The organism is Nocardia colli, from assembly GCF_008704205.1.
Classification (GTDB): domain Bacteria; phylum Actinomycetota; class Actinomycetes; order Mycobacteriales; family Mycobacteriaceae; genus Nocardia; species Nocardia colli.
The window spans coordinates 1-57,671 of the sequence record NZ_VXLC01000026.1; the positions used below are offsets into that span (position 1 = coordinate 1).

Sequence of the window (57,671 nt, forward strand, 5' to 3'; positions counted from 1 at the left end):
ACCCACCTGGTCGAGCCCGAGGACCTGCGCGAACACCTCGGCCACGACGTCCTCGGTTTCGGTGGCGGGCGCGCGGTACTCCGTGGTCGCCCACTCGGGGACCGGCAGCGCTCGCCGGTCCACCTTCCCGCTCGCGGTCAGCGGCAATTCGTCCAGGACGGTGATGGTGTCGGGCACCATGTACGACGGCAGTCGCCGCGCCACGGCAGCGCGGATGGCGTCCGGATCCGGGCGATGGCCTGGCGCCTGGGTGAGGTAAGCGGCCAGCCGCGCGGTGTCGCCATTCGTGACCTGAGTGACGACGGCGCGCTGTACTTCATCGAGTTCGGTGAGTACGGCTTCGATTTCGCCGAGTTCCAGGCGCTGGCCGCGGATCTTGATCTGGGCATCGGCGCGGCCGACGACGACCAACGCCCCGCTGTCGGGCAGCCGGCGCACCAGATCGCCGGTGCGATACATGCGGGCTCCGGCAGGTCCGAACGGATCGGCCACGAATGCCGCGGACGTCGTGCCGACCCGGTTGAGATATCCGCGGGCCACGCCGGGTCCGGCCACGTACAGCTCGCCGACCACGCCCGGTAGCACCACATTCAGCCAGGCATCCAAGACCATCGAACGGATACCGGGAATCGGGTTGCCGATCGACACCGGAACGCCGGCAAGCAATTTCGTGCCGGTAACCCAGATCGTGACCTCGCTGGGGCCGTACAGGTTGTATACGTTCCGGATCCCGGCGGCGTCGCTACCCGACCATTGCTGCACCAGCGCAGGCGGACACGCTTCGCCGACCGCCATGAGCACGCGCAGCTCATCGAGTTGTCGGGTATCGAGTGAGGCCGCGACCGCCGGAGTCAACGCCGCATGGGTCACCCTCTCGGCGCGCATCAGCTCGGTCAACGGCTGCCCTGCGAAAACATCATCGGGAGCGACGATCAGCGCGCCGCCGACCGGCACCGCGAGCAGCAGTTCGAAGATCGCCGCGTCGAAAGTGCGTGCGGCGACAGCCAATACGCGTGACTCGGCATCCGTGCCAAGGTCATGGTGCTGGGCCGTGGTGACCGCGGAAAGCCCGGCGTGGGTGACCGCCACCCCCTTCGGCGTGCCGGTCGACCCTGAGGTGTAGACGATGTAGGCGGTGTTGTCCGGCCGTGTCGAGCCGCGCCGATCAGCGTCTTCGATCGAGGCAGCGTTCCATGGGAACGGGTCGAATGTGTCCAGATCGAACACGACGAGCCCGGGTACTTCCCACTCCCCTACATCGACGGTGAGCAGCACGGAGGCCGCACAGTCGGCGAGGATGCCTCGATTACGCTCCTGAGGCTGTGCGGGATCGATGGAGACGAACGCGGCCCCGGTCTTCGCGACGGCCCACACCGCTCGCATCCACGCCCCGGATCGGGGAATGGCGATCGCCACAACGGTTTCCGAGCCGGCGCCTTGCGCGATCAGCGCCCGCGCACAACGATTCGACCACTCGTCGAGATCCCGATACGTCCAGGCTTGTCCCGCGTCCACGACTGCGGGCCGGGCCGCGAATTCCGCTGCGGCGCGGGTGAGTATCTCGGAGAGCGCGCTCGGTTGCGGACCGGTGCCGCCATCGCTGCACTGACGCAACAGCATTCGCTCGTCCGGCGTGAGCAGATCCAGACCGCGCAAGGCGATCCGCGGATCCGCCACCACGGCCTGCACGGTGCGCTGGAGGCGACGCGCGAACGCGACGATCGTCGATTGATCGAACAGGTCGAGCGCGAAGCTGAGGGTGATCGGCACACCGGTGGCAGTGCTGTCCGGGATGTCGGCGACGGTGATGGTGAGATCGAAGCGTTCGACCCCGATATCGAGGCTCTTCAGCGGCTCGACCGCGAGGCCCGGCAGTTGGGCCAGCGCCGGGTCGAGGTCGAGGTTCTGGAAGGCCAACAGCACCTGGAACAGCGGGTGATATGCCTGGCTGCGTGGTGGGTCGAGGGCCTCTACGACTCGCTCGAACGGAATGTCGGCGTGCGCGAACGCGGCCAGGTCCACTTGGCGGCAGTGGTCGAGCAGGTCGGCGAACGAACCCGACTCGTCGACCTGGGTCCGCAGGACGAGCGTGTTGACGAACATGCCGATCACACCGTCCAGCGCGGACGCGCCGCGGCCCGCGATGGGCGTACCCACCGCGACATCGGCGCTGCCGGACAATCGCGACAGCAACACCGCCAACGCGGCGTGCACCACCATGAACACGGTTACCCGATAGGTGCGCGCCACGGTGCTCAGCCCGGCCACCGTCGCGGCATCCAGGGTGAACGAGTAGGTACCGCCACGCTGCGACGCCACCACCGGTCGCGGCCGATCGGCAGGCAACTCCAACCGATCCGGCAGACCGGCCAAATGCGCTGTCCAATAGGCGAGTTGACGCGCGGCCATGCTCTGCGGATCGGACTCCGCGCCGAGCACTTCGCGCTGCCACAACGTGTAGTCGGCGTACTGCACCGGCAACGGCGTCCATTCCGGCGTCCGCCCCGATCGACGGGCGGTGTAGGCCAGCGACAGATCACGCACCAGCGGCGCGATCGACCATCCGTCGGCGACAATGTGATGGAGCACCGCGACCAGCAGATGGTCGTCGGATCCACTGCGCAGCAACGTGACTCGCCACGGTGGCCGCGCGGACACATCGAAGCTCTGTCGCACGATACTCGTCACCCGATGCGTGAGCTCGGACGATTCGACAGCCTCCAGTGCGACGGCCGAGTTGCCGTCGATGGGCAGAATCCGCTGGCACGGTATCCCCTTCTCGTCCGGGAATATCGTGCGCAAGCTCTCGTGCCGGGCCGCGATATCACCGATCGCGGCGGACAACGCCGCCGAATCCAGTCGGCCGCGCAGCCGTAGCACCATGGCGATGTTGTACGCGGGCGAGTCCGGCTCGAATCGGTTGATGAACCACATTCGAGATTGCGCGAACGACAACGGGATTCGGGCAGGGCGGTCCCACGGAGCCAACCGGACACTCGGCTGTTCGCCGATCTCGGTGGACCGCGCGGCCAGTACCCCAGCCAGCCGGGCGGCGGTCGGTGCGTCGAACACGTCGCGTACTTCGACCGTGATTCCCGTGGCCGTCGCCACGCGGGAGGCCACCCGCGTCGCCGAGAGTGAATGTCCGCCCAGCTCGAAGAAGTTGTCGTCGGCACCCACTCGGTCGGTGCCGAGCACTTCCGCGAAGACCGAGACGACGGTCTCTTCCAGTGGTGTCGACGGAGGCCGATAGGTCGAGGTGATCAGCTGCGGGGCGGGCAAGGCGCGACGGTCCACCTTGCCGTTGGGCATCAGGGGCAGCTCGTCGAGGATGACGATGGCCGCCGGAATCATGAACTCGGGCAGCCGATCTGCCGCGAACTCACGGATCTCGGCCATCAGATCGGCGATGCCGGGGTCGTTCACGTAGGCGCCCAGTGAATCCAGCGGACCCGCGCTCAGATAGACGTCATCGAACACCGTGGTCTCGTCGGCGCCGCGGACGAACACCGCGTCCATCCGGCCTGCCACCGGTGACCAGGTGACCGCGACCGTGAAACCCAATTCGGCTCCGAGCGCTCGGATCTCGTGCGGGAGCACCGCCGCGGTCGTGCTGCCCAGGGCGAGATCGGCCACGCGCTTCTGCTCGACGGCCGCGTCGACGGTTCGGGTGGCCGTGACATCGAAAAGCGTTCCGCCCTGCGGTATCCCGATGATTCGCACGCTGTCGGGTCGCTCGGCGCTCAGCTGAGCGCGCAGTCCGCGCAGATCACCGAATTCGGACCAGGGTCGCTGCGGCAGTCCGGCGAGCGAGCGAACCTGTGCCGGCGCTTTGCGCAGGACCACGTCGTAGCGGTATCGCGTCAATTCGTTGTCGACCGGCGCGTACTTCAACTCGATATCCACCGCGGCCACATCGGCGAACTTGTCCCGCAATGCGACGAAGAACTCGGGGGCGACCAGCAATTCCTGCTCGGCGATCAGCGCGCGGCGCGCGCGTTCCCGCACCGCCGCTACCGTGTCCTCTTCCCCGCCGCCGGCCAACTGTGTGCCGGTGGCGAACTCCCGCAACAACGTCAGGTTGCGGATATCGCCGACGAAGAACGCGCCGCCGGGCAGCAGCAATCCCATGACCTGGTCGATCACTTCGATCAAGTAGGCGGCATTCGGAAAGTACTGGGCGACCGAGTTCACCACGACCACATCGAATCGGCCCACCGGCAGTCCCGACACATCGTCGGCGGACTGCACGCGCAACTGGACCCGGTCCGCCCACTCCACCGCCGATTCGACCAGTCGCGATCGAAGATTCTCGATGGTCGCCGCCGAGAAATCGGTGCACCAGTATTCGGCGCACTGCGGCGCCAGTCGCGACATCAGCAAGCCCGATCCGACACCGATTTCCAGCACCCGGGCCGGGCGCAGGTCGAGAATCCGGTCCACGACCGCGTCGCGCCACTCCCGCATCTGCTCGATCGGAATCGGCTCGCCGGTGTAGCTGCTGTTCCAGCCGCCGAAGTCGGCATCCAAAGCCAGGGGCTCGGTGAATTCACGGCCGTCGCCGCGGTAGCTTTCCTTGCCTGCGTACAGGTTGTCGTAGACCTGCCGCCAATGGTCGACCAGGTCAGCTGCCCGGTCGCTGTCGTCGACGACGGTCTTTTCGCGATCGCGGACAACGTAGGCGACCAACTGCTTGTCGACCACAGCGTCGGTATCGGCGACAGCGCGGGCGACGACCACCGCGCGGGACACCGCCGGATGCGCCACCAGTGCCGCCTCGACCTCGCCGGGCTCGATCCGATAGCCGCGCACCTTGACCTGGTCGTCGGCCCGGCCCGCGAATTCGAGCACGCCGTCGCGGGTCCACCGCACTACGTCGCCGGTCCGGTACATCCGATCGGCGACCCCGAACGGGCAGGCCACGAATCGTTGCGCGGTCAGCTCGAGCCGCCCGGCGTAACCGCGCGCCAATTGCATTCCGGTGACATACAGTTCGCCCGCTACACCCACCGGTACCGGGCGCAACCGCGAATCCAGAATGAACACCCGCACATTCGCCACCGGCGCACCGATCGGTATCCGCTGATCGGTGTCCCACGGTTGCGAACCGAGGATCTCCTGGGTCGAGACGCACACCGTGTTCTCGGTCGGCCCGTAGGCATTGGCGATATCGACGCCCGGCCAGCGATCCCGGAATCGGGCTACCGCGGCCGAACTCAAGGCGTCGCCGCCGGTGACCACCTGACGTATCGGCGCGGCATCGAGTTCGGGTTCTGCGGTCGCGAGCAATTCGAAGAGCGCGGTGGCGACGAACATTGTTGTGACACGATGACGGGATACCGTGCGCATCAGCACGGAAAGGTCGAGTCGATCGGGGGGCGCGATGACGATCGTCGACCCGGCCAGCAAGGCTGGCCACAACTCATAGGCTGAGGCATCGAACGCCATCGATGAATGCAACAACACCCGCTCACCCGGACCACCGGGCCAGCCGTGCACCGCCATATTCACCACACCGCGGTGTTCGACCACAACACCCTTCGGACGCCCGGTCGAACCCGATGTGTAGATCACATACGCCGCATCGGCAGGCGACAACACCGGCAAACCGAATGACTCACCAGTGCTGAAATCCGCAACGTCCACGCATATCGATGCGCGGTCACCCAATGGCAGCCCGGCTCCGATAGACACCGTCGTCAATACCAGCAACGGATCCGCATCGCCCAGAATGAACTCGATCCGCTCGCTCGGATACTCGGGGTCGATCGGCAAGTACGCGCCACCGGCGACAACCACCGCCAGTACGGCAGTTACCAGATCGATCGACCGCGGCAAGGCCACGGCCACGACCGAACCGCGACCAACCCCACGCCCCACCAACGCCTGCGCCAGAACGTCAACGCGCACAGCCAGTTCCGCGTAGGTGATGTCACCATCCGCGTGCGCGACTGCTACCGCTTCCGGCGCGTCCGCTACCTGTCGCGCGAACAGGCGCGCAAGCGAAGTCTCTTCCGGCAGTGGCGCTGCGGTGTCGTTCCAGATCCGGAGCACCCGGTCGCGTTCCTCGGGCGCGAGGACGTCCATCCGGCCGAGGGGCAATCCCGGGTCCGTGGTGACGATGTCCAGCAGCCGCAGATAACGCTCGGCGAAGCCGACCACGGTCGCACGATCGAACAGATCTGTGGCGTATTCGATTCGGCCCGACAGCTCGGGAGCCGCGGTGTCGTCGGCCGGATTCATCCGCTCGACCACGTCGACGTGCAGGTCGAACTTGGCGGTGCCGGTGATCGCCGGAACGATCTCGACCGCCAGCTCGGGCAGGTGCAGATCCGGCAACAGGTTGTTCTGCAACGCGAACGACACCTGGAACAGCGAGTGGTACGCCGGCGAACGGATCGGTTGCAGCAATTCGACCAGTCGCTCGAAGGGGGCGTCCTGATTCTCGTAGGCGGTCAAGGCCTTTCGGCGGACCTGGTCGAGAACCTCGTCGAAACGGGGGTTGCCGGACAAGTCCACCCGCAACACCCAGGTGTTGACGAAAAAGCCGATCAGATCATGGGTCGCCTCCTGGGTGCGTCCGGCGACCGGGCCACCGATCGAGATGTCCTCGCCTGCGCCGAGCCGCGACAGCAACACGGCGAGCGTCGATTGCAGCAGCATCGACACGGTTACCTGGCGATCGTGGGCAACTCGATACAGTGCCGCGCACAGCGCGGGCTCGAAGGCGAACTCGATCACGTCGCCGCGATTGCTCGCCGTCGGCGGCCGGGGGCGATCGGTCGGCAGTGTTATCGGCTGCGGTGCGTCCGCGAGTTCGGTTTCCCAATAACGGAATTGAGTTGCCAGGATGCTGTCGGGATCGGACTCGGCGCCCAAGGTCGCACGCTGCCACAGCGTGAAGTCCGCGTATTGCACCGGCAATGGGGCCCACGGCGGTGTCTGTCCTTGTCGACGCGCGACGTATGCGGCCGAGAGGTCCCGTACGAACGGCGCGATGGACCAACCGTCCGCGGCGATGTGGTGCAGCACCAACACCAGGCTGTGGTCGTTGAAACCGTTGGACAGCAGGGTTACTCGCAACGGCGTCTCGGTCGAGACGTCGAATCCGCGCCGCACGAGACCGGCCAGCTCACCGGGGTCCGCCGTCTCGATCGTTGTCCCCGCCACGTCGACCGGCAGGATCCGCTGGTAGGGCACCCCGTCCGCATCGGGGAACACGGTGCGCAGGCTCTCGTGCCGCGCCACCACATCGGTCAGGGCGGCCGCCAGCGCCTGCTGATCCAACGGTCCGCGCAGGCGCAGCACCATCGGAATGTTGTAGGCCGGTGAGTCCAGTTCGAATCGGTTGATGAACCACAGTCGAGACTGGGCGAACGACAACGGCATTCGCTCCGGGCGCTCTCGAACCGTCAGCTCCGGCCGGGCCGGGCCGCGGTCGGCTTTGCGTTCGGCGAGCACCTGCGCCAACCGGGCGGGGGTGGGGGCCTCGAACACATCCCGTACGCCGACCTCGATGCCCAGTACGGCGGTCATCCGCGAGGCCACCCGCATCGCCGACAGCGAATGTCCGCCCAGCGCAAAGAAGTCGGCATCCACTCCGACGCGTTCCACGCCGAGCACCTCGGCGAAGACGGTGACGACGATCTCCTCGGCCGGCGTCAGCGCGGCGCGATAGTCGGCGACGGCGAACGTCGGCGCGGGCAATGCGCGTCGATCCACCTTTCCGTTGGGCGTCAACGGCAGGCGGTCGAGGACGACGATGGCCGACGGAACCATGTACTCCGGCAACCGATCCGCGACGAAGCGCCGGATCTCGTCGGCGACAGCCGTCTCCTCCTGCGTCGCGTCGCCGCGATCGAGGACGACGTAGCCGATCAGCCGCTTGTCCACGGCGCCGGCTGAATCCGCTGTCGCGGAATCGATCTCACGGGCGATCACCACCGACTGGGAAACCAGCGGGTGCGCGGTCAACACGGTCTCGACCTCGCCGGGCTCGATTCGGTACCCGCGGACCTTGACCTGTTCATCGGCGCGGGTGACGAATTCCAGCACGCCGGCGCGGGTCCACCGCACCACGTCGCCGGTCCGGTACATGCGCTCACCGGCACCGAACGGACAGGCCGAGAACCGTTCTCCGGTGAGGCCCGGTCGATTCCGATACCCGCGTGCCAGTTGCACTCCGGCCACATACAACTCGCCCGCCACACCAACCGGCACCGGCCGCAATCGCGAATCCAGTACGTATACGCGCATATTCCCGATGGGTGCGCCGATCGGCACGCTGCCCCCACTCGTCCACTCCGGCGAATCGGGGATTTCATAGGCGGATACGCACACCGTGTTCTCGGTCGGCCCATAGGCGTTGACCACGCTGATGCCCGGCCACCGGTCGTGGAAGCGGGCGACCGCGACAGTCCTCAGGGCGTCGCCGGCGGTGACCACTCGATGTACCGAATCGAGTTCGAGTTCTGGGCCTGAGCTCGCCAGTATCTCGAACAGCGGGGTCGTCACGTACAACGCGGCCACCCGATGCCGAGCTATGGACCGGCTCAGTTCCGCGATATCCGATCGGCCGGGGGGTGCGATGGCGATCGTGGACCCGGCCAGCAGTGCAGGCCACAACTCGTATGCCGACGCGTCGAACGCCATCGATGAATGCAACAGCACCCGCTCGCCCGGACCACCGGGCCAGCCGTGCGCTGCCATATTCACCACACCGCGGTGTTCGACCACAACGCCCTTCGGGCGTCCCGTCGAACCCGACGTATAGATCACATACGCCGCATCCGCCGGTGACAACTCCGGCAGATCACCGAGCGAATCACCCTCCAGATCAACAACATCCAGGCACAGCGATGTGCGCTCACCCAACGGCAGCCGCGCACCGGCGGATACCGTCGTCAACACCAGCAATGGATCGGCATCGCCGAGAATGAACTCGATACGGCTGCTCGGATAGTCCGGATCGATCGGCAGGTACGCGCCGCCGGCGACCACCACCGCCAACAACGCAGTCACCAAGTCCGTTGACCGCGGCAGCGCCACGGCCACCACTGAACCCCGACCGACCCCACGACCCACCAACTCGCACGCCAGAACATCAACCCGCACAGCGAGTTCCGCGTAGGTCAGCTGCTCATCGCCGAACTGCAGCGCGACGGCGCTCGGTGCCGAGGCGACGCGCGCGCGGAACGCCGCCACGATCGTGGTCTCCGGCAGCGTGGTCTCGAGCCGCGAGTTCCACTGCGTCAGCAGCTGTTCACGTTCCACGTCGGCCAGGAGACCGATATCCGTGATCGCTTCCGCCGGGTCTGCACTCACCGCGCGCAAGACACGGAGGTAGCGGTCGGCGATGCCGGACACCGTGGTTCGGTCGAACAGATCGGTGGCGTATTCGATCCGGCCGACCAGCACTCCGGGACTTTCCGTGCTGCCGGGAATCTCGATCAGGTCGAAATGCAGGTCAGTCTTGGCGGTTCCGGTGGAGAAAGCGACGAATTCGGCAGCCAGGCCGGGCAGGTCGAGCGCGGGCAGACCATCGTTCTGCACCTCGAGCGACACCTGGAACAACGGGTTGTAGGCCGTCGACCTGGCCGGATTGATCAGCTCAACCAGCCGCTCGAACGGCGCGTCCTGATTCTCGTAGGCGGTCAAGGCCTTTCGGCGCACCTGGTCGAGGACCTCCTCGAAACGCGGGTTGCCGGACAGATCCACCCGCAGCACCCAGGTATTGACGAAGAACCCCACCAGCTCCCGCAGGGCCTCGTCGGTACGCCCGGCGACCGGACCGCCGATCGACACATCCGGGCCTGCACCCAGCCGCGACAGCAGCACCGCGAGCGCCGACTGCAAGACCATCGACGCGCTGACCCGGCGTTCGCGGGCGAGTCGGTACAGCGCTTCGCGCAGCGGTGCGTCGACGGTGAATTCGACGACGTCGCCGCGGTTGCTCACCAGCGGTGGGCGGGGCCGATCGGTGGGCAGCGCGATCGGCTGCGGCGCGTCGGCCAATTCCTGTTCCCAGTAGCGACATTGCGCCGCGAGCGCGCTCCCCGTATCGGACTCGGCATCCAGAAGTTCACGCTGCCACAGCGCGAAGTCGGGGTATTGAACCGGCAGCGGACGCCAGCCCGGCTCCCGTCCCGCCAGCCGGGCCGCATAGGCCGTCGACAGATCGCGCAGCAACGGCGCCATCGACATGCCATCCGCGGCAATGTGATGCACGACCAACACCATGACGTGCTCGGACTCGCCGCACCGAATCACGGTGGCCCGCAGCGGCATATCCACTCGCAAGTCGAATCCGCTGCGGACCCGTTCCGCCACGGCATCTTTCACTCGCGCGGGATCAACGGCGGTCAGCTCGAGCGCCGGAGCGCTCGGCACGACCTCCTGATATGGCACTCCGTCCAGCTCGGGATAGCGGGTCCGCAGCGCTTCATGGCGCTCGACGACCGCTCCGAGTGCGTCGGTCAACGCCTCGGTATCCAGCGATCCGCCCAGCCGGAAGACCAGCGGGATGTTGTAGGTCGGCGATTCGGGGTCGAATCGGTTGATGAACCACATACGTAACTGCGCGAACGACAACGGGATTCGCGCGGGACGCTCCCGAACGGCCAGCTTCGACCGCGCCGGACCGGTCTCGCGTTCGGTGAGTAACCGGGCGACTCCAGCGGCTGTGGGGGAATCGAAGATGTCGCGCACGCCGACCGTGCGGCCGGTCACCTCAGTCAGTCGCGTGGCCACCCGGGTCGCCGAGATCGAATGTCCGCCGCGCGCGAAGAAGTCGTCGTCTACGCCGACGCGGTCTACCCCGAGCACCTCGGCGAAGGCAACGGCGACAATCTCTTCGAAGGGTGCGGAGGCGGCTCGGTACGGTGCGACCGGTCGCTGCGGTGTCGGCAGCGCACGGCGATCGACCTTTCCGCTCGAGGTCATCGGCAATTCGTCGAGCACCGTGAAGGTTTCGGGAACCATGTACGACGGCAGTCGACGCGCCACCGCCTGTTTGACCGTGCTCGCGTCGATGGTGCGTCCGGGTGTGGCGGTGAGATAGGCGGCGACCCATGCTTCGCCGGTCTGTCCGCCCACGGTGGTGGCGATCGCCTGCTGTACCTCGTCCAGGCCGGTCAGGGCGGCTTCGATCTCCCCGAGTTCGAGGCGCTGGCCGCGGATCTTGATCTGGGCATCGGCGCGGCCGACGAAAAGCAGCGTCGCGCGGTCGGCGCCACGGGGCTCCCAGCGCACCACGTCGCCGGTGCGGTACATCCGCGCACCGGCCGGACCGTATGGGTCGGCCACGAACGACGCCGCGCTCAAACCGACCCGGCCCAGGTAGCCGCGGGCCACCCCCGGGCCGGATACGTACAGCTCCCCCGCCACGCCGAGTGGTGTCGGCCGTAGCCACGAATCCAGCACCGCCAGGCGGACTCCCGGTATCGGAGCGCCCAGCGACACCGCGTCACCCGGACGCAGCGCCGCGCTGGTGACCCAGATCGTGGTCTCGCTCGGCCCGTACAGGTTGTACAGCTGACGAACACCGCTGGCGTCGCTACCCGACCATTGCTGCACCAGCGCAGGCGGACACGCTTCGCCCGCCACCATGAGCACGCGCAGAGCATCGAGTTGCCGCGCATCGAGGGTGGCCGCGACAGCTGGAGTCAAACACGCATGCGTCACACTCTCGGCACGCATCAACTCCGTCAACGAGTCACCGGCGAAAGCATCACGGGGAGCGACGATCAGCGCCGCGCCGACCGGTACCGCTGCCAGTAATTCGAAGACCGCCGCATCGAACGTCCTTGCGGCAACTCCCAACACACGAGAGTCTTGGTCGAGTCGGTACTGCCGGGCGAGGGTGTCCGACACTCCAGAAAGACCGGCGTGGGTGACGGCGACACCTTTCGGTGTGCCCGTCGAACCTGAGGTGTACACAATGTAAGCGGTATTGCCGATCCGAACCGCACCGCGTCGATCCGCGTCGGTGATCGGGGCGGCGCTGTGCTCACGCAGTTCGAGCCGGTCGATATCGACTACCCGAACGCCGCCCAAATCGGTCGCTTCTGAGACGGTTTCACTGCTTGTCAGCAGAATCGAGGCGGGACAATCGGCGAGGATGAACCGATTCCGTTCGACCGGATGGGTGGGATCGATGGTCACGAACGCGGCACCGGTCTTGGCGATCGCCCATACGGCACGGACCCACGCCGCAGAGCGCGGAATCGCTACCGCCACTGTGGTTTCCGGTCCGGCACCGCAATCGATCAAACCCCGCGCACATCGATTCGACCATTCGCCCAGTTCGCGGTAGGTCCACGTGCGCGTGGCGCCGTGGATCGCAAGCCGATCCGCGTGCGCAGTCACGGCCCGAGACAGCATGTCCGGCAACGTGACCTGCGTGGGCCCCGAACCACCGGCGGCAGACTCCAGCAGCATCCGGCGCTCGTCGGGCTCGAGCAATTCCACGGAGCGCGCTCGGGTGTCGGAGTCCGTGAGCACGCTGTGCAGGAAGCTGTCGAGGAACTGCGCGAACCGCCGGTGGTGGTACTCGACCTGTTCGGATGTGTAAACGCTTGGGTTGGCGAAGAAGTCGACGCGGGTGCTTTCGCCGCCGACCGCCGGATAGACGTTCACCGAGAGGTCGGGAACCAATCCCGGGGTCAATACCTGCAGCTGGCCGGTGATGTCACCGAGGACGATCCTCGTATCGAGGATCATCAGGTCGACCATCGGCCCGGCGGCCCGCGGGAGATGCTGGGCAGCAACCGATTCCGAGTCCTGGAGCATGTCCTCGTGCCGGTACCGCTGGCCGCGCAGGACCGCCATCAGCGTGCGCTGTGTCTCCTCCAGCAGTGACCCGACGGTGCGATCGGGGGTCACGGCGATCCGGAACGGCACGATGTTGGCGGTCATCCCGCCGGAGCGGCTCATGGACGCGGTGACCCGCGCGGACACCGGCAGGCTCAGCACCACGTCGTCGGAGCCGGTCATGCGCGCCAGGTACAGACCGAAGGCGGCGAGCAGGAAGACCGACGGGCCGACCGAGCGCGTCGCGACAGCGGTGCGGAGCGCGTTGTCGGTGTCGGCGGACAGAAGTGCGCTCACCGAGAGGGGGTGTTCTTCAGCGAGCGCGACCCGATCGGTCAGCGTGACCGGCTCGGGGAGTTCGGCGACGTACTTCGACCAGAACACCCGATCGTCGTCGAAGCGTTGCGAGGCGCGATACTGCTCGTCCGCGGCAACGATTTCACCCAGTGACCGAATCGACTGCGCGCCAGCGTCTTTACCAGCCAACGTCGCGGAATAGAGCTGCGCGCTGCGGGTGAGGATGTTCAGGGCGGCGATGCCGTCCAGCACGATGTGATGGGCGCGCAGGTACCAGAACCAGCGTCGCTCGGCGACCCGCACGATCGCGCCCTGCACCACCGGGCCGTGCCGCAGGTCGATGGGTGCGCGGTAGTCTGCGCGCATCCAATCCTGTGCTGCGGCAACCGGATCGGGCACCGACGTGCAATCCAGTTGCCGCACCGAGCTGTTGGCGGTTTCGTCCACCACCTGGCGCAGTTGTCCGTCCACCTCGAATACCCGCATGCGGCTGACCTCGAACTCGTCGAGCGCCTGCTCGAACGACCCGATCAGCCGCACGGTATCCAGCTCACCGGCGAGTTCCACGTACAGCGCGTTCGACACGGGTGTGGCGCCGGCCAACTGCTGCAACAACTGAATCGCCCGCTGTGCCGCGGTCAGCGGATAGGTAGCTGGATGACCGTCACGGGCATGCAGGGGTGAACGATGGTCGGGCATCCCGCCTCCTGAAGATCCGAAGCTCAAAGAGAACGTGCTTTGTTCGCGAGGGTGGCCAGCGATTCGAGACCGTCGAGCACGGCCGGCTCGGCCACGCCGAAGTCGATGAGGCAGGCGATCTCGTCGGCGCCCGCTCGGTGCAGGCTTTCGACCATCGGCAGCGCCGAATCCGGGGTGCCGAACAGGCCGTTGGTCCGGTAGTACCGTTCGAAAGCGAAGTCCAGCACCTTGTTTCGGGACCGGTCGTCCAGACCGTCGAGGGCCTCCGCGCCGCGGCGCCACAGATCGACGGAATCGGCGAGGTAGCGCTTGAACGGTCCCTGCACCGTCTGCCGCACCGCGGCGTCGTCGTCACCGACGAACGTGTGCAGCATGACCGTGACCTTGCCGCCGTCGGCGTCGTGGCCGTGCCGGGCGCGCGCCTTGCGATAGGCGGTGATCTTGTCCGCCAGTTCGTCGACGCTCTGGAACAGCAAGGCGGTCAACACATTCACGCCGAGCTCGCCGGCCATCTCGAAGCGCTCCACGCCTCCGCTGCACGTCACCCAGGCGGACAGGTCCGGCTGGATCGGGGTCGGGAAGATGCGCACCGATCGCGATTCGCCCGCACCGTTCGGCAGTTCGATCGACTCACCCCGCCACAGCTGTTGAACGCTGCGCATGCCGGAGCGCATGACCTCGACCCGGTTTCGGTAATTGTGTTGCGCCAGTACGAAATCGTCGGGGTTCCAGCCCGTGGCGAAGGCGACGTCGACCCGGCCGTCGGACAGGTTGTCGACCACCGACCAGTCCTCGGCGACCCGCACCGGGTTGTGCAGCGGCAGCACCACGCTGCCCGCCCGGATCCGCACCCGCTGCGTGATCGCCGCCAGCGCCGCCCCGAGGACGGCGGGGTTCGGGTACAACCCGCCGAACTTGTGGAAATGCCGCTCCGGCAACCAGATCGAGGCGAAGTCGTGCGTGTCGGCGAAGCGGGCGCTGTCGAACAGCAGGCGGTAGCGCTGGGCACCGGTTTGCTGCGCGTCGCTGGCGAAGAAGAACAGGCTGAACTCGAGGCCCGCGCCCATCGGGCAGGACCGTGCGATCGCGCCGCCGACCTCGGCACCGGGAGCGCGGTGCTTGGCTACCTCGTCGACCAGATCGGCGACGCACATGCCGCCGTAGACGTCCTCGGCGGATATCTCGAGGCCGAATCGATCCTCGAGCATCGTCAGCAGCTCGGCGGCCTTGACCGAGTCGAGACCGAGTGCGGTGAGCGGTGTTCGCGGGTCGACGGATTCGAGCCCCAGGCGTTGCCGCGCCCAGTCCAGGAAGAATGCCGCGGTGTCGGCGTCGCCCTGCGGCTCGCTCATATGGCCCTCGATTCCGACTCGTTGGCGTACAGGTGGCGCAGGTGCGATCGACGGATCTTGCCGCTCGTCGTTTTCAGCACCTTGCCCTTGTCCACGAAGATCACTCGATGCAGCGCTACGGCGTGGTCCCGGCTGACCGCGGACCTGATCGACGCCTCCAAGGCGGCGACACCGTCGTCCGCGATTTCGTCGTCGAGTTCTTGCACTACGATCAACCGCTCTTCGCCGTTGATCTCGGCCGACAACGCGGCGCAGCCGCCGCGGCGAAGACTCGGATGGGTGGACTCGATACTCCACTCGATATCTTGCGGGAACAGGTTTCGCCCGTTGATGATCATCACCTCTTTGAGCCGGCCGCAGACGAAGAGATGCTCGTCGACCATGAATCCGAGATCGCCGGTGCGCAGATACGGTGTTCCGTCCTCGCCGGCGATCTCTGCCGCGAATATTTCCTTGCTCTCCTCGGGTTTGTTCCAATAGCCCGAAGTGACGCTCGGCCCGGACAGCCAGATTTCGCCGACCCGGCCCGGATCCGTTCGTTGCAGGGTCTCGGGATCGATCAGCGCGGCGGTTCCCGCCCCGACCCGCCCCAGATCGACCAATTCCCGGGCATTCGGCTGTTCTACGACGAGACCCTTTTCCAGATCCCCGCTCGCGAACGAACGCGTGCGCAGTCCCGAGCCCACCGGTCCCCCGCTGACATACAGGGTCGCTTCGGCGAGGCCGTAACCGGGGAAGAAACTCTCCCGGCGGAATCCGCTCGCCTCGAACTTGTCGGCAAATTTTCGCAAGACGATCGGGTTGACCGGTTCGGCGCCGACGAACGCGACGTCCCATTGCGACAGATCCAGTTGCTCGGCATCCGCGCGCGACACTCGCTCGGCGCAGATTCCATAGGCCAGATTCGGGCCACCCGCAGTGATATTCGTGTTCGTCGATATCTCCCGCAACCAGATCAGCGGATCGCGCAGGAAGGTCAGCGGGGACATGAGCGTCACCGGATAACCGGCGAAAAGCGGCGACAGAATTCCCAGAATCATGCCCATGTCGTGCGACGGTGGCAGCCAATGGACGGCCGAGCTGTTCTCGGAGTGCCCGAAGGCGCGGCGTTGGCATTCGAGATTGTGCATGAGGTTGCGGTGGCGCACCACAACACCTTTCGGGCTGCCGGTGGAACCCGAGGTGTATTGCAGGTGGGCCACGTCGTGCGCGGCCGGCAGCGAGGTGTCGAGCAGCCGCCGGGAACCGCCGCCGTCGGTGGCCGCGCTGTCGATGACCTTCTCGTCGGGCCAACCGAGCAGGTCACGGGCGATCGCCGCGGCCGACTGCGGCGCGATGACGGCCACCGCGCCGCTGTCGCGCGCGATCGCCGCCACGGTGTCGGAATGTCGTTGCGAGGTCGGCACATACAGGGGCACGGCGACGCGCCGGCTCAGCAGGCAGGCGAAGAATGCGTGCACCATGTCGAGGCTCGGCGGGCAGAGCAGCAGGATTCGATCGCCCGGCGCGCTGATTTCCTGCAACCGGATCGCCAAGCCGGCCACCCGGCCCAGCAGGACCGCATAATCCTCGACTTCGCGGTTGCCGCGGCCGTCGAGAAACGTGTAGCCGACCCGCGTGGGTTGCTCGGCGGCGCGACTCACCAAGATGTCCGCCAGAGTCGACGGGCGCCCCGATAATTGTTCGTAACTCATCGACCTTCGACCTCCCAATTCAGCTATAGCCACACTGGACGAACGACTTTCAGGCCTGCACAAGACGCCGGGGAGCGAGTACCGACCGCTCCGCGCGCTGCACATCCTTGCACAGATCCGAGCGACCCAGCGGCGACCGAACTCCGGTCTGTCGAAAGCCCTTCGCGATCAGAACTTCGGCGGTCCGTCGCGTAGCCGCAGCACCAAGCGATTGCTTTTGGCACCGGGCGGTCCGAGTGTCGCCGCCTCCGACGTCGAAAGTCATTACTGCACTGTGGATTATCTGCTCCTCGCGCACTCGATCCCGGTCACTCGAAAATCTCGGAGAACGTCTCGTCAGCGGCACGATAGGACGGCAGGGCGTAGCGAACTGATACGTGTCACTGTTCTCCTTCCAGAGTGCGACGCGACGGCAGTGGTCGAGTGTTCCTCCTAGTTCGTCGCCGCGAGTGTCGCGGATGGGTCGAGGTTATGTCGAATCCGAAAAAGTGGGATGGGGGCGTCGAGGAATCATCGGCCGGTCGATATGCATACTTCGGAGGCATCGTGCCGTCGCATTGCGCGTGTCGGCGCTGCTGTTATGCGATTGTTGCCGTGCGGCGCAATTCTATTGCCACATCGAATCGCGATTCCGGCAAGCGTCGGCGTCGATGGTCCGCGACGGGATACACGAAAACCGGGGACGACCGAGCGGCCCACCTACGGGCCGCGGGGTCATCCCCAGTTTCTTTATGACACAACGGATATCGTTCTAGACGTACTGGCATCTCCGCAAATCAGCTCGGGGCCAGGCGATCTCGTCAGACGATACGGACGTTCATCGTGTAGGAGGCGTCGTCCGCCGGCGAGGTGAGCGTCACGTGGTACTTGCCCGTCTGCGGGAGACGGATCTGGCTCGAGGTGTTGTCGCGGCAGATCACCTGGCCGTCGGGGGCCGCGATGACGAAGCGAGCGGTGCCGGAGGCTGAGGTGTAGTGCGAGATGAGGTCGGTGCTCATCTGCTGGCCGGCGCGCGCGTCGATCACCCAGATATCGGTGTAGCCGCGATTGATGTAGCCGGTCACGGTGCCGTGGTCGGTTCCGGGCGCGAACTTGATCTCGGCGTAGACCCCGCTGGCGTTCGCGACGCCCGCGCCCGCCGAGACGGCGAAGAACGCCGCCGCGATCGTGACCATGGCGAAGGCCACTTTGCGGAGGGTGGTGAGGCAGACAGTCATGATGTTCCCGTTTCTCGCTGCATTGAAAGGTGTTACGCCACAAAGCTTGCGGCCCGACCCTCAGCAAGCTCTATCGGTTCACTAACGGCCTGGGTGGGCTGACACCCACTAGTCCGAACGAGGCACCCCGCTCGCTCGACGGGGCGGCCGTTCGCTGCGCATGCACGTTCTGTGCATCCGGGACGTTCCGGGATAGAGGTTCTAAGTGCGTGTGCGTCTACTCGTGGAGGAAATCCGTGACGGCTCGCCCATAGGACGGCTGTTCGTCGTCGATCTTCCGATACTCGAGGCCTACCTGCCGGATATCGAGATAGGACAACAACATTGAACGAGCAGAACCGAGTGACGGTTGTCGAGGGGTTCGTTCCGGTGATCGATCTGTCGACCAGAGACAGCGATTCGGGGCGGCGGAGTATTGCCGAGGCGATCGGTGCTGCCTGTATGGGTTCGGGGTTCTTCACCGTCGTCGGGCATCGGGTGCCGGCGGAGCTCATCGAGCGGATGTGTGTGACGAATCGGGAGTTCTTTGCGCTGCCCGATGCGGTGAAAGACGTTGTCGCGCATCGCCCTGGGGTGTCGGGGTTCCGGCGGATGGCGGGATCCACGGCGCACAGTCTGGACAAGCGGACGCCGCCGGATCTGTGCGAGGTCTTTTCGGCCCATGTGACCGGGGATCTGAGTGAACAGGAGCGCGCGGGCCTCGGAAATCATTGGGCCTCATGGAAGTTGGCCAACATTTGGCCGGATACTCCGGCGGACTTCGCGGAAACCTGGCGCGAATACATGGCGGCGCTGACGCGGTTGGCCGGTGATCTCATGCGACTGTTCGCGCTGGCGTTGGAGCTCGACGAGAACTTCTTCGACGGCGTCTTCGACCGCCATGTGTCTTCGGTCGCTGTCAACTATTACTTCCCGCAGCGCGAGGCGCCGCTCCCCGGCCAACTGCGTCGCGGCGAGCACACCGATTGGGGCAGCCTGACCATCCTTTACCAGGACACCGACATCGGCGGGCTCCAGGTGCGCCACGGAACCGGCGAATGGCGGGACATCCCCACCATTCCCGGCGGATTCATCGTCAATATCGGCGACCTGATGTCCCTGTGGACCGCCGGCCGATGGGTGTCGACCATGCACCGAGTCATCAACCCCGAACGCGGCAACAACTCCTCGCGCCTATCGATCCCGTTCTTCTACCTCCCCAACCACGACACCCCCATCGACCCGATCGGCTCCTTCACCGACGGCGACGCGCAACAGCACTACGGCGCGACCACCGCCGGCGAATGGATCTCCCGGAAGATGCAAAAAACCTTCGCCGCCGACCCGCAGGACTATCGGTAGGTGCTCAGGCGAGGAACTTGCCGAGGTCGTCGAGGACGCGCATGGCGCCGATGGGGCCGAGGCCGAGGAACCAGACTTCGTCGTCTACCGCGATGGCGTGGCCGGCTTTGACCGCGCTGGTGTTGCGCCAGATCGGGCCGGAGGTTACGGCTTTCTGGTCCGGGGAGACGTCGGCGCCGTAGCTGGAGTAGAAGATCCAGTCGGCGGCGGCCTGATCGATGTTTTCCTTCGAGACCTCGACCGCTAGTTCGTTGACGTTCTGATTCGCGGGTCTGGGCAGGCCGACGTCGGCGAGGATGACGCCGATGAAGGATTTGTTGGCGTAGAGGCGGATGTTGCCGCTCATGAAGCGGACGAGCGAAATCGTCGGTGCGGCAGGCAGTTTGGCCTTCACCTGATTCGCCTTGGTCTGGTAGTCGTTGAGCAGCTTGGTGGCCTGCTCTTCCGCGCCGAGGGCGGCGCCGACCAGCAGGAAGTTCTCTTTCCACGGGAAGCCGGGCCGGATGGAGAGCACGGTCGGCGCGATGGCGGACAGCTGCGGGTACAGGTCGTTGACGCGTAACTTGCTGCCCAGTATCAGGTCCGGCTTCAGCGCGGCGATCTTCTCGAGGTCGAGGGTGTTGGTCGGACCGACCGTGGCGATGTTCTGCACCCGGTCGGCCAGATACGACGGCACACCCTGCTGACCGGCGGTGGTGGCCATGCCGACGGGCGTAACCCCGAGTGCGAGAACGTCGTCCAGTTCGCCGGAGTCGAGAACGACCACCCGCGTGGGCTTCTTCTCGATGCGCGTCTGCCCCATCGCCTGGGTGACCGTGCGCGGGAACACCCCGGGCCCGACGTCGGCCTTGAGCTTGGCGGTCTCGGTGTCGGCGGTGCCGAACATCGCGCCGCCGGTGGCGACATTCTTGTCGCCGTGACCGGTGTCGCCCGCGCTCGCGGGGGTGGTGGCGGGGTCGGACCCGCATGCGGTGAGCAGTGCGACGGCCGCAACGGCGACCACCGCCTTCGTCCATCGGACCATTGTGTGATTCCTTTCCTAGGACCGGGTGGCGGGCTCGGCGGCCCGGCCGGTGCGATGTCGTCCGATCGGAACGACCATCGGGGTGCCGGACACGGGGTCCGGGATGATCTGAGAGGGCAGGCCGAAGACGTCCTCGACCAATTCCGCGGTGAGGATGTCCGCGGGTGCGCCCTCGCGGGCGATGTCGCCGCTCTTCATGGCGATGAGGTGATCGCCGTAGCGGGCGGCCAGGTTGAGGTCGTGCATCACGATCACCACCGTGGTGCCGTCGACCTTGTTGAGGTCGGCGAGCAGGTCGAGCACCTCTACCTGATGGGCGATGTCGAGGAAGGTGGTCGGCTCGTCGAGCAGCATGATCGGGGTGCGCTGGGCCAGCGCCATGGCGATCCACACCCGCTGGCGCTGGCCGCCGGAGAGTTCGTCGACCGAGCGCGACGCGAGTTCGACGGTGTCGGTGACTTGCAGTGCGCGCGCCACGGCGGCGTCGTCCTCGGGGGTCCATCGGCGGAACATGCCCTGATGCGGATAGCGACCGCGTCCGACCAGGTCCGCGACCGTGATGCCCTCGGGCGCGACCGGGGACTGCGGCAGCAGGCCGAGCACCCGCGCGACGTCCTTGCTGCGCAACGCGGAGATCTGCTCGTCGCCCAGATAGACCGAGCCCTGGGTGGGTGCGAGCAACCGGGCCAATCCGCGCAGCAGGGTCGATTTCCCGCACGCGTTGGTGCCGACGATCATCGTCACCTTGCCCTCGGGGATGCGCACGGTGAGGTCGTTCACGATCGTCACCGGTCCATAGCCGAGCCGCAGGTTCTCGGTGCGCAGAGTTGGTGTCACGCTTTTCCTTTCAGACACGCACGGCCCCTTTCAGACTCGCCCGGCACGGTTGGCGGCGGCGAGCAGCCACAGCAGATACGGCGCGCCGACCGCGCCGGTCACCACGCCGACCGGCAGTGTGGTGCCGAGCAGATGCTGTGCGACGAAGTCGGCGGTCAGCGTGACCAGCGCTCCGGTGAGCGCGGCGGGCACCAGGGCGGTGCGGCCGCCGCCGGTCAGCCGGGTGGCGATCGGGTTCGCGACGAACGCGACGAACGCGATGGGACCGGCCACCGCGGTCGCGAAAGCCACACTGGCGGTGGCGATCAGCAGCAACAGCAGCCGCGAGTACTCCACCCGCAGGCCGAGGCCGGCCGCGACGTCGTCACCGAGCTGCAGTCCGTTGAGCGCGGGGGCGAGCAGCGCGACGGCGGGCACCAGCACCGCGAGCGCGATCGCCAGCGGGATCACGTGGTGCCAGCTCCGGCCGTTGAGGTTGCCGATCATCCAGACCAGCGCCTGCTGGGCGAGGGCGACGTCGGCCCAGGTCATGAGGTAGGAGACGACGCTGGTCAGTACCGCGCCGACGCCGACGCCGACCAGCACGAGCCGAAAACCGTTCACCCCGCCGCGGTGCGCGAGGCCGTAGATCACCGCACCCGTGCCGACCGCGCCGGCGAACGCGGCCAGCGACAACGCCGTGCCGGACAGCCCGAAGACGACCAGTGCGGCGACCGCGGCCGCGCTCGCGCCCTGGGAAACCCCGATCACATCCGGACTGGCCAACGGGTTTCGGAGCAATCGCTGAAACACCGTGCCGCCGATGCCGAACGCGATGCCGACCAGCGTGGCCGCGACCGCGCGCGGCAACCGCAGCTGCCTGATCACGAACGCGCCCTGCCCGGTGCCGTCGCCGAACAGGATGCCCGGAATGTCTTGCAGCGGAACCGAATATGAGCCGACGGTGAGCGTCAGCGCGAAGACCAGCAGCAGCGTCAGGAACAACGCGAGCGTCACCATCCGGGCGCGCGTCGCGCCACTGCGCCGGGCGCGGGCGATGGCGGCCAGCGCGGCCGCGTCGACGGTATTCACGCCGCCACCAGCTTGCGGCGGCGCACGAGCACGACGAGCAGCGGCCCGCCGATGACGGCGGTCACGACGCCGACCTGCACCTCGGCGGGCCGGGCGATGACGCGGCCGACCACGTCCGCGACCAGCAACAGGATCGAGGCCAGCACCGCGGCGTACGGCAGCAGCCAGCGGTGATCGGGGCCGGTGATCAGCCGGGCCGCGTGCGGGATCATCAGGCCGACGAAGGCGATGGGTCCGGCGATGGCCGTGGCCGCGCCGCACAGGATGACCACCGCGAGCGCGGCGACACCGCGGGCGAGCGGCACGTTCTGGCCCAGCGCGCGGGCCACGTCCGGGCCGAGCGCCAGCGCGTTCAACATGCGCGCCGACAGCATCGCGAGCAGGACGCCGACCGCGAGGAACGGCAGCGCCTGCCCGACGGTCGGCAGGTCGCGCTCGGCGAGCGAGCCCACCTGCCAGAACCGATATTGATCGAAAGTGGTGGTGTCGGTGAGCAACAGTCCGCTGGTCACCGACTGCAACGCGGCGGTCACCGCGGCGCCGGCGAGCGCGAGCTTCATCGGGGTGGCGCCGTCGCGGCCGAGCGAGCTGACCAGGTACACAACGCCGCCCGCGACCGCGGCGCCGGCGAAGCCGAACCAGACGTAGCCGGTTACCGAGCTCAGGCCGAGCACGCTGATCCCGAGCACGACGAACAGCGCCGCACCCGCGTTGACCCCGAGTAGCCCGGGATCGGCGAGCGGGTTTCGCGTCGCTCCTTGGATGATCGATCCAGCCAGGCCCAGCGCGGTGCCGACCAGGATTCCGATCACGGTGCGCGGCAACCGCAGATCGCGCACCACGGCGTGGTCGACGTCGGCGGGGTTGTAGTGGAGCAACGCGTCGAGCACGGTGGTGAACGTCAACGCGCGTGAGCCGATGGCGATGCTCAGCAGCACGGTGAACGCGAGTAGCGCTAGTAGCAGCGCCAGCCCCAGTGCGAGCGGGAGCGTCCTGGTGCGGGCGCGATCCATGTGTGTCGGTTACCTTCGATTGCAGACTATACGGTTTGCCTACCCTAATTCATGAGTGGTGGGACGTTTAAGCCGCCGGTGGGCAGTGTGCTGTCAGCTCGCGCTCAGCGCGGCGATCGCGTCCACTTCTGCTGGAGCGACGCTTATGGAATCCACGCCGTCTGGTGCGACGCTGACCCACCGGGTCGGCGGCTTCGGATCAGGTCTACTCGTCGGCAGTCGATAAGACCTGCGGCCGACCCCGCGAAGCGGGAGCATTCGCATCACCGCGGACACCGAAGGCGACCACTACTTATCCGACTCGGTCCACCCGTGAATGCAAGGAGTGCTGCGCGTGCTGTAGTCGTCCTAGTTTGCGCCAGAAGCCTTTTCGCGCCAAGCTGTGGGGGTCGTCATTGTGGGATGGCGGCGAATGGGGGTACCGGTGCGGGCTATGAGGTTGATTCAGGCTGTGGCGATCGCTGTGGTGGCGCTGATGTTCTCTGCGCTGCCTGGCTTTTCGGGGACCGCGGCAGCGGACACCGTGCGGGCGAAGCAGGTCGCCGGCGACTACGCCATCGTGAATGCGACGCTCGACTATCGCGACTTCGATGGATGGCTGAACAGGATCAAGGCCGACGCCTCGCCAGAGCTGGCGCGCCGCTTCGACGCTCAGGCGCCGGAGCTGAAGAAGGTCTTCATCCCGGCCAAGTGGGTGTCGACGGCAACGTTGATCGATGCCGGGATCCGAGCCGGGCACGACGGCATCTATCAAGTCGAGGTGCTTCTCGACGTCAAGACCATCACCACTATGGAACCGGCAGGAATGCGTTCGGCGATCACTTATTTCATCACGGTGGATGAGCACGCTGGATGGAAGATCACCGACATAAGCGGTGCAGACGACCGTCAACAGATGTGACGCAGCGTATTTCGTGATGAGTGAGGCATTGGTGTTCGATGCGGCGGTCGAGGTGGGAATCGCGGCGTTCTGTGCCGGGGACGAGCCGCCGAGTGACGATGAGGTATGGGATCGGCTGATCGAGACCGGTGTCGCGCCCTGGCTGGCCGAACGGCTGCTGATCTTGCTGCCGATGGCCTATGGACGGCGGTGGGTGTCGGACATCGCATACTCGGACGTGCTGGCGGCTCCCGGCGGCCGGGTGAACCTCTCGGAGGAACCGGTGTTCGTGGCCGCGGTGCGCCGCGCGCAACAAGGCGACCGCCACGAGTTCGACCGGATCGCACCGCGCAGCAGCGAGTTCAAAGTGATCAACGACGCCCTGCGCGCCGGTGGGAAACTGCCGGACCTGATCCTGGGCGAGACCCAACTGGTCAACGACTGGGAGCCGATTGAACCGGGGGACGGCGGCGTGCCCTCGCCGCGAGTCCTGTTCGAGCACTGCCTGCGGGAGCACGGCGTTGCGTTCGATGGTGCGGTCAGGTTCGATGCGCGGCTCTTGGTTCACCCATCACCGGTGGGTGTGGTGATAGCGCAGGTCGAGTTCGCGGTGGCGCACCCTGCGGCAGCCGGGTCGGCGCTCGTCGAGAGCGCCACTGGGCTCGGGACCACCTGGGGCGTGGCGATCGGCCAGGCGGTCAACACGTTCATGCTCGGTGCGCTGCACCCGATCGTGGCCGGCCTGCTCCGCCCCGGCAGTGCCGACGATCATGTCCAGCGGGAGCGTTACGAGCACCCGGACGGCGTGTTCGATGTGGTACTCGGACCCCAGATCAATATGTTCACCGACCGCCCCGTACCGCCGGTCACGCCGCTGTTCGAAAAGCTGTTGAACGCCCTCCGCGGAGTGCCGCTGACCCGAAAGGTGCACGGGCTACGACTGTTCATCGCCTATCGAGACGGCGAGCTGGCCACCAACGAGATACTGCTGGACTACGAGCAATGGCCTGGCGGCAATGCGGTAGTCGCCGACAGCCAGGCACCACTGCGCGACGGCTACGTCGCGATCCGAATCTTCAGCCTGCTCGTACCTGTCGACGCACCGGCCTGACCGTGGCTCGAGACGCCTAGGGCAGATACCAGGTGTAGGCGACGATCGGGCTAGTTGGCGTCCAATATGTTGTTGCTCATTGAGATCTACGGGCAAGCGGCGTCAATTCGGGTTCACGATCTTCCAGATCGCCTGCTCGGTGTCCTTGGGCGAGGTGCCGTCCCACGGGTGGTCTTGGAAGCTTTCGTCGGTCAGCAGCGTCCGGTACTTCGGCTTCGGCGCACCCTGGTTGGTGATGTCCAGCACGGCCGTCCGCGATCCGATCTCGGTGTGTTTGAGCAGACGCGCGATATCGGTGGCGGCCGGGCGCAGATCATCCGGACTCGTCGACCCTGACGCGTCGAGATCGACGGTCACCGAGACCAGGCCCGGCTTGTCCCGCATGTCGACCGTGTCCACCATGAAGAAGCAGGTCCCTGCCGGAAACCGCAGCTTCGCGATTTCCGCCGTCAAGAATTTCTCGTCCGCATTCTGAGACGGCGAAACCGGCCCGTTCCCGCATGCTGCGGCGCTGGTTGTCGTACTCGCCGAGGAGCTCGGCGCGGCAGTCGGTGTCACGAATTCGCCTGAACCACAGGCGGATAGCGCGAACACCACGGATGTGCCGACGGCGACGGCTGCGCTCCTCGAAGCCGAACAGAAGCGACCGGTTACCCGCGATGCAGGCAGCGTCGAAATACCCCGAATCAACATCAACCCCCGTGTCATGTCAGTCGCCGTCGAGGCGGACGCGACCACCCTCTCTGGTGCCGTTCGGTTTTGTCAACTTCCACGGCGTGCAGGGAAAGCGCGAAAGCAGATGCGTACGACAACCGAATCCGAATTCATGACCGGGCTCGCTGCGGGCCGGGGAGTTGGGGGACCGAGGCTATGAGGCGGCGGGTGTAGTCGTGTCGGGGGGTGGTGAAAATTGTTTCTACGTCGCCTGATTCGACTATTCGGCCGTCTTTCATGACTACTACGCGGTCGGCGGCGTGGTGGACTACGCCTAGGTCGTGGGAGATGAGGAGGAGGGCGGTGCCGGATTGGGCTTGGAGGGTGGCGAGTAGGTCGAGGATTTGGGCTTGGACGGAGACATCGAGGGCGGAGACCGGTTCGTCGGCGACGATCAGGGCGGGGCGCGGGGCGATGGCGCGGGCGATGGCTACGCGTTGGCGTTGGCCGCCGGAGAGGGTGCGGGGGTGGCGGTCGAGGAAATTGCGGTCGAGTTGGACCGCGTCGAGTACTTCGCGGACGCGGTCGGCTCGGTCGCGGCCGCGGATGCCGACCGTGTCCAGGCTTTCGCCGATGATGCGTTCGACGGTGTAGCGGGGGTCGAAGGAGCTCAGCGGGTCTTGGGCGATCAATTGGGCGGTGCCGCGGTGGCGGCGCAGTTCTTTGTCGGAGTATTCGCTCCACGGTTCGCCGTCGACGACGACGCGGCCCGCGGTCGGCGCGACGAGGCGCAACGCGAGGCGTGCGGTGGTCGTCTTGCCGGAGCCGGATTCGCCGACGATGCCGAGGGTTTCGCCGGCGAACAGGTCGAAGTTGACCTCGTCGACCACGGTGCGGGCGGCAGGTCCGGTGCCGTAGGTCTTGCGAAGATCCTGGACGGACAACACGATTCGGGTTTCGTCCACCGTGCGCGGGGGCAGCGGCTTGCGATCGTGGAGGTCGATGTCGGCGGACGGATCATCGGGGATGGACAGCGTCGTGCCGCGGGAGTCGGCCGAGGGGACGGCGGCGAGCAAGCGTTTCGTGTAGATGTGCGTCGGCCGGGTCAGGACGTCGTGGGTACTCCCCTGCTCTACGACCGCTCCGTTCTTCATGACCAGCACGCGATCGGCCAGTTCCGCGACCACCGCGAGATCGTGACTGATCAGCAGCAGCGCGTTGCCCGCGGCCTTGCGCTGCCGGAGCAGCTCCAGAATCTGTTGCTGCACAGTGACATCGAGGGCGGTGGTCGGCTCGTCGGCGATGATCAAGCGTGGATCACCGGCGATGGCGGTGGCGATCAGCACCCGCTGGCGCAAGCCGCCGGAGAGTTCATGCGGGTACTGGCGCAGTCGCCGTTCGGGTTCGGGGACGCCCACATCGGTGAGCAGCCGCACGCTGCGCGCGGTGAGCGCCGCCCCGCGCAGATCGGTCAGCGCGCGTTGGGCTTCCGCGAGGGTCGCGCCGATCGTGCACAGCGGGTCGAGGGACACGAGCGCGTCCTGGAGGACGTAACCGATATCGGAGCCGCGGATCCGCCGCCACTGCCGCTCGCGATACGCCCGCGCGTTCTGCCCGAATAGCTCGAGACTGTCCGCGCGGACGACGGCGCCGGATCCGGACAGACCGAGCAGGGCGCGTGCGGTCACCGACTTCCCGGAACCCGATTCGCCGACGAGCGCGACGACTTCGCCCGGCTCGATCCGCAGATCGATGCCGTGCACCACGTCGCGGCTGCCCGCTTTCGCCGGAAACCCGATGCGCAGATTCGTGATCGAGACCAGGCTCATGATGGCCTCCCGTCGTAGTGCTTCTGCCAGTGCCGGCCGAGCGAACTCACCGCGATGACGGTGGCGGTGACCGCCACACCGGGCAGCACCGCGATCCACCAGGCGTTGCGCAGATAATTGCGTCCCTCGGCGAGCATCGCGCCCCATTCCGGTTCTGGCGGTTGCGGTCCCATCCCCAGGAAGCTCAGGCCGGCCGCGCCGAGGATGGCGGTGCCCAGGCCGATGGTGGCCAGGATCGGCACCTGGGCAACCGCGTGCGGCAGGACGTGCCGACGCACCAGCGTGGCTCGGGTGAGTCCGAAGGTGCGGGCCTGTTCGACGTACCCGGATTCCTGGACGACGAGGGTCTGGGCGCGCACCACCCGGGCGAACCGGGGAATGGAGGCGATGCCGAGCGCGAAGATCAGGTTCGTGGTTCCGGGCCCGGTGAACGAGATCAGCACCAGCGCGAGCAGCAGATCGGGGAAGGCGGAGACCACGTCGAGGAAGCGCGTGATCAGCTCGTCGAGCAGCCCGCGGGCCAACCCGGACAGCAGGCCGAGCGCCGTGCCGACCACCACGGCGATCGCGACGGCGGTGACCCCGATGAGCAGCGAGTAGCGTGCGCCGTGCACCACCCGGGTGAAGACGTCGCGACCGAGATGATCGGTGCCGAACCAGTGTTGCGCGCTCGGCGAGAGTTGGGCGGCAAGCGGATCGGCGGCCAGCGGATCGTCACCGGCCAGCACGGCGGGCGCGATCACCGCGATGGTGACGAGGAGCACCATCAGCGCCGCTACGACAACACCGGGCGGGACACTGAAATTCCTTGCCCGCGTGGCGATTCTATCGACAGCCGCGCGCGGAATACCGACAGTCGTCATCGTGCCCCTCCCCCTCTGGCGTCCCGGCGCAGCCGCGGGTCGAGCCACAGGTACAGCAGATCGACCAGCGTGCTGATCACCACGTAGACCAACGCGGACAGGATGGCGACCGCGAGCACCACCGGAAGATCCTGTGCCAGAACGGCATCCACGGTCACCCGGCCGAGACCCGGCCGGCCGAAGACCTCCTCGATGATCACCGCCCCGCCCAGCAACCCGCCGACCAGCCAGCCGGTCAGGGTCACCGCGGGCAGTGCGGCGTGGCGCAGCCCGTGCCGCAGGCGCAGCTCGGTCTCGCTCACCGACCAGGAGCGCACGGTCACCGCGAACGGCTCGTCGAGCGCCCGCTCCAGCCCGTCGCGCAGCACCTGGGAGATGACCGCGCCGAGCGAAAGGCCGAGCGCGAACGCGGGCAGCACCAGGGCGGACAGGCCCTTGTTCGCGGCCACCGGAAAGATCTTCAACTGGAAGCTGAACACCGACAGCAGCACGATGCCGAGCCAGAACGCGGGCGTCGAGATCAACGCCAGCTCAACCGCATTCGCGACGGCGCGGGCTCGCCGCCGCCGCGCGGTGGTGGTCGCCACGACCACCGCGAACACCACCGCCACCAGCAGCGCGGCCCCGGTGAGCGCCAGCGTCGGCCCAGCCTGCGAGCCGATCACCTCCGACACCGGCCGTTGCAGAACGTAGGAACGCCCGAAGTCTCCGTGCGCGACGTTCCACAGATACCTGGCGTACTGCACGATCGCGGGACTGTCGAGCCCCCATTCGGCGCGGATGGCCGCCTCGATCTCCGGCGTGCGCGGCTGTTCGCCGAGCAACACGTCGACCGTGTCACCCGGCGCCAGCCGCACGCCGACGAAGGACAGGGTGGCCGCGCCCCACAGCACGCCGACACCCGAGATCAACCGCAGCAGTATCCGTTTCGCGATCCGGACCCGCGCATCGGGTGTGCTGTCGTCTGCGATGTCCACCACCGGCGGTGCGGCGATTTCGAGGGTCATCGACACCACACCGGTTCGCCACGCACCGCGTCACCCACGATCGATCCAGATGTCGTAGGAGTTCTCCGGAAGTTGTTTGTACGGACGGAAACCCGCGCCGTGCACGTGCGCGGCGGCCGCGATCTGATTCTCCGGAATGTAGAGCGGCAGCCCATACGCCTTGTCCACGAGCGCGAACCGCTGCAACTGCGCGTACTGCTTGGCGCGCTCGCGGTTGTCGATCGTGGCGGCGGCGGCCTGGAGCCAGCCGGAGAGTTCGGGATCGCCGGCCCGGCTGTAGTTCAGGGTGCCCTTCGAAGTCGAGGGGTACCAATGGTTTTCGATGTCGATGCCGCCGGTGAGCGTGTCGGAGTTGGCGATCGAGCCGAAGGTGTTGTTCTTGCGCAGTTCGGCGTAGGTGCCGAGATCGACGTAGGAGACCTTCAGATCGATGCCCGCGTTCTGCTTGGCCTGGGCCTGCACCGCCTGCAGCAGCACCTCGCGCTGATCACGGACGGTGGACTGGGCCTGGACCAGCTCGATGGTCAGGCGCTGGCCGTTCTTGGTCCGGAATCCGTCGGAATCCTTTGCCGTCCAACCCGCTTCGTCGAGCAGGCGGTTGGCGGAATCCTTGTTCGGTCCGTAGGCGCCCTCGATGCTCTTGTCGTAGAACAGCGCGTCGACACTGGAGGCGATACCCCAGCCGCGGGTGCGCTGGCCGCGATAGATCGACTTCAGCACCGCGTCGACGTCGACCGAATTGTTCAGTGCCTTACGGACTTTCTCGTCCGTGGCCGGGCCGAAGGTGGCGTTCCAGTACAGCGTGTACGGGCTGCCGTTGTTCAGCGAGCGCTGATACGTGTAGTCGGAATCGCCCTCGAACAGCGACGCGTCGTTACCGGACACGCCCTCGATCAGGTCGACCTGGCCGGAGGTGAGCGCACCGGTGCGCACCGACGACTCGGGCAGGAATCGGTAGGTCAGCTCGTCGAGGTAGGCCGGGCCCTGGTGGGCGGCGTTCTGCGGCGCCCAGTTGTAGTCCGGGTTCTTCTTGAAGTGCAGTTCCTGACCCTTGACGTAGCGATCGAGGATGAACGGCCCGGTGCCCGCGATCTCCGGACCACCGGCTTTGAGCTGCGGCTTGTCGAACGCGGCGGGCGAGATGATGTCGAAGCCGGAGGCGAAGTCGAGGAACGGGGCGTACGGGTTCTTCAGGGTGAAGACCACCGTTCGCTCGTCGCGCGCGCTCACCCCGCCGAGGTTGGACAGCGGCCCGGAGGAGAACCCGCCGGAGTAGGCCACGTCCTGCATGGTGGTGAAGTTGCGGGCCACCGCGGCCGCGGTCAGCGGATTGCCATCGGTGAACTTCACCCCATCGCGCAGGGTGAAGGTATAGGTCAGCCCGTCGGGCGACACCTCGTGGCCGGTGGCCAGCCAGGGGACGTAGCCGCCGTCCTGGGTACGGGCCAGCAGCGTTTCGTAGGTGTTGCGCAACATCATCCGGGTGTTGCTCTGCCCGTTGAGGTGCGGATTGAGCGTGGTCGGCTCGGTCTCCACGCCCCAGGTCAGCGAGCCGCCGCTCTTCGGTTGCGCCGAGGTGCCCGCCGTGGTGTCCGAGCCGCCGCACGCGGTCGCCAGCAGGGCCGTGGCCAGCAGGAGAGCTGTGGCCAGTCGTCGAGTCCGCATCACAGTGCGGCGCTCCTATCTTCGATGAGAAACAGTGCTTGATCAGTGGTGACGACCGCGCCTTCCGCCGCGGTCACGGTGACGATTCCGGGATGGGTCGCGGTCAGCTCGTGCTCCATCTTCATGGCCTCGACCACGCCGAGCAGCTGGCCCTTTTCGACCTGCACGCCCGATTCGACGTGCAGCCGGACGACGGTGCCCGGCATGGGCGAACGGATCTCGGGATCGGCCTCGGTGGCGCCGAACGAGCGGTACTCGGCGTAGCGCACTTCCCGCGACACACCCGCGACCTGGATGGCCCAGGCCTCCCCGGCGCGTCGGACCACACACGGTGCCGAACCGACCGAAATCGTGTCGCCGCCGGTTCGTACACACACGACACCCGGGTCGGTGGTGTCCGCGCGGACGCGCACCGCGTCGCCGTCGTAGCCGTTGACCCGGACGGTGAACGGCCGTCCGTCGACCGACAGATCGATGCTGCCGAGGTCGTGATCGGCAGGATCGAGCAACGCGCGGTCGCCGGTCGGCGCGCCCACCGACCACGGCGTCGCGCGATCGGGGGCGGTCAATGCGGCGGCAACGGCGAAGGCGCCCAGCAGATCTGGATCCGCGAACTCCGTGGTCGGGTCGATGCGGTCGAGGTAGGCGGTGTCGTGTTCGACGGCCGCCAGGATCGGCGAACCGAGCACGTGGGCGACGAATCCGAGGTTCGTGGAGATGCCGGTCCAGCGCAGCTCCGTGCAGGCCCGCCGGGCGGCGGCGAGGGCCTCGTCGCGGGTGGTTCCGGTGGCGATGAGCTTGGCGATCATCGGGTCGAATCCGCCGGTGACGGTCAGGTGCCGGTCGAAGGCGCGCTCGACCCGAACGTCCGGCCAGTGCGTCACTTCGAGCGCACCGGGACACGGCAGGAACGCCCGGAACGGGTCCTCGGCGTACATCCGGACCTGCACCGAGGCGCCCGAGTAGGTGATCTGCTCCTGGGTGGCGGGCAGCGGCTCGCCCGAGGCGACCCGCAGCTGCCAGTCCACCAGGTCGATGCCGGTGATCTCCTCGGTGACCGTGTGCTCGACCTGTAGCCGGGTGTTCATCTCGATGAAGAAGAACTCCTCGCCGACCAGCAGGAACTCGAAAGTGCCTGCGCCGACGTAGTTCAGCGCCTGGGCGCCGCGCACCGTCGCATCGAAGATCTGCGCGCGGATGGCGTCCGGGATGCGCGGGGCCGGCGCCTCTTCGATCACCTTCTGGTGCCGGCGCTGCAGAGAGCAGTCCCGGTCGAAAAGGTGTACGACGCTGCCGAATTCGTCGCCGAAGACCTGCACCTCGATGTGGCGCGCGTGCTCGACATACCGTTCCAGATGCAGGCGGCCGTCGGCGAAGGCCGCGGTCGCGGTCCGGGTGGCCGAGGCCAGCGACTCGCGCAGCTCGGCCGGGGAACGCACCACCGACATGCCCTTGCCACCGCCGCCACCGGCCGGTTTGACGATGAGCGGGTAACCGATGTCCACGGCCGCACGAGCCAGGGCATCGAGGTCGCCGCTCGCCTGCCGGGTGCCGGGCAGCACCGGCACCCCGGCCTCGGCCATCACGGTGAGCGCGGAGGCCTTGTCCGCCATGGTCTCGATCACCCGGGAACTCGGTCCGACGAAGACCAATCCGGCGGAGCGGACCGCGCGGGCGAAGCCGGCGTTCTCAGAGAGGAATCCGTATCCGGGATGCACTGCGTCGCAACCTGTTTCAATAGCCGCGCGCACCAACGCGGCGGCATCGAGATGGCTGCCGGTGGCGGGTAGTCGCACGGTGGCCACCGCACCGTCGTGATAGGTCAGGTCGCGATCCTCGTCGACGCTGACGGTGACGTAGTCGATGCCGAGGCGGCGGCAGGTCCGCGCGATCCGCGCCGCGACCTCACCCCGATTCGCGATGAGCAGCGTGCTGATCACAGGCGGAACACCCCGAAGGTGCCGGCGGCCGGCTGCGGCCGATCCCAGCGTTCATGCGCCAGGGACAGGCACTGGGCGAGCCAGGTGCGGGTGTCCTCGGGCTCGACCACCGCGTCGACCCACATCCGGGCGGCGATATACGCCGGGTGCGATTGGCGTTCGAAACTGTCGATGATCGGCTGTTTGATCGCCGCTTCCGCTTCCGCGCTCAACTCCTTGCCCTCGCGACGGAGCTTGTCGCGCTTGAGGATTGCCATCACCGCGGCCGCCTGCTCGCCGCCGACGCCGGTGGAGCGCGCGTTCGGCCACATGGCCATGAACTGCCCGCCCATCGAACGGCCGGACATGGCGAAGTTGGCCGCGCCGAAGCTGCCGCCGATCACCAGCGAGATCTTGGGCACCGTCGCGCAGGAGACGGCGTTGACCATCTTCGCGCCGTGCTTGGTGATGCCCGCGCGTTCGTATTGCTCGCCGACCATGAAGCCACTCACGTTGTGCACGAACAGCAATGGGATGCGGCGTTGATTGCAGATCTGAATGAAGTTGGTCGCCTTGAGCGCGCTGTCGGGGAAGATCACGCCCTGGTTCGCGACGATCCCGACCTCGTAGCCGGCGATCCGCGCGGTCGCGCAGACCATGGTGATGCCGTAGTCCTTGCGGTATTCCGTCCACGAGGTGGCGTCGACGACGCAGCGCAGGATCGCGCGAACGTTCATCTCCTTCTTCGTGGTGGCCGGAATCAGCTCCGGCAGCCGCGCCGGATCGTCGGCAGGCTCGAGCGCCGCGAAGGCCGGTGGGCGGACCTGATCGCCCGGTGTGCGCGCGACGATATCGCGCACCATCGCCAGCGCTTCCACCTCGTTCATGGCCAGGTGGTCCGCGACGGCCGTCTCACGCACGTGCAGGTCGGTGCCGCCGAGGGTTTGCGCGTCGACCTTGATGCCGGTGGCGGCCTCCACCAACTGCGGGCCGCCGAGGAAGACCGTGCTGAGGTCCTTCACCATGACCGTCTCGTCGCTCATCGCGGGGATGTAAGCGCCTCCCGCAGTACAGATTCCGAGCACAGCGGAGATCTGCGGCAGGCCGAGGGCGGACATCTCCGCGATGTTGCGGAACATCTTCCCGAGATGCTCTTCGTCCGGGAAGATCTCCTCCTGCAAGGGGAGGTAGATGCCACCCGAGTCGGCGAGATACACGCACGGCAGGCGGTATTCGCGCGCCAGTTTCTGCCCGCGCAACTGCTTCTTGATGGTGAGCGGGTAGTAGGTTCCGCCTTTGACGTGCGGGTCGTTGGCGAACACCATGCAGGGGCGGCCGTGGATGCTGCCGATCCCGACGATGAGCGCGGCAGCGGGCAGGTCGGTGTCGTAGACCTCGTGCGCGGCCAGCCGGCCGATCTCCAGGAACGGCGTGCCCGGGTCCAGAATGCGGTTGACCCGTTCCCGGACCGGCAGTTTGGCGTCGCCCGTCCGGCGGCGCGGCGCGACGATGCCCGCGTTGTGGTCGCGGAGAAGTCGGCGTTGTGCTTCGAATCCGGTGTTGTGCTCGACGGTGATGGTCATGCCGGTTGCTCCGCTCGATCCTGATGTGCGGCGAGACTCGCGTTCAGGGTGTCGGCGAATCGGCGAATCGTGTCGGGCTCCAGGTCGGCGCGCAGCATGAGGCGCAGGCCCGCGCTGCCGCGGCGGATGATCGGGAAGAAGACGGGCGAGGTGTAGAAGCCCGCGCCGAGCATGTCCCTGGCCACGGCGATGGTGGTGTCCTCCTGGCCGATGCTGACGAAGCGGATGGGCAGCCCGTCGCCGGCCAGCTCGGTGTCGACCAGCGAGTCGAAGAGCCGAATCCGTTCCTGCAACGCCTTTTGCCGTTCGTCGACCGTGCCGTCGTCATGCAGGTCGCAGGCCGCGACGATGGCGCCGAGCCCGGCCGTGTTGATCCGCTGGGACCACATCAGCGGGCCGCTGGTGCGCAGCAGGGTGTTCTTCAAGGCGTCGTCGCCGAGCGCGCCGAAGAAGATGACGCCGCCGCTGGCGCCGAAACCCTTGTTGAGCGAGGCGATTACGAGCGTCTTTTCCCGCCAGCCTTCGTAGGCGCCGAGAACATATCCCCGCCCCCTCGGGCCGAGGGTCGAAATGCCGTGCGCCTCATCGAAATACAGGAACAGCCCGTACTCGTCCTGGAGGCGGAACAGCTCCGCCAGCGGCGCTCCCCCGCCCGTGCTGTAGACGCCGTCGGCGATATAGGCGACGTGCGCATGGTTGCGGCACAGCTCTTCCAGCGCGGCAATGTCGTTGTGCGCAATGGTGATCAGTTCGGTCTCGTCCGCGACGAGCGGTTTCATCGCGTTCAGACAGAAGTGCGCGTTCTTGTCGAAGACGACCAGCGGCGGGTGGCCGTCGGTGAGCTCGCCGGAGGCCAGCAGCGGCAGGGTCGCCCAGGCCGCGGCGGCGCAGGACGAGACCGTGACGGCCTGTGCGCCGAAGGTCTGCGACAGGCGTTGCTCGGCCTCCTCCAGCAGTGCGAGCCGGATTCGCATGCGCGAAATGGAGGAATTGATGGTCGCGGTTTCCTCGAGTCCGCGGTGGGCGCCCGCGACGATGCGCGGGTCGCTGTCCAGGCCGAGGTAGGAGTAGGACGAGAAGTTGACGATCGTGCGGCCGTCACGGTCGTGCACGTGTCCGTCGCGCATGTCCGCTGCGACGATGTCGACCAGGCCGTGAGCTGCGCTGTCGTCCCAGAAGGAGTTGCTCAGTTGCAACTGCCGCCGGACGTTGGCGAATTGATGAGTAACCATTCCCCTTATTTCCTTCGTTGGCGTGCACGTCGATCGGTGAATCAGGAAGTGGCGGCGGGCTTCTCCGGTGCCGCCACGATGAATACGTTCGCCAAGGCGAGCAGGCTGATCGCGGTGGACCAGGCGATCAGCCCGGTCAGCGACGGTCCGGCCAGCGAGGCGATGCCCGCCAGGCCCTGCTGGATCAGCGCGCACCAGGTGACCGCGATCGCGGCGCCGGAGACGAGATGGCTGACCGCGTGCGCGGCGCTGTTCGGGAACAGGGTCGCCTGGCCGAACGTGGTCGCGATGTAGCCGGCGAGAAAGACCGGAAGTGCGATCGCCCGAGGGGAATCGAAGACCCAGACCACGGTGATCAGCACGCATCCGGCGAGCATGATCCACGCGCCCTGCCGCATCATGGCGTGCGCCCCGACGCGGCGCACGGTGCGCCGCACATAGGTCGCACCGGCCAGGTAGGCCGCGCCGTACAGGACGCCGAAGAGGCCGAATACCCACGGCTGCAACGAGAATCGGTCGGTGAAGATGAACGCCGACTTCTGCTGGATCATGACGATGACGGCGAATCCGATGCCGCCGGCGACCGCGCTGGCGACGAAGTTCCGATCGCCGATCAGCCTGCGCACCGTGCCCTTGGCCGGGGACTTCGCCTCCGGCTTCGGCAGCGAGATCCGCAGGGCGAGCGCGACGGGTACCGCGGCGAGCACGGCCAGCACCGCGAAGCCGTACCGCCAGCCGACCGTCGAGGTGAGGACGCCGCCGACCACCTGCCCGCCGCCGAGCGCGACGACGAACGCCATCGACAGCAGCGAAAGCTGGCGCGCGAGTTCGGCGCCCGAGAACAGGTCCTTGATCATCATCCGGGCGACGACGGCGATGCCGCCCGCGCCGATCGCCTGCACCACCCGCAGGCCGAGCAACTCCGGCGCGTTCGTGATCAGCGCGAGGCCCGCGCTGGCGAGGATGAAACACAGTCCGGCCGCCACGAACGCGGGCACCCGGCCGAATCGTTCCGCCGCCCGTCCCCAGGCGACCACGGGCAGCGCCGCGAACACCACGAAGACCGCCACCGACAGCTGCAGTGTCGCGTCGCCGGCCCCGATGTCGGCGCCCAGCGCGGGCATGCTCGGGAGATAGATGGTGGTCGCCATTTGCGCCGCGGCGACCGCGCTACACGCGGTCAGCACGATGGAACGGCTTCCTACCGGCGGGGCTGCGACGCTCCCGGATTCCTGCCGCACAGCCAATTCAGTCCCCCCTACCCAATAGAGTTGCGCCGCAGGTCAGTCGAGGCCCGGCAGGACAACGTCGATTGTCCGATTTTCGGACCTGAGGATATGGATACCCCGACCGAAGGCGGCGGCGCGAGGGTTAAAATCCGCTTGATTCTGCCGGAAGGCTTTGTCGCCCAGCGGGTTTCGCGTATGCGCGCAGGACCTTCCCCGGCCCGGTACGGCGCGGCATCCGTCAAGCCCCTGAATCCTTGGGCTGTCGAGGTCCACGACAGTCCGGGCAGCGGTACGGTCGGTTTTCTATACCGTCTACACTCCCGCGGCATTCCCCAGTCGGATCCCCAGTCAGCTTGCTTCATCTAGACAGTGCATTCTGCACATAATCATTATACCAATCAGAAGCATCTGAATTTCGGATGACTGGTTCGTTATTTCACTGCTCGCTGCCACGTCCGGCACATTGCGGTCGTCCGTGCGCCCGAAATATTCACGAGGAACAGCGATGAGAACACATTCGGCAAAATCCCTTCGTATAACCACAATTGCGGCCCTTGCGTCACTGACACTGGCGCCCGCGCTGCTGGCGGGGCCTGCTTCGGCGGATCCGGTGACGGTCAATTTCCAGTGCCAGGCCAAGCCGCCGATCGGCGCGCCGCAGGAATCCACGATGGCCATGCAGGTCAACGGCACGGCACCGGCAACCGCGACGCCAGGCTCCGCGGTGGCCATCAATCTGGTTGCGGGACAGGGACAGATTCCCGCGAATCAGGGCGGATACAAGATCAATTATGTGCGTGACCTGAAATTGATCGCGCCGTTCCCGACCAATTCCACCTACGTGTCCTCGTCGCTGTCCGGCGGCACCGTCCACGCGACGATCGACACCAGTGGAGGCAACGCGGCGATCAAGGTGACCGACCGGCTGCCCGGCGGCTCGACCTTCACGTTGCCGGCGCTCGCCGTGAACGTGAAGGCAGGCAACTCCGGCTCGATCACGACCACGCTGGCCGGTACCAGCTACACGAATCCGGGCTTGACCATGGTCGTCAACGCGCAGGCGGGCCCGTTCGCGGTGAACGTCCCGGTGTCCTGTTATCCGTCGCCGGCACCGATCTTCACCACGACCGTCATCGGATCCGCGGCGGCCCCCCAGCCTGCCGCACCGAGCGCGCCCGGAACCTTCACCCTGCTCCCGGAACTCGGCCTGGGCCAGGCGAAGTAACCATCACGGTCAGTGCGGTATCGACGGGCGCCCACTCGATACCGCACCCGGCGCACAAATCAGGCCGTCGCGGATCTCGACACTCCTGCGTCGAGTCGCGAATTCTGGCTGCCTGCTTACTGTTTGACCGGCGGTAAAACCGGATACTTTCGGTTTCCTTTGCGCAACAATGCCTTCGATTTCGGCATCGACGTAGCGCGCGGTCCGGTTCGCGAGCTAATCTCCCCGCACCATAAAGATCGAACGGGAATGCGACACAGGCCTTCCCGTGATTCTCCGAGGGGAGATCCCCGTCATGCGAGTCGCCATCCGAACAATTGTCGCGTCAACGGTTCTGCTTTTCGCACCAGCCGTAGCGCAGGCCGAGCAACCCGTGCCACCGGGCGGCTGCTCGGCGATTTCCTTCCCGCAACCGCCATTGGGAAACCTGGCCGCGACCCTGTGCCTGCCGAGCACCGCGACGAACACCGTCATGGTGCTGCTGCCCGGTTCCAACTACAACCACACCTATTGGGATTTCCTCTACCATCCGGAGACCTATAGTTTTCGGCGGGCGATGAACAATGTGGGGTACGCGACCCTGGTCGTGGATCGGTTCGGCACGGGTGCCAGCAGCAGGCCGCCCAGCGCGCTGCTGACCGCGACGACCTCGGTGGTCGCCCTGCACGAGCTCGTCGGCGCGCTGCGCCAGGGACAACTGGGCGGGCATGCCTTCGGCAAGGTCGTTACCGGCGGGCACTCGCTCAGTTCCGGGATCGCCGTCAACGAGGCCAGTACCCATCACGATGTGGACGGCGTTCTGCTCACCGGCTTTTCGCACAGCCTGGACGTGGTCGGCGTGACCGCCGTCGTGGCCACCTATCAAGCGGCCGCGGCGGACCCCAAGTTCGCGGGGCAGGGCTACGACCCCGGCTATCAGACGACGCGGCCCGGCACCCGCGCCGCCGATTTCCACGGTGCAGGCGCCGATCCCCAGGTGGTCGCCACCGACGAGGCGACCAAGGACGTCTTCGCGCTGACCGAGTATCCCGACGGACTCACCTCCACCGTGCCGCCGATCACCAACACCATCAACGTCCCGGTGCTGGTCGTGAACGGAAGCTCGGATCGGTTGTGCCTCAACGCCTGCGCGAACACGGCGACCCTGACCGCCGAGGAAGCGCCATACTTCAACTCCGCCGCCCGGTTACGCGCGTTCGTCCTCCCGAACAGCGGGCATTCGGTCAATCTGGCCCCGAACACCGCGGAATATCAAGCCGCCGTGAGTGATTGGATGAACTCGACGGTCCTGTCCCCGTAGAGTCGAATCCGGCTGTCCGACAATATGTTTCCCGATCCCGCGTCGACCCGCCCATCGGCTTCGACGCGGGGTCCGGGGAATCTCGACGCCGGGTTGCCCGCCTTCCGTAGCGCGGGTCGTAGGCATGATTCCCGCTTGCCGCAAATAGCGGACACTTGCTGACCGCTACTGGTGACATCGTGGATTCGTCGCCGGAAATCTCCGGTGGCGAACTCGCTTGTGAAGGACTGGAACATCATGTCGCTCAATGCTGTTGCTCATTTGAACTTCCACGGGCAGGCCCGGGAAGCGCTCGAGTTCTATCGGTCGGTGTTCGGTGGGGAGCTCACTATTGCCACTTATGCCGACTTCGGGATGCCCGCCGAGGTGCCCGGGGCGACGAATGTGGTGTTCGGGCAGGTTGTCGCGGACAACGGTTTTCGGGTGATGGCGTATGACGTGCCGGGGCGAGACGCACCTGCCGGGCCGGTCACGCCCAGTACGCGCCGGGAGAACGGCACCACGATCACCGAGGAGCGGTTCTTCCTTTCCGTCCGAGGTGGGAGCGTCGACGAGGTCACGCCGGTGTGGGAGGGGCTCGCCAAGGGCGCGACCGTGATCGAGCCGTTCGGTCCGGCCCAGTGGGCGCCCGCCTTCGGGATGCTGGCCGATCGATTCGGGGTCACCTGGATCGTCGACGTCACGGCGGAGTACACCCCGGCCTGACCGGTCCGTGGGGGTGCGCCCGCCGCACCCCCACCATCCGGACGAAACCCGAGCGAACCCGCCGCTCTGCTGTGCCAGGAAGTCTTCCGGCAGAACACCTTTGACGAGAAGCCGGCCCGGGAGCCCCGGAAATAGGGGCAGAGGTGGAACTCGATGGGCGATACCATCTGCGTCTACGCACTACACACACCATGGATAGTGCGCCCGGGGAGAATTCGGTGCCAGAAGAAAAGACGCAGGGCAGAACAGCCCGCACAGATAGCGGGCACGCGCGGTGAGCGGGTTCGAGGTCGAGATCAGCCAGCTGAAGGATGCGGCCAAGGCGGCGGGCTCCGCCGAGACCCAGGCCAAGGTGGTGAACCCGGGTACCGGCTTGGACGCGATCGCGACCGCCTTGCCGGGTGGGGACGCGGCGAAGAACGCGCCCAAGCTGGCGACGACGTTCAACGAACGCTCGACGGGGTGGGCGGACGAGATCGGCAAGTGGAGCGGAACGATCGCATCGGCCGCGCAGTTGTACACCGACAATGAAAAAGAAGCCGAAAGTGCGTTCGGGCCATGACGATCAGCTACCACGACGTCCGCAAATGGGATGCCGGCGCACTCGACACCACGGCCAAGAACCTGCGCGGGCGGCGGGACAAACTCATCGGGTTGCAGGACGAGCTCGACGACGCCAGGCGGCTGCCCCAGTGGCACGGCCCCGCGAGCGATAAGGCACGCAGTTCACTGGGAACCACGCGGAACAACGCCGAGATCCTGATCGCGGAACTGTCCGCCGTCGACCGTGCCCTGCAAGATGTTTCCGACGACGTCACCGCCCTGAAGAACCGGGTCGCCAACAACGACGCCCTCGCCGACACCTACCAGTTCGGCATCGCCGCCGACGGCGCGATCGTGGACAACAAACCCGCCGATCCCCCGCCGAAGTCGCGGACCGAGGCCGAAGATCGCGCCGAGATCCGACGCCACCGCGAAACCATCCGGCAACAGCTGATCACCGAAACCAAGGCGATCCTCACCACGGCGCACAACATCGACGCCGGCCTCGCCGCGGTGATGCAACTCGCGCAGGACCGCAAGATCAGCGACCACGGCGCGACCACCCTGGACGACGCCAGGAAGGGTGGCGAGATCGACGCCCAGGTGGCCGAGCTGGAGCAGGCGCTGCGCGACGCCGGGCTGCTGACCGGGCCGCCGGTGACCGGCTACTACCGGCAGTGGCTCGAAAACGCGGTGCGCCGGGGCGTTTCGCTCGACACGATCAAGCAGATCATCTCCGAACACCACATCACGCCGGAGGATTTCAAGATCCTCGACGGGATGGAGGAGATCCGCGAGGACGCGGACGGGGACGGGATCTTCAAGTCGTTCTTCCTGATGCCGACCAACATCAGCGCGGCCGACGCCGCCAAGGCGGTGCGGATGACGTATATCTTGAACGCGGGCACCGACTACGGCAAAGACCATCCGACCGACTTCCCGCCGACCCCGTACAGCTCCGCGGAACTGCGGCGCATCACCGAGCGGCAAGGGAAGAACGACTGGAGCTACAACGAAGATGTCGGGTTCGTGCACGGCAACGGTGGGCGGTTGGTGACCACGCCGAACGGCATGATGATGGGCTTGGGCGGCAATCTGATCCAGGACCAGTTCAGCCAGAACGGTGGAACTACCTGGGGCGATACGTTCATGCTGAACGTCGATGACGCAAAGGATCCGGCGCAGCAGATTCGCGAGGTGGCGAGGTCGGGTCACGCGTGGTACGAAAACGATAACGGCCCGTACCAGGGCAAACTCGACCTGGACCGGTATCTGCATCACGAGGAGCGCCATTCTCAGCAGTGGGCCGAAGAGGGCTACACGGGTTTCCTCGCCTCCTACGTGTGGGAGCAGGTCACCGGCGGTAACGAGACCGAGGAGGACGCGGGGCTTGCCGATGGCGGGTATTAGGTGGCCGCAAGTCGCCTGCGCTGCCTTGCTGGTGGCGGCGGTGACCGCGGCGTGCGACAGCAAGGCGCAGTTCGAGCCGTCGCTGCCGCCGGCGGCCGGGTTCCGCGTCGATGACGGGGTACTGAAACTGTGGACGGGCACCCCGTGCGCGGGCGTCACCGGCCTGACGTTGATCTTCGACTCCGGCACCGAGAAGAGCACGGAGCAGCGGTGGACCGCGCCGCCGCCGGGGGTGCCGGTGGAGCGCATGGATCTGCTGCCGACTGCCGACGGCTCCGATGGACCGCTCCAGGTCCAGAAACCGCTGCCCGCCGGCTACGACTGGACCAAGGCCGGCTCGCTCAACTTCTCCGTCGACGGTCCCGAGGCAAACGGTGCCAGGGTCGACCTCGGCCAGGTCCTGCGCGAGTCGGCCCGGCACCCGTCCGGAAGTTACCTGTTCGGCCCACAGGGCTGGATGGACGCGGCGAAAGTCCAACAGGAGAACCAGAAGTCGTTTCTGACCGTCTGCACTCCTGACCCGAAATGATGGCACCCGCCGAGCCGAACACTCCGGACCGCACCAGCGTCCTGCGAACCGTGCTCCGGCGAATCGTGCTCGGCGCGTTTGTCTCAACCGTCGCGTTGATCGCTTTGCTGGTCGGCGAAGCGCTGCTCAGCATCACCGGATTGGCCTTCGACCCACACGGCTACGGAATGTTCGCCGGAATCCTGTTCACAGCGATCCTGACACCGGTCGCGCTGGCACTGTGGCTGCTGTACCGGTTGATGCGGTAATCGAGTTCGGCGAGGCCTAAGTGCAACGCGGTCTTTGCGGAACGGCTAGATGCTGCGCAACCCGCCGAAGAATCCGACGATCTTGCGGATCCGCCCCTCCGCCGAGATCTCCACGAAATCCACTCCGTCCGGCAACGCCGTGCCGTCCGCCTGCACCAGCCGCCACCCGAACCTGGCCACCCCGTGGTGCGCATCGACGTTGCTGACCCGCAGCACCCGCATTCCCGGCTGCTGCGCGAACACACCATCGATATGCGAAGCCAACTCCTCGACCCCGATGGTGTGCACGGTCGGATCGGTATAAGTCGCGCCGTCCGCTAACGCCTCGCCGAGAAACTTCCGCCGCCGCAACGGATCCGGATCACTCCATCCCGCACAGTACGTATCGATCAGCGCGTCGAGCGCACCATCCAGTTCAGCCATTCCACCATCCTCCCCTGATCCAGCAACATCACTCAGTCTAGACGCGGTCGTGGAGGGTGATGTGGTAGCCGTCGGGGTCGGCGAAGGTGAAGGTGCGGCCGAAGGGGCCGTCTATCGGGGTGGTGATGATGGGGTGGCCGTCGGCTAGCAGGGCGTCGTGGATGGACTGGACGTCGGTGGCGTGCAGCCAGATTGCGGCGCCGAGGCCGGGGTGGGGGGCGGCGGTGAGGTCGGTGCCGGGGACGAGTGTGCGGAGGGCGAAGGCGATCGGTTTGGTCTCGAAGACGACGGCGTGCGGAGGGCCGGCCGGGGAGCGGACGAGGCCGAGGTACTGCTCGTAGAACGCCTGTGATGCGTCGAGGTCGCGGGCTTGTAGCGAGATGAAGTCGGGGCCGGTGGCGGGCATGATGCTCCTTCGGTTTGCGTGTCAGTCTTCTGACACGGATCAATGTATGTCAGAATACTGACATGAGTCAAGACGGGGCCGGCGTCGAACTGCAGACGTCACTGGGCTACCTGCTGAAAGAAGCGTCGAGTGCGCTGCGCGTGTCCATGGAGGAGGTGCTGCGTCCGCTGGGGATGAGCGTGACGCACTACTCCTGCCTCGAACTGCTCGCGCAACGACCGGGGTTGTCGAACTCCGAGCTCGCCCGGGGTGCGTTCGTGACCCGGCAAACGATGAACGTGCTGTTGCAAACCCTGGAACGCGAGGGCCACGTGACCAGGCCCGCGGCGGCGCCGGTCGGGAAGGTACTACCCACCCGGCTCACTCCCCTCGGCCGGCGGAAGCTCGAGAAAGCGAGCGCCGCGGTCCGCTCCGTCGAGGTCAGAATGCTGACCGGCCTGACCGAGACCGATCAGTCGGCCGCGCTCCGAATCCTGCGGAGCATGATCCATTCCCTGCGCGACAGTGACGACGGCGAGCCCCGAAACTAACTGCCGCATAAGTTGAATCGAGGCGATATGCGATTACTATGGAATTGCTGCGGTAGAGCGTTGGTTCGGGCAATTTGATCGAACGGTTATGCGGCAGTACCGATTCCTGATTATGGGGCCGATTTCGGCGTCGATCCGTTGCCGGACAGTGCTTTTTCTGTGACCGCGATCCGCTTCCGCTGCGAGCCGTGATTCGACGGTTCGGACCGGGTGGGTTGAATTCGCCGTGGGCGCGGTTTTCGCTTGCTATCCTTATCGATATCGCGACGTTCTGCGCTCGGCAGAGGTCCAATCTGTCAGTGCCGCAACGTATATGGCCGACGAAGTCGGAGACGTCGCTGTGCGCGACACTATTGCGCAGCCGAAATCACTTGAACCACCGGCATTTACCGATGGGGACGGAGACCGAATGCGAAACTACCTCTCGCCCCTCCCCTGGCTGATCGTCTACGTCACGCTCTGCGGCGCCGCACTGTGGCTGCTGCGGATCGGCTGGATGCACGCTTACCCGTAGATGTCCACAGTGCGACGCCGCTTCGGCGGTACCCGAATTCGGCTGTGTGTCAGGCGGTTACCCGCAGTTCCTCGGCGGTGATCTCCTCCAGCGAGCGGCGGCGCGTCTCGACCAGGAAGACGATGCCGGCCGCCGCCGCGATGGTCATCGGGATGGCGCTGATGAGCGCGGTCACCGAAATCGACGGCGCCGCAACGGCGAGCACCACCAGGGCGATCACGATGATGCCGCCGGCTTTGCTCATGCCCGCCGCCAAACCGGTCCCGCGGGAACGTATTCGGGTCGGGTACGCCTCGGCGCCATAGGCGACGAGCACCGCCACCACCGAGCTCGCGCCCCAGATCGGCGGAATGAGCAGCGCATACAGCAGGACCTTGCTGTCCGCGACCCGATCGCCGAGCACGACGAACCCGAACAGCGAAACCGCAAGCAGCGCACTGAGTATCACCATCGTCCACTTCGACGAGCGGTGATAGCAGTAGGCGACCAGGAAATTGAGCGGGAAGCCGATCAGCGCGGAGTCGCGCAGGATCTGATCGGCCGAGACGCCGCTGTACCCGAGCTGGCGCAGGTTGGTCGGCAGCCAGAGCTGGAAGCCGTAGACGACCAGGCCGACACCGAGACCGACCAGCACCAGGACCGTGGTGATCCCGCCGAACGGCGCCTGCACCAGGCGGCGGAATCCGCCCTTGACCCCGGATTCGACTGTCAGCTCGGAGTTTTCGACCTCGACGATGGAGGCGTTGTAGACGCGCAGGACCTCCTCGGCCTCCTTGCGGCGGCCGAGCGCGAGCAGGAAGCGTGGCGACTCCGGGATCCAGCGGGTGAGCAGAATGGTCAGCAACCCGGTCGGGAACCCGATCAGCCACATCACCCGCCAGCCGTAGCTGTCGCCGATGGTGGACGACAGCCAGCTGGTGATGATGTAGGCGCCCGCGATGTCGCCGCCGATCAGCACCATCAGCCAGCCGCGATGCCGGGCCGGTATCGTCTCCGCGAGCAGGGTGAACGCGATCGGCAGCATGCCGCCCGCGCTCATGCCCATGATCAGGCACATCAGCAGATTCAGCTCGAAACTCGGCATCGCGCCGCACACCGAGGTCGCCACGAAGAACACCCCGGCCAGCAGAATCGCCGCCTTGCGGCCGATCCGATCGCCGAGCCAGCCCCACAGGAACGAGCCGATCACCGTCCCGGAGATGCCCGCGAGCGGCAACAGGGCCGCGGGCAGCCCGCCGCCGGGATTGGCGGCGGTCTTCAGGCCGTATTCCTTGGCGACGCCGGGCACGACGAACGCCAGCGTGGTCGGCTTCATCACGTCGATCGTGATCGCCGCGGCCATCACGAGCAGCAGGACCACGTGTACCCGGTTGATCGGAGCGTCGTCGAGCGCGCGCACCCGCAGGTTCGCCACCTGATCACGGTGTGCCCCAACCGGAATGAGCCCGTAGGTGGTGACCACCAGACCGACGACGATCAGCGCCATGCCGATGATCATCGATGTGTCCATGGGCATGTCGGCCATGTGATACCCCATGTGCCTGGACTCCCAGTACATCGGGAAGTGCAGCGCGGTACCGAGAGTTGTTGCGGCGAGCCCGAACCAGAAGGCCCGGGTGCGCCGCCGAATAGGCGCGGGGCGAGCTCCACCGTCGGATTGATCGATCGACGAGTCCACATGTCTTTGGCTGGACACAGATATCTCCGTTCTTACCGCACGGACAGCGGACGAGATGAAAGCCGCACCCGCGTACCGACGCGGCAGTTGCACGACCAGCGACGGCTGCGGCGCGACGCCGCAGCCACCTGGCTCGACGTTGAGCCCTGGTCTCTCCCTTGCGGTTTCAGAATCCCATCTCGCCGATCACGCCGCAGCGATTCCACGAACACCTGCGCCGGCCCCGCGCGCGTCGCGGTCGTGGAGCCGAAATGCGGCGCGCCTCAAGGCTGCGGCAGCGCCAGCAAGAAGGGTGCGGTTCGAATCGTCCGTTCGCGCAACGTGATACCGATTTCGAGTCGATCGTTCTCCCGAAGCCGGAACTCACAGATGCCGACCCGGACGTCCCGGGTTACCCGGCGACTTCGGTCGTCCCGAACGGTCGAGACCGAGATCGCCCGCGCAATCCATTTCCCGGGCGGTAGGCAACTGATACTGAACGCCCCTTGGTCTGTGACAATGAGCAACGCAGCGGCCGACGTCATCGGGTTGGCCGCGGAGAAGATACTCATATACCGGCGGCCTACCACGGCTCCCCCTGGATCGGACAATTTGCCGCGCAATAACGGAGTGCTGGATTCTCTGCCACAGTTGGCGTGTTGCTCGGACCATCTCAACGGAACCCGCTCGCCGCGGACGTAGCGGCGGTACTGTGACGGACTCAGTCCGACCGCTTCGGTGAATCGCGAGGTGAATGTCCCGTAACTGAGGTACCCGACAGCATAGGAGATCTCGGAAACTTTCATCGACGTCGACGCCAGCAATTTCTTGCTTCGGGCCAGCCGGATGGCCGCGAGAAACCGGGCGGGAGACCAGCCGGTCTCCGCGCGAAACCGTCTGACGAAGTGAAATTTACTGCATTTTGCGACATCGGCGAGATCGTCCAAGGTAACCTGCTGCCCACAGTTTTCCCACATGTACTTGATGCTGTCATCGATATGATCCGACACGAACTCTCCAAACTCAAAACAATCCAGGATGCCGGAGCCGGCCGCAGAAGTAAGAAATAGCGCCGGTGCTTTCGGCAACAAAACATGGCCGCTGCCGATGATGTGGAACTGACCGCCGCCGCTGGCACCGAAGGTAAAACCATTCAGATGTCGCTCCACAGGCCGCGCGCCACGACGAAATGCCGGTAGCCCATCGGCTGCGGGATGAATGCTTGGTAAGTGAAGCCGTCGATTTCCGCAGGGGGTTCCACTCCTGCTCAGCACCCCCTTGCCCGGTAGCCCCGACGCAAGCCCCGTAGCCCCGATGCGGCGAAGCAGGCGAGCGGAGTGCCCAACGGTGGCTCAGTTCGCCACCGCGATTGATTGATTCAACTGGACGGTAGAATACTTCCATTTCGTAGATTGAGCAACGAGGGAGAAGCCCCAGACGCGGCCGGATGTCAATCTGGAGTACACGTTTCTGCGAAGGAGGGCTTCAGATGGTCTCCGCATTGGGTGGGCTTCGCCGGAAGATCCTGACGCCGGATGTCCGGCAGGCAACGTTGAAGGTTCGCGGCTTTCCGGCCAGAAATCCTTACGCCGCAGCATCTTTGGAGATGGCGGGCACAACGTTCCTCGCGGGATTCGGGGTCGGCGCCGAGCGGGCCACGGCCGCCGAGACAGCGGCGTTTTTATCGGAAATCGAGAGTGAGCGAAGGGGTTTCGCGTTCGAGGGCGCCGCGATGGCGCTGGCGATCCGGGACGGCCTGCCGATCGGGCACAACCACCACGTGACCGACTTCATCACCGCAGCAGGCGAACACCTTTACATGATCTACGTGGGCGTTGGCTGGGCGCTGGCCAGGCTTCCCCGGCCCCTGCACCGAGCGGCGCTGACCGGGGCGACCGATCCGGTGCTGATCTGGCTTGCCTTGGACGGCTACGGATTTCACCAGGCCTACTTCCACACAGATCACTACGTAAAACGACAGTATGTTGACCCGATCCCGCCCGTCGTGTCGACCCGGCACCCGCACTATGTGCCGCGTGCGATCGATCAGGGAATCGGACGCGCGTTGTGGTTCGTCTCGGGCGCCGATCCGGCGGCCGCGTGCACGATCATCGACGGGTTCGCGGCGGAGCGGCGGCCGGACCTGTTCGCCGGACTCGGCCTGGCGGCGACCTACGCCGGCGGCGCGAGCGCCGCCGAGCTCGCCACGTTGCGCGACCGGGCGTCGGCCTACCGGCAGGACATCGGTCAGGGTGCGACGTTCGCCGCCGAGGCACGCTCCCGCGCCGGCATCGTGCAGCCGAATACCGAAGCCGCCGTGGCGATTCTCACCGGCGGGCAGGTCGACGACGCGGCCGCGCTCGCGATCGAGACCCGGCCGGTGGATCTGACCATCAACGGCCGGCCTGGATTCGAGGTCTGGCGCGAGCGAATACGACAACGGTGCCTGACCGCAGAGCCTTCCGACCCGACCGCCTCCGCAGCCCCGGACACAACCGCAAAGGCCGAAACATGAAATTCCGAATGCGCGCCTTGGCCCCGGCGATCGGCGCGGTGGCGCTGCTGGCGTCCACCTTTCTGATCGCGCAAGCGCAGGTCGCCACCGAGGATCCGGCCGCGGTGGCGCAGGACTACAAGTTCGAGTCCATGCCGATCGCCATGCCACCCGGATACGACCAGCTGCCGATGAAATCGGTGCGCGAGGTGAACCCGGCGTATCAGAACATTCGCTCCTGGATCTCCTCCGTCGGCGCTTCGATCGCGATCAACGATCTGGTCGGGCACGGGCGATCCGATGGCATGTGCATCGTCGACACCCGCACCGACTCGGTGATCGTGACCTACACGCCGACCGCGGCGCCGACCGACCGTTTCACCCCGTTCGTGCTCCGTCCGGACCCGATCCCGATGGATTCGACGATGGCGCCGATGGGTTGTGCCCCCGGCGACTTCAACGGCGACGGCGGCATGGATCTGCTCGTCTACTACTGGGGCCGAACGCCGATCATGTTCCTGCACAAGGGCGATGCCGCGAATCCGGCGCCGGCCTACGTCCCGGCCGAAGTGATCCCCTCGGGGACCACGCAAGGTCAGTACCAAGGCGAACGCTGGAACACCAATGCCGTGTCGATCGCCGACTTCGACGGTGACGGCCGTCCGGACATCGTCTTCGGGAACTATTTCCCGAACTCCGGGGTACTCGACCCGAACGGGCGTCCGGACGTCGTCATGAACGACTCGATGTCGAGTGCGAAGAACGCCGCGGGCGAGCGCGTATTCCGGTGGACGGGTAACGACCCGGCCGGACAACCGAAATACATCGAGGAGAAGGGCGCTATACCGATCGACGTCAGTACCGGCTGGACCCTGGCGCTCGGTGCGGGCGACATGACCGCCGATCTACTCCCCGAGCTCTATATCGGCAACGACTTCGGCCATGACCATCTGCTGCTCAACCAATCGACGCCGGGCACTATCCGATTCACCACGGCAACCGGTAACCGAACCTGGACCGACCCCAAATCTTTCATACTCGGAAATGACTCGTTCAAGGGCATGGGCGTCGATTTCGCCGATATGTACAACCGCGGCAAATTCGACATGGTGGTCAGCAATATCACCACCGCGTGGGGTATTCAGGAAAGCAACTTCGTCTGGCGCAACGATACGAACACGCCGGACGACATGCGCCGAGACCTCGCGGCCGGCCACGCGCCGTTCACCCAGCAGGCCCAGCAGCTCGGGCTGGCCTGGACGGGGTGGGGCTGGGACATGAAGGCCGCCGATCTGCGCAACTCCGGCACCCTCGACGTGCTCCAGACCGCCGGGTTCGTCCAGGGCAGCGGCGGCAGCAACCGATGGCCCTGGCTGCAGGAGCTCGCGACCACCAACGATGTCGTGCTGCACGACCCGGGCATGTGGCCGCGGGTGATCCCCGGGGACGACATCGCGGGCCGGCACCCGATGGCGCTGTACGCCAAGGGAAACGACGGCAAGTACGTCGACATCACCGAGCAGGTCGGCACCAACGCGCCGATCCCGACCCGCGGGGTCGCCATCGGCGACACCACCGGCACCGGCAGGCTCGACTTCGCCGTCGCCCGCCAGTGGGGGCCGCCCGCCTTCTTCGCGAATCGTTCACCGCACCTGGGTAACTCGCTGGCCCTGCGGCTGTGCCGACCGGCACTCCCCGCCACCGGGACGCCCGCGACCGGCGCCGCACAGCCGGCCTACAACGCGATCGTCACGGTACGCACCGCCGACGGCCGGATCATGCGCAGCCAGCTCGACGGCGGCAGCGGGCACAGCGGCAAGCGCAGCTTCGACGTCCACTTCGGACTCGGCGCGGCCACCACCCCGGTCTCCGCGGACGTCGAATGGCTCGACAACGCCGGCGTCCCACACCACCAAACACTCCAACTGGCGCCCGGCGCACACACCCTGATGCTGACCGACACGGCCACCGAGATCGCCGAGGGGATCACGAAACCATGACTCTGCTCAACCGGAAAACAACCAATGGCGATCGGCCGGCCACGACGGCGGTCGCACCGCCCGCCACCAACGGCGCAACGCCCACTGACCGGAAGCCCGCCCCACCGGTCAAGAAAGATGTGCGATATCTGGCCCTCCGGAATTTCGCCATCTCGCTCAGCGTGCTCAATATCATCGGCTACACCCTGCTCGGCTTCGAACAACCACCGCTGTGGCCCATTCTGGCGCTCTTGGCGTCCTATGCGATCGACCTGGTTTTCGAGTGGATTACCGCGTGGTCGCGTAGCACCGCACCGCGATTCCTCGGTTGCGGAGCCCGCGGCGTATACGAGTTCTTGCTACCGGCTCATATCACCGCGTTGGCCGTGAATATGCTGCTCTACGCCAACAATCAATTCTGGCCGGTCCTTTTCGCCGTGGCGGCCGCGATCACCAGCAAGTACGTATTCCAGGCCCCGTTCGCCGGGCGCATGCGCCATTTCATGAATCCGTCCAACTTCGGGATCACGATGGCGCTGCTGTTCTTCAGCACCTGGGTCAGCATCGCGCCGCCGTACGAATTCGGCGAGAACATCAACACGATGTTCCGGATCGCGGTCCCGCTGGTCCTGCTCGTCGCGGGCTCGGTGATCAACGCGACCCTGGTCGGCCGGGTGCCGCTGATCGTCGGCTGGCTCGGCGGGTTCGTCATCCAGGCCCTGGTCCGGCACGCGGTGTTCGACGTCGCCCTGGTCGCCGCGCTCGGCACGATGACCGGCACCGCCTTCATCCTGTTCACCAACTACATGATCACCGACCCCGGCACGACGCCGTTCCCGGCGCGCGTGCAATTCATGTTCGGCGCCTCGGTGGCTACCGTGTACGGACTGATGATGGCCGTCGACATCGTGTACACGCTGTTCTTCGCGCTCACGCTCGTCTGCGCGATCCGTGGCAGCTACGCCTGGCTGTCCACCTGGACGAAGGCCGCCAGAAAGCGTTCCGCCGAAGGCCGGCAACAAATCCCGGCGCTGTCCCCCGGCGCCACCACCCAGCGGGCTTGACCGATGGTTCGGCTAGCGATCGTAGGAATGGCGTGCCGGTTTCCCGACGCCGAGACTCCGGCTCAGCTGTGGGACAACGTCCTCGCCCGCAGGCGCGCCTTCCGGCCGACCCCGCCGGCCAGACTGAACCCGGCCGACTACTACGCGAGTGACCCCGCCGCAGCGGACCGCCACTACGCGACGCACTCGGCGGTCATCGAGGGCTGGACCTTCGATCGAGCCCGGCATCGCATCGCCGCCAACACCTTTCGGTCCACCGACATCGTGCACTGGCTCGCCTTGGACACCGCCGCGGCGGCCCTGGACGACGCCGGCTTTCCCGCCGGGGAGGGCTTGGACCGCAAGCGCACCGGCGTCGTCCTCGGGAACACGCTCACCGGCGATATGACCCGCGCGTCGGGAATGCGGCTGCGCTGGCCGTATGTGCGGCGCACCCTGGCCGCCGCGCTGCACCGCAACGGCAGGCCCGCGGCGGAGATCGCCGCCTTCCTCGACGAGTACGAGGCGGACTACAAGGCGCCGTTCCCGGCGATCACCGAGGACAGCCTGGCCGGTGGCCTGGCGAACACGATCGCCGGAAGGATCTGCAACCACTTCGATTTCGGCGGCGGCGGTTTCATCGTCGACGGCGCCTGCTCGTCGTCGCTGTTGTCGATCACCCAGGCCGGTGACGCCATGCTCGCCGGTCACCTCGACGCCGCGATCGTCGGCGGCGTCGACCTGTCCATCGACCCGTTCGAACTGGTCGGCTTCGCGAAGACCGGCGCCCTGTCGGCATCGGAAATGCGCGTGTACGACGAGCGCTCGAACGGCTTCTGGCCGGGTGAGGGCTGCGGGATCCTCGTGCTGCAACGCGAGGAGGACGCGATCGCCCGGGGCGCGCGGATCTACGCGACGATCGCCGGCTGGGGCATCTCCTCGGACGGTCGTGGCGGCATAACCCGGCCCGAACCCAACGGCCACCTGCGGGCCATCGAACGCGCGTACCGGATGGCGGGTTTCGGGGCGGACACCGTCGACTATCTCGAAGGTCACGGCGCAGGCACGGTCGTCGGTGACCGGACCGAGCTCGAGGTGTTCAATACCGCTGTCGCCGCACGGAATCCGGGCAGGCCACCGGTGGCGATCGGATCGATCAAGGCCAATATCGGTCATACGAAGGCGGCGGCCGGTATCGCGGCGCTGATCAAGACGACCCTCGCCGTGCACCACGGGATCATTCCGCCGATCACCGGAACCGACCGGGCGCATCCGGCCTTCACCGAGGCCGGGAATCGTCTCCGGCTCCCCGACCAGGCCCTCGAATGGCCGGGATCCGCTGCGGCACAACGGTCTGCGCATCCCCGGCGAGCCGGCGTGTCGTCGCTGGGCTTCGGCGGCATCAACGCCCATGTGGTGCTGGAGAGCCGACAGCCACCGCGCGCGCTGTCCCGCACGGCCGGCACCCGCCTGGCGCGCAGCGCGCAGGACGCGGAGCTGTTCGTCTTGTCCGCGGCGACACCCGTCGAGCTGGAGGCGAAGCTGCGCGCGGTCGCCGCACTCGCCGCGCGATGTTCGTTCGCCGAGCTCGGCGATCTCGCCGCCGAACTGATCCGGATCGACTCCCGGCTACCGATCAAAGCGGCGGTGGTCGCCGCGGACCAGCGACAGGCCGCGGACCGGTTGACCGAATTGGCCGATGTCCTCGCCGCCGGTGAACGGCACTGGTTCGCGCCGGGCACCGGCCAATTCCTCGGCGCGGGAATCGGATCCGCGCCGCGCATCGGCCTGATGTTTCCCGGGCAGGGCGCCCCCGGGCAGGGTGACGGCGGCGCACCCGCCCGTCGCTTCGCCGTGGTCGCCGACCTGTACCAGCAGGTGGGCGTGCGCGCCGAAGGTCAGGCGACCGAGGAGGCCCAGCCGCGCATCGTGACCGCCTCGCTCGCCGGATTGCGCGTGCTCGATTCCGTCGGCATGAACGTCGTCGGCTGCGTCGGGCACAGCCTGGGGGAATTGACCGCGCTCTACTGGGCGGGCGTGTTCGACGAGACCGAGCTCGTGCGCACCGCGGCGTTCCGCGGCGAGGCGATGCACACCGCCGCCGTGGCCGAGCCCGGCGCCATGGCGACGATCTTCGCGGCCGCCGATCAGGTGTCGACCCTGCTGAACGGCAGCCCCGTGGTGATCGCCGGATACAACGGTCCGAAACACACGGTGGTCGCGGGTCCGACGAACGCCGTCGACGTGGTCTTGGTGAGTGCGCGCGCGGCCGGGATGCAATGCCGGACCCTGCTGGTTTCGCATGCGTTCCACTCGCCGTTGGTCGCGCCGGCCGCGCACGCCTTCCGCCGCTACCTCGACGAGATCGACCTCGGCCGGGTCAAGCGCCCCGGTCTGTTCTCGACCGTCACCGCGGGTCCGCTGGAGCCCGGCTGCACCGTCGCCGATCTGCTCGAGCGTCAGGTGCACGCGCCGGTCCGGTTCGCCGACGCGTTGTCGCAGCTGGCGGAGACCTGCGATCTGCTGGTCGAGGTCGGTCCGGGGGCGACGCTGTCGGCGCTCGCCGCCGATGTCTGCCCGGGGGTTCCCGCGGTCGCGATGGAAACCGACGGCAACTCCGTCGCCGGGATCCTGCGCACCCTCGCCGCCTGCTATGTCCTCGGCGCGCGTCCCGACCTGGACGGATTCGCCGCCGAACGATTCAACCGGACGATCCCGCTGGACAAGCAGTTCGTGTTCCTCGAGAGTCCTTGCGAGCAAGCACCGAACGACTCGTTCCTCCCCCGGGCGCTGTCCAACGGGCACGTTGCCGCCCAGCCGGAAGTTGCCGATCAACCCGACCAGGCCTGGGCCGACGGCAGCTCGTCCCTGTCGACATTGCGGCGACTGATCGCCGAGCGCGTCGAGCTTCCCCTGGACGAAATCACCCCCGAGATCTGCCCGCTCGACGATCTTCACCTGAGCAGCATCACCATCACCCAACTGGTCGCGGACGCGGTCAAGCTGCTGGGAACGGAGATACCGGAGCCGACCACGAACGTCGCTACCGCGACGATCGCGCAGCTGGCCGAGGCGATCGACGACCTCGCGCAGACGGCGCAGGACGCACCGGCGAAGCCGGCCGACGATCTGGCCGGCGTCGATATCTGGGTGCGGCCGTTCACCGTCGACCTGGTCCCGGCCGCCGGGCCGCCGGTCACCGACCGTGGCGACGACGAGCCCGGGCGGTGGCAGGTGTTCGCACCGGCGGACGATCCGCTCGCCGCGGCGGTCCGGCACCGGCTCGACACCGCCCGTCTCGGCGACGGTGTGCTCCTGCGGCTCGGCGCGGCGACTACCGAAATCGCTATCGACCGTATGCTTTCCGCCGCCCGATCGGCGATCGACGCCGGGTCGCGCCTGGTCATTATCGATGACGGCCGAGACGCGGCCGGGCTGGCGAAGACGGTGCATCTGGAGGCGCCCACGGTCCGGACGACCGTCGTCCATGTCGCCGCCGGCCTGCCGCTCGAGCAGGCCGCCGAGCTGGCATGCGCCGATATCGCCGCGACCACGACCTTCCGCGAAGTCCACTACGACCGGGAGGGCAACCGGACCGAACCGGTGCTTCGTGAGCTGACCCTGGCCGGCGCCGATCTGCCGCTCGGCGCGAGCGATGTCGTCGCGGTCACCGGCGGGGTGCGCGGCATCACCATCGAATGCGCGGTCGCGCTGGCCCGGCAGACCGGATGCGTGCTCGCGGTCATCGCGCGCAGCCCCGCCGACGATCCCGACATCGCCACGAACATGGCTCGGCTGCGCGAATCCGGTGTCACCGCACACTATTACACCGCCGACGTGACCGACCGAGACCAGATCGCCGACACGACAGCCGCGATTCGCCGCGAGCTCGGCGCGATCACCGGCATCCTGCACGGCGCCGGGATCAACACCCCCGCGGCCGTCGGATCGCTGACCGGTGACCACATGGCGCGAACCATCGCCCCGAAGGTCGACGGCCTGCGCAATCTCCTCGATTCGCTGCAGCCGGCCGAGCTTCGGCTGGTCGTCGGCTTCGGCAGTATCATCGGCCGGGCGGGCCTGCGCGGTGAGGGGCACTACGCGACCGCCAACGACTGGTTGCGTTCGGCCATCGACACCCTCGACCACGAACTGCCGGCCTGTCGATGCCTCACCATCGAGTGGTCGGTCTGGGCCGGAACCGGGATGGGCGAACGGCTCGGCGTGCTGGATTCCCTTGTCCGCGAAGGCATCGAGCCGATTCCGACCGACGTCGGCGTGGAGATCATGCTGGATCTGCTGCGCACCCCGGCCTGTCCGAGCAGTGTGGTCGTGATCGGTAGAACCGGCGGCTTACCGACGATCCGCTTCGACGAGGTCGAGCTGCCGCTGCTGCGGTTCCTGGAGCGGCCGCGCCTGCATGTCCCCTGGATCGAATTGCTCGCCGACGCCGACATTTCGACGGCGACCGACCCCTATCTCGCGGATCATCAATTCTCTCGCGACGCGTTGTTCCCCGCGGTCATGGGCATGGAGGCGATGGCGCAGGCGGCCACCGCGCTGTTCGGCGAACAGCACCCGGTGCAGATGCACGATCTGGAATTCCTCCGGCCGATCATCGCGGCGCCGGACCGGGTCACGACGATCCGGGTCGCCGCGCTGCGATCGGGCGACAGCGTCCGGGTGGCGATCCGGTCGGATACCACTGCCTTTCAGATCGATCATTTCCGCGGCGTCTGCCGACATGCGCGGCCGCACAACGACATAGCGGCCGCCGCTCCCGCCGTCCCGACGTCGGCGACCGAACCATTGCAACGTCTGGCCGAATTCGCGCACACCGCCGCCACCGCGACGTCCGGCCTGGGCATGGCGGTCGAGACCGACTTCTACGACCGAATCATGTTCCACGGACCGATGTTCCGGTCGGTCGAGGACTATCACCACCTGTCCGCGCGGCAGTGCGTGGCCCGGATCCGGGTCGGCGACGAGCGCTGGTTCTCCCCCATGTTGCCGAAATCGCTTGTGCTGGACGACCCGTCGGCGCGCGACGCGTTCATGCACGCCATCCAGGTCTGCGTGCCCGACTCGACGCTGCTGCCGTCGAAGGTGGCGCGCGTGCTGTCGCTACCGATAGCACCCGACGTCCGGACGGTCGTGCTGGCCGCGCGGGAACGGTCCCACGAACAATCGACGTATATCTACGACGTCATCGTGCGCGACGAGCGGGGCGCGGTCGTCGCGCTCTGGGAGGCGCTCGAACTCACCGCCGTCGCACCGATCACGTCGCCGTCGGGGTGGACGCCGGAGTTGCTCGGTCCACTCGTGCAGCGGCGTCTCG

The 57,671-nt window shown here is 66.7% G+C and carries 37 protein-coding genes (1 of these 37 running past the window's edge); 15 read left to right on the forward strand and 22 right to left on the reverse strand.

All coding sequences use genetic code 11. The features are described 5' to 3' along the window. The 4 genes from F3087_RS37315 to F3087_RS37330 form a co-directional block, all read right to left on the reverse strand. Window positions 1-13,806 (reverse strand): non-ribosomal peptide synthetase (locus F3087_RS37315; protein ID WP_150406858.1); only part of this gene is annotated, 13,806 nt, incomplete at its 3' end. Window positions 13,807-13,829: 23 nt separating this feature from the next. Beyond that, window positions 13,830-15,158 carry a MupA/Atu3671 family FMN-dependent luciferase-like monooxygenase gene (locus F3087_RS37320; protein ID WP_150406859.1) on the reverse strand — a complete coding sequence of 443 codons (1,329 nt, stop codon included), beginning with the start codon at window positions 15,156-15,158 and terminating at the stop codon, window positions 13,830-13,832. Continuing rightward, the gene (locus F3087_RS37325) at window positions 15,155-16,852 is read right to left on the reverse strand and encodes a fatty acyl-AMP ligase (protein ID WP_191094336.1); all 1,698 of its coding nucleotides are present in this window, start codon (window positions 16,850-16,852) and stop codon (window positions 15,155-15,157) included. The genes F3087_RS37320 and F3087_RS37325 overlap by 4 nt, the downstream gene beginning before the upstream one ends. A gap of 800 nt (window positions 16,853-17,652) precedes the next feature. Then, window positions 17,653-18,069 (reverse strand): hypothetical protein, encoded by a 417-nt coding sequence (locus F3087_RS37330; RefSeq protein WP_150406861.1) that lies wholly within the window; start codon window positions 18,067-18,069, stop codon window positions 17,653-17,655. A gap of 342 nt (window positions 18,070-18,411) precedes the next feature. Here F3087_RS37330 and F3087_RS37335 point away from each other — a divergent pair, with 342 nt between their 5' ends. Beyond that, the gene (locus F3087_RS37335; protein WP_223885642.1) at window positions 18,412-19,410 is read left to right on the forward strand and encodes an isopenicillin N synthase family dioxygenase; all 999 of its coding nucleotides are present in this window, start codon (window positions 18,412-18,414) and stop codon (window positions 19,408-19,410) included. A gap of 4 nt (window positions 19,411-19,414) precedes the next feature. Here F3087_RS37335 and F3087_RS37340 read toward each other — a convergent pair whose 3' ends face one another. From F3087_RS37340 to F3087_RS37355, 4 genes are read right to left on the reverse strand one after another with little or no spacing between them, the layout of a single operon-like run. Then, window positions 19,415-20,434: an ABC transporter substrate-binding protein gene (locus F3087_RS37340; protein WP_150406863.1), complete on the reverse strand. Its 1,020-nt coding sequence runs from the start codon at window positions 20,432-20,434 to the stop codon at window positions 19,415-19,417. Window positions 20,435-20,449: 15 nt separating this feature from the next. Then, window positions 20,450-21,271, reverse strand: a complete 822-nt coding sequence (locus F3087_RS37345; protein WP_223885643.1) for an ABC transporter ATP-binding protein — start codon at window positions 21,269-21,271, stop codon at window positions 20,450-20,452. 30 nt (window positions 21,272-21,301) lie between these two features. After that, window positions 21,302-22,342 (reverse strand): FecCD family ABC transporter permease, encoded by a 1,041-nt coding sequence (locus F3087_RS37350; RefSeq protein ID WP_223885644.1) that lies wholly within the window; start codon window positions 22,340-22,342, stop codon window positions 21,302-21,304. After that, entirely contained in the window at window positions 22,339-23,355 is a 1,017-nt protein-coding gene (locus F3087_RS37355) for a FecCD family ABC transporter permease (RefSeq protein WP_150406864.1), read from the reverse strand. Before F3087_RS37355 ends, F3087_RS37350 begins: the two co-directional genes overlap by 4 nt. Window positions 23,356-23,806: 451 nt before the next feature. On the opposite strand from F3087_RS37355, the gene F3087_RS37360 reads away from it, so the two are divergent. Then, the gene (locus F3087_RS37360) at window positions 23,807-24,256 is read left to right on the forward strand and encodes a hypothetical protein (RefSeq protein ID WP_150406865.1); all 450 of its coding nucleotides are present in this window, start codon (window positions 23,807-23,809) and stop codon (window positions 24,254-24,256) included. A 16-nt stretch (window positions 24,257-24,272) separates the two neighbouring features. Next, window positions 24,273-25,346: a DUF6348 family protein gene (locus F3087_RS37365; RefSeq protein WP_150406866.1), complete on the forward strand. Its 1,074-nt coding sequence runs from the start codon at window positions 24,273-24,275 to the stop codon at window positions 25,344-25,346. Window positions 25,347-25,448: 102 nt separating this feature from the next. On the opposite strand, the gene F3087_RS37370 is transcribed toward F3087_RS37365, so the two are convergent. The 10 genes from F3087_RS37370 to F3087_RS37415 all read right to left on the reverse strand — a co-directional run bounded on the left by F3087_RS37370 (window position 25,449) and on the right by F3087_RS37415 (window position 38,005). Further along, window positions 25,449-25,799: a hypothetical protein gene (locus tag F3087_RS37370; RefSeq protein WP_150406867.1), complete on the reverse strand. Its 351-nt coding sequence runs from the start codon at window positions 25,797-25,799 to the stop codon at window positions 25,449-25,451. A 371-nt stretch (window positions 25,800-26,170) separates the two neighbouring features. Beyond that, window positions 26,171-27,829: a dipeptide ABC transporter ATP-binding protein gene (locus F3087_RS37375; RefSeq protein ID WP_150406868.1), complete on the reverse strand. Its 1,659-nt coding sequence runs from the start codon at window positions 27,827-27,829 to the stop codon at window positions 26,171-26,173. After that, window positions 27,826-28,692 carry an ABC transporter permease gene (locus tag F3087_RS37380; protein ID WP_150406869.1) on the reverse strand — a complete coding sequence of 289 codons (867 nt, stop codon included), beginning with the start codon at window positions 28,690-28,692 and terminating at the stop codon, window positions 27,826-27,828. The genes F3087_RS37375 and F3087_RS37380 overlap by 4 nt, the downstream gene beginning before the upstream one ends. Beyond that, window positions 28,689-29,699, reverse strand: a complete 1,011-nt coding sequence (locus tag F3087_RS37385; RefSeq protein ID WP_150406870.1) for an ABC transporter permease — start codon at window positions 29,697-29,699, stop codon at window positions 28,689-28,691. The genes F3087_RS37380 and F3087_RS37385 overlap by 4 nt, the downstream gene beginning before the upstream one ends. A 30-nt stretch (window positions 29,700-29,729) precedes the next feature. Next, window positions 29,730-31,364, reverse strand: a complete 1,635-nt coding sequence (locus F3087_RS37390) for an ABC transporter substrate-binding protein (protein ID WP_150406871.1) — start codon at window positions 31,362-31,364, stop codon at window positions 29,730-29,732. Further along, window positions 31,364-33,304, reverse strand: coding sequence for an ATP-binding protein (locus F3087_RS37395; protein ID WP_150406872.1), 1,941 nt, complete (start codon window positions 33,302-33,304; stop codon window positions 31,364-31,366). Before F3087_RS37395 ends, F3087_RS37390 begins: the two co-directional genes overlap by 1 nt. After that, a complete protein-coding gene (locus tag F3087_RS37400) occupies window positions 33,301-34,866 on the reverse strand; it encodes a carboxyl transferase domain-containing protein (RefSeq protein ID WP_150406873.1) in 1,566 nt (521 codons plus the stop codon). Before F3087_RS37400 ends, F3087_RS37395 begins: the two co-directional genes overlap by 4 nt. Continuing rightward, a complete protein-coding gene (locus F3087_RS37405) occupies window positions 34,863-36,098 on the reverse strand; it encodes an aminotransferase class I/II-fold pyridoxal phosphate-dependent enzyme (protein WP_150406874.1) in 1,236 nt (411 codons plus the stop codon). Before F3087_RS37405 ends, F3087_RS37400 begins: the two co-directional genes overlap by 4 nt. 41 nt (window positions 36,099-36,139) lie before the next feature. After that, a complete protein-coding gene (locus F3087_RS37410; protein ID WP_150406875.1) occupies window positions 36,140-37,285 on the reverse strand; it encodes an MFS transporter in 1,146 nt (381 codons plus the stop codon). Between the two features lie 390 nt (window positions 37,286-37,675). Then, window positions 37,676-38,005 (reverse strand): hypothetical protein, encoded by a 330-nt coding sequence (locus F3087_RS37415; protein ID WP_150406876.1) that lies wholly within the window; start codon window positions 38,003-38,005, stop codon window positions 37,676-37,678. Between F3087_RS37415 and F3087_RS37420 the strand changes: the two genes are divergently transcribed. The 7 genes from F3087_RS37420 (at window position 37,998) to F3087_RS37450 (ending at window position 43,287) form a co-directional block, all read left to right on the forward strand. After that, a complete protein-coding gene (locus F3087_RS37420; RefSeq protein ID WP_150406877.1) occupies window positions 37,998-38,552 on the forward strand; it encodes a cyclase in 555 nt (184 codons plus the stop codon). The genes F3087_RS37415 and F3087_RS37420 overlap by 8 nt on opposite strands. 295 nt (window positions 38,553-38,847) lie before the next feature. Then, a complete protein-coding gene (locus F3087_RS37425) occupies window positions 38,848-39,852 on the forward strand; it encodes an alpha/beta hydrolase (RefSeq protein ID WP_191094337.1) in 1,005 nt (334 codons plus the stop codon). A 237-nt stretch (window positions 39,853-40,089) separates the two neighbouring features. After that, a complete protein-coding gene (locus F3087_RS37430) occupies window positions 40,090-40,557 on the forward strand; it encodes a VOC family protein (RefSeq protein ID WP_150406921.1) in 468 nt (155 codons plus the stop codon). 274 nt (window positions 40,558-40,831) lie between these two features. Beyond that, a complete protein-coding gene (locus tag F3087_RS37435; protein WP_150406878.1) occupies window positions 40,832-41,119 on the forward strand; it encodes a hypothetical protein in 288 nt (95 codons plus the stop codon). Continuing rightward, window positions 41,116-42,510, forward strand: coding sequence for a hypothetical protein (locus tag F3087_RS37440; protein ID WP_150406879.1), 1,395 nt, complete (start codon window positions 41,116-41,118; stop codon window positions 42,508-42,510). Before F3087_RS37435 ends, F3087_RS37440 begins: the two co-directional genes overlap by 4 nt. Beyond that, window positions 42,497-43,039, forward strand: a complete 543-nt coding sequence (locus tag F3087_RS37445) for a hypothetical protein (RefSeq protein WP_150406880.1) — start codon at window positions 42,497-42,499, stop codon at window positions 43,037-43,039. Before F3087_RS37440 ends, F3087_RS37445 begins: the two co-directional genes overlap by 14 nt. Continuing rightward, window positions 43,036-43,287, forward strand: a complete 252-nt coding sequence (locus F3087_RS37450) for a hypothetical protein (RefSeq protein WP_223885645.1) — start codon at window positions 43,036-43,038, stop codon at window positions 43,285-43,287. The genes F3087_RS37445 and F3087_RS37450 overlap by 4 nt, the downstream gene beginning before the upstream one ends. A 45-nt stretch (window positions 43,288-43,332) precedes the next feature. On the opposite strand, the gene F3087_RS37455 is transcribed toward F3087_RS37450, so the two are convergent. After that, on the reverse strand, window positions 43,333-43,710 hold the full coding sequence (locus tag F3087_RS37455) for a nuclear transport factor 2 family protein (protein ID WP_150406881.1): 378 nt from the start codon (window positions 43,708-43,710) through the stop codon (window positions 43,333-43,335). Between the two features lie 37 nt (window positions 43,711-43,747). Continuing rightward, the gene (locus tag F3087_RS37460; protein WP_150406882.1) at window positions 43,748-44,116 is read right to left on the reverse strand and encodes a VOC family protein; all 369 of its coding nucleotides are present in this window, start codon (window positions 44,114-44,116) and stop codon (window positions 43,748-43,750) included. Window positions 44,117-44,178: 62 nt separating this feature from the next. On the opposite strand from F3087_RS37460, the gene F3087_RS37465 reads away from it, so the two are divergent. Beyond that, entirely contained in the window at window positions 44,179-44,646 is a 468-nt protein-coding gene (locus F3087_RS37465) for a MarR family winged helix-turn-helix transcriptional regulator (protein WP_150406883.1), read from the forward strand. A 563-nt stretch (window positions 44,647-45,209) separates the two neighbouring features. On the opposite strand, the gene F3087_RS37470 is transcribed toward F3087_RS37465, so the two are convergent. Then, entirely contained in the window at window positions 45,210-46,856 is a 1,647-nt protein-coding gene (locus F3087_RS37470) for an MFS transporter (RefSeq protein ID WP_150406884.1), read from the reverse strand. A gap of 245 nt (window positions 46,857-47,101) precedes the next feature. Continuing rightward, the gene (locus tag F3087_RS37475; protein WP_150406885.1) at window positions 47,102-47,986 is read right to left on the reverse strand and encodes a helix-turn-helix domain-containing protein; all 885 of its coding nucleotides are present in this window, start codon (window positions 47,984-47,986) and stop codon (window positions 47,102-47,104) included. A 320-nt stretch (window positions 47,987-48,306) separates the two neighbouring features. Between F3087_RS37475 and F3087_RS37480 the strand changes: the two genes are divergently transcribed. The 4 genes in view from F3087_RS37480 to F3087_RS37495 are tightly spaced (at most 3 nt apart) and all read left to right on the forward strand, a layout consistent with a single transcriptional unit that may run on beyond the window. Beyond that, window positions 48,307-49,332 (forward strand): DUF1702 family protein, encoded by a 1,026-nt coding sequence (locus F3087_RS37480; protein WP_150406886.1) that lies wholly within the window; start codon window positions 48,307-48,309, stop codon window positions 49,330-49,332. Next, the gene (locus F3087_RS37485; protein ID WP_223885646.1) at window positions 49,329-51,311 is read left to right on the forward strand and encodes a CRTAC1 family protein; all 1,983 of its coding nucleotides are present in this window, start codon (window positions 49,329-49,331) and stop codon (window positions 51,309-51,311) included. The genes F3087_RS37480 and F3087_RS37485 overlap by 4 nt, the downstream gene beginning before the upstream one ends. Further along, the gene (locus tag F3087_RS37490; protein WP_150406887.1) at window positions 51,308-52,354 is read left to right on the forward strand and encodes an enediyne biosynthesis protein; all 1,047 of its coding nucleotides are present in this window, start codon (window positions 51,308-51,310) and stop codon (window positions 52,352-52,354) included. Before F3087_RS37485 ends, F3087_RS37490 begins: the two co-directional genes overlap by 4 nt. Before the next feature lie 3 nt (window positions 52,355-52,357). Next, window positions 52,358-57,671 carry the 5' portion of a type I polyketide synthase gene (locus F3087_RS37495; protein WP_150406888.1) on the forward strand. It continues 575 nt past the right edge of the window, so 5,314 of the gene's 5,889 nt are visible here — the first part of the coding sequence; it begins with the start codon at window positions 52,358-52,360; its stop codon lies off the right edge, out of view.

Excerpts from the sequence above, each read along its gene's own strand:
- F3087_RS37320 (WP_150406859.1), bottom strand. The coding sequence starts at position 15,158 with ATGAGCGAGCCGCAGGGCGACGCCGACACCGCGGCATTCTTCCTGGAC.
- F3087_RS37325 (WP_191094336.1), bottom strand. The coding sequence starts at position 16,852 with ATGAGTTACGAACAATTATCGGGGCGCCCGTCGACTCTGGCGGACATC.
- F3087_RS37330 (WP_150406861.1), bottom strand. The coding sequence starts at position 18,069 with ATGACTGTCTGCCTCACCACCCTCCGCAAAGTGGCCTTCGCCATGGTC.
- F3087_RS37340 (WP_150406863.1), bottom strand. The coding sequence starts at position 20,434 with ATGGTCCGATGGACGAAGGCGGTGGTCGCCGTTGCGGCCGTCGCACTG.
- F3087_RS37355 (WP_150406864.1), bottom strand. The coding sequence starts at position 23,355 with ATGGATCGCGCCCGCACCAGGACGCTCCCGCTCGCACTGGGGCTGGCG.
- F3087_RS37365 (WP_150406866.1), top strand. The coding sequence starts at position 24,273 with ATGAGTGAGGCATTGGTGTTCGATGCGGCGGTCGAGGTGGGAATCGCG.
- F3087_RS37375 (WP_150406868.1), bottom strand. The coding sequence starts at position 27,829 with ATGAGCCTGGTCTCGATCACGAATCTGCGCATCGGGTTTCCGGCGAAA.
- F3087_RS37380 (WP_150406869.1), bottom strand. The coding sequence starts at position 28,692 with ATGACGACTGTCGGTATTCCGCGCGCGGCTGTCGATAGAATCGCCACG.
- F3087_RS37385 (WP_150406870.1), bottom strand. The coding sequence starts at position 29,699 with ATGACCCTCGAAATCGCCGCACCGCCGGTGGTGGACATCGCAGACGAC.
- F3087_RS37390 (WP_150406871.1), bottom strand. The coding sequence starts at position 31,364 with ATGCGGACTCGACGACTGGCCACAGCTCTCCTGCTGGCCACGGCCCTG.
- F3087_RS37400 (WP_150406873.1), bottom strand. The coding sequence starts at position 34,866 with ATGACCATCACCGTCGAGCACAACACCGGATTCGAAGCACAACGCCGA.
- F3087_RS37405 (WP_150406874.1), bottom strand. The coding sequence starts at position 36,098 with ATGGTTACTCATCAATTCGCCAACGTCCGGCGGCAGTTGCAACTGAGC.
- F3087_RS37420 (WP_150406877.1), top strand. The coding sequence starts at position 37,998 with ATGGCCATGCAGGTCAACGGCACGGCACCGGCAACCGCGACGCCAGGC.
- F3087_RS37415 (WP_150406876.1), bottom strand. The coding sequence starts at position 38,005 with ATGGCCATCGTGGATTCCTGCGGCGCGCCGATCGGCGGCTTGGCCTGG.
- F3087_RS37425 (WP_191094337.1), top strand. The coding sequence starts at position 38,848 with ATGCGAGTCGCCATCCGAACAATTGTCGCGTCAACGGTTCTGCTTTTC.
- F3087_RS37430 (WP_150406921.1), top strand. The coding sequence starts at position 40,090 with ATGTCGCTCAATGCTGTTGCTCATTTGAACTTCCACGGGCAGGCCCGG.
- F3087_RS37440 (WP_150406879.1), top strand. The coding sequence starts at position 41,116 with ATGACGATCAGCTACCACGACGTCCGCAAATGGGATGCCGGCGCACTC.
- F3087_RS37445 (WP_150406880.1), top strand. The coding sequence starts at position 42,497 with ATGGCGGGTATTAGGTGGCCGCAAGTCGCCTGCGCTGCCTTGCTGGTG.
- F3087_RS37450 (WP_223885645.1), top strand. The coding sequence starts at position 43,036 with ATGATGGCACCCGCCGAGCCGAACACTCCGGACCGCACCAGCGTCCTG.
- F3087_RS37455 (WP_150406881.1), bottom strand. The coding sequence starts at position 43,710 with ATGGCTGAACTGGATGGTGCGCTCGACGCGCTGATCGATACGTACTGT.
- F3087_RS37460 (WP_150406882.1), bottom strand. The coding sequence starts at position 44,116 with ATGCCCGCCACCGGCCCCGACTTCATCTCGCTACAAGCCCGCGACCTC.
- F3087_RS37465 (WP_150406883.1), top strand. The coding sequence starts at position 44,179 with ATGAGTCAAGACGGGGCCGGCGTCGAACTGCAGACGTCACTGGGCTAC.
- F3087_RS37480 (WP_150406886.1), top strand. The coding sequence starts at position 48,307 with ATGGTCTCCGCATTGGGTGGGCTTCGCCGGAAGATCCTGACGCCGGAT.
- F3087_RS37485 (WP_223885646.1), top strand. The coding sequence starts at position 49,329 with ATGAAATTCCGAATGCGCGCCTTGGCCCCGGCGATCGGCGCGGTGGCG.
- F3087_RS37490 (WP_150406887.1), top strand. The coding sequence starts at position 51,308 with ATGACTCTGCTCAACCGGAAAACAACCAATGGCGATCGGCCGGCCACG.